We start from the raw sequence: 57,671 nt of genomic DNA on the forward strand, positions 1-57,671 counted from the left end.
ATTCCTGAGCCTGCCTTTACTAATAGATGATCACTGTGCCCATGATAGTTTCCATCAAATTTCACAATGATGTCTTTGCCTGTAAAGCCTCTAGCTAGTCTAATGGCGCTCATTGTCGCTTCTGTACCCGAATTAACCATTCGAATCTTCTCTATGGAAGGTATGCGAGTACATACTAATGTTGCTAGCTTATTTTCTTGTAAAGTTGGCAATCCAAAACTTGTCCCTTTATTGATGGCTTCAAGAAGTGCTTCTGAAACCTCCTTATCTGCATGTCCATGAATTAATGGCCCCCAAGATAGAACATAATCTATATAGTGATTGCCATCAATATCATATACCTTTGAGCCTGTCCCGTGACTCATAAAAATTGGCTCCATCCCAACTGATTGAAATGCTCTCACTGGGCTATTTACCCCACCAGGCATAAGCTTTTTTGCTATTTCGAAAGCTTCTATTGATTTCGTCGTATCGATGTTAAAAACCACCTTTCGTAGTGATATTATCTTTTCTAATTTGTTGTCCCTCATTTATGCTATGCTGTTTTCTGAGCAATGGAACATTCATTAATAAATGTGCGCCCAAACCAGCTACAAGTCCCCAAAATGCACCGCCAACTCCAAGTAAAGTAACATTTGCGGCTGTTGCCAAAAAAGTAATGAGTGCTGTTTCGCGTCCAACAGGATTTGTTAAAGCATTGGCAAGGCTACTACCAATTGTGCCTAGCAACGCTAATCCCGCTAATGTTGCAATGAACGTAGCTGGGAGAATTAAAAACAATGCAGCCAATGTTACCCCAAAAATTCCGACAATTATATAAAAAATGCCACAGACAATACCTGCAATATAACGTTTTCTTGAATCCTCATGAGCGTCCTTCCCCGTACAGATGGCTGCTGTAATGGCTGCTATGTTAAAAGCATGTGATCCAAAGGGTGCTGTCAGGAGTGATCCCAATCCTGTTACAACCAAAATCGGATTGGCACTCGTTTTAAATCCATCATTTCGCAACACTAACATGCCTGGCATGTACTGTCCTGTTAAGGTAATAATAAAAAGCGGCAAAGCAACACCCAATAATGCATGTAGAGAAAATGTTGGCGTAACAAATACAGGAGACGCGAAGGCTAACTCGATATGGCTGAAATCTACCTGCCCCATACTTATTAAATAAATCAAGCCAATGACTAGAATACCGACAATTGCATAGCGAGATGTAAACCTTCTTAATACGATATACGTAGTAAACAGGACGATGACAAGTAAAGGTTCCACTTTCGCACCACCAAAGGCTGAAATACCAAATTGTAATAAAATACCTGCCAGTAGACCTGAAGCAATACCTGGAGGAATAAGTTGGACAAAACGTTCGAACATACCTGATAAACCTAACAAAACAAATGCTATTGCAGAAATAATATAAGCTCCAATGGCTTCAGCATATGGGGTAACAGCTAAAGCCGAAACAAGAAACGCCACGCCTGGTGTTGACCAAGCTGTAATAATGGGTTCACGATACCGGTAACTTAGCCAGATGCCCGTTACCCCCACACCAATGGAAATCGACCATATCCATGATGCAGTCATTTCTGGACTTAGACCGGCAACCTTGGCAGCCTGAAACACTAAGATAAAAGTGCCCCCATAGTTAACTAAGACAGATATAAAAGCAGCAATGGTGGGCGACAGGAAATCACGTACATTCAGTGAAACGGATGTTGAGTTCATACACTTCCCTACCTTTCTACAAATTATTTTAATCTCTTCTTCATACTAGAAATTCATCACGTATTCTCGTCCTTTAAGGACTGTTCCCTTGTGGAATGTCGTTTTCCTATTGTCATTAGCCCTCTTTATGTAACATGTCATTCCATAAAATTTCAATTTGCTTGATTCCAAGTAACGCCTTACTTGCCGCTATTTGATAAAATATCAATCTACCTGAACTAAACAGTAGCACTTCCCCTCCTTGCTAATAAATGAACGGTCTTAGCATAACGTAATACGGATTGATAAAAAACATCCAAAATTGCGAATTTTAGCAGTCCATAAAATTAGGTACAATAAAAAAACACTATCCTTATATTGTAGTTTTAAAAAAGAATTGAACGTTTAAAACAAAGATTGATCATTCATTTTAAAGTTTGATTAAAAATCCTGTGTTGCTATGTAGGATTTTTTTGTTCAACAAACGGGCCACTTAATTGAATAACGCCTTTGATAAGATTAATGAATTTATGTTAAAATTTAGGTTAAATTGTAAACTGATATACATAAACTAATGACACAATTTAGTGGAGGAGGGGTTATATGTATGAGTGAAATATCTTTTAATGAGTTAGAGAAGAAAGTTAAGAAGATTAAAATTGAAGGTTTTGTCATTTATAAAGGAAATACACGGATCTTTGAATATTTAAAGAATAAAAAAGTCGTAGAAAATCAGACAAAGGTTTATTCGATTACAAAGAGTATTATTTCTATATTAATTGGAATTATGGTTGATAAAGGGCTAATAAAAAATATTCATGAACCTCTTCATCGCTACTTTCCAGAAATATTAGAGCTCAATGACCCAATGAAGGAGGAAATTACACTATTTCATTTGCTAACGATGACTTCGGGGTTACAGGTAGGTAGATACCAAAGTTCAAAAAACTGGGTTAAATTCATACTAGAACAACCAGTTATACATAAACCAGGTTCAACCTTAGAATATAATAGCGGAAACTCTCATTTACTAAGCGCGATTATTCAAAAAATTTCTGGACGTTCTACCGCCTCATTTGCAGAAGAATTTTTATTCCATCCATTAGGGATAAAAAAATACATCTGGGTAAAGGACCCTCAAGGTGTTTACGAGGGTGGCTTTAGTCTTTCATTAAATTTAGAGGACATGGTGAAGTTTGGGTTTTTATTATTAAACGAAGGGCAATTTAAATCAAAACAAGTCGTTTCATCTAACTGGATCCACGAGGCAAGAAAACCATATAAACAATTTGAACCAGAAGAGGACAGAACATTTGGTTATGGTTATCAGCTATGGACTTGTGAAATTGCTAATAGTAACAACAAAATTGAATATTACTATGCAAATGGCTTATACGGGCAATATATATTTATTGTTCCGAAGCTAAATATTATGGCTGTGACAAAAAGCTATCTACAAAATGACCAGCAATCTGCACCGAGACTCTTTTTCGAAAAACTTTTACGTAGTTGGATGGATGAATGAGACATTTAAACAAATGAAAAGGGGTTTTTCTCCTCTTCCGAGAACATAAAAGTATCTTGTAAAATGGAGAAATCACTATCTTGATATTCAACAATCGGGCGCAATTTTGGAACAACATAGCTAAAAAATGTTCAAACTTTTTTATAAAAATCTCATACTTATCTATAGAGAGTAACTCCATTTTGAGCAATCTTTTTTCAAAATGGAGTTTTTGATGTTGCTATTAGATAAGGATTAAGGGATGGGATATTTTTTAATCCATCTTTATTCTAGTTTACAGTGATTTGATTTACCAATTTCTAAAACCAATACTATGTATGTGGGATTTTCTCAATATTGAACATCTCCCCTAAGGCAATTGGATTTTCTTTCGCGGTAATATGTTGAGGATCAACACGGTAAACCTGAACAGGCCCTCCGAAAACGGCTGATCGATATTTGTCCACGTGTTGCTGGGATAAGGGGCGATTATAGTAACCAGGTACATATTTATTTATCATTTCTTGCAACATGTGTGTCGCTTCATTTAAATCGGAAATAGGCTGAGCCTTGCCAAAAACCATGACACTCATATAAGCTGTGTCTGTCTTTGCAGGTACGGGATTGGTAATGGTTCCATATTCATCACAAACCGTAAAGCAAATCTGTGGATTCTCTTCCATCACTTGATTTCGTCTCCCACCAGTGGCTCCATGGAAATAGAGCACTCCATTTATCCACACAAAATTAAGGGGGACAACATACGGCAAATGACCATCAACCATACCCAAATGCCCAATGCGAGCTTGCTGCAAAAATGCCTCAATTTTGTTTTTGTCCAACACTTCTCTTACTTTATAACGTACCTTATCCATTGTTATCACTCCTACTTGTAGTATGATGTGATTTTATCAACCTTTGGATTGAATAAAAACGTCCATAACTATAGCAATTAAGCACTCCATTTCCCAGCTTGAACCAAAGACAAAACCATCGTTTGAACAAATAATGCTCAAACGATGGTTCTATTGTTTAGGAGGTAGGTAATTATAAGCTTATTGACTGACTAACTTTGCTATATTTACCTTCAAAGAACGCAAGTGTTGAGCCATCGCTCATCTCAATATTGGACTACAGCTATCCTATAAAAGGAGAAGCCTCTTATTATATTTTGAGGTTTGCTGTTATTACGTACTTTTCTTGTTAAAATACAACATACAGGCTATTTAATTTTTACGATAATCTTTCCCTTTGCTCTACCTGACTCCGCATATTCCATCGCCTTTTGAGCATCTTCAAATAAAAAAGTTCTATCAATGACTGGTTTAATTTTACCAGATTCAATTAAATCGGCGATTATGCGTAATTGATCGCCACTTGGTTTCATAAATAAGAAGGAATATTGAGCATGATATTTCTTTTCAAGTGAGGTCAGTTTATGACTTGCTGCTGAAAATAATAATGTTTTGAAAAATCCTGAACCATATTCTTTGGCGAAACGAGCATTCGGCGTGCCTGATACGGAGACAATTTTTCCACCATCCTTGATAATCTCAAAAGATTTTTCTAAGGTCTTTCCTCCAAGCGTATCAAAGACTGCATCATAATTTTTCAGTATAGCTTCAAAGTTTTCTTTCTTATAATTAATCACTTTATCTGCACCCATAGATGTAACTAAGTTTACACCAGCTTCGCTAGCCGTTGTTGCCACTGAGGCGCCCATTACTTTTGCTAGTTGTATAGCAAAGGTACCTACCCCACCAGAGCCAGCATGAATTAAAATCTTTTGTCCTTTTTGTAATTGCATGATATCATGTAAAGCTTGGTATGACGTTAAGGCAACCAGTGGGATTGATGCAGCTTCCTCAAAGCTCAAATTTTTAGGTTTTAGGGCTATGTCATCTTCATGAATCGAGATATATTCCGCAAAAGTACCAATTTTACTCTTCCTTGGACGTGCATAAATTGCATCTCCTACTTTAAAACGCGTCACTTTTTTGCCAACTATTACGACGACCCCTGAAAAATCATTTCCAAGGATCAGTGGCATTTTATAGTGGATTAACAGCTTCACTTTCCCGTCACGGATTTTAAAATCAATCGGATTAATACTTGCTGCATGGATTTCAGCAAGTACCTCATATTCATTTATTTCAGGTGTAGGCACTTCTGCCAAGCGCATTGGGGCTTTGCCATATTGATCTATCACCATTGCTTTCATCGTTCATTCCTCCAGATAACCTATTATATTGTCAATAAAATTCCGTTAACAACGTTTCAATATCCAAAACAAGATTTTTTAACGAACCTAGTTTTGTCCGTAGATCTATATAGTAGAAGTTTTTTGTACCTTCTTTGCGCATTAAAATAACACCCGCATCTCGCAAAATCTTAAGATGATGAGACACAGCTGGTCGAGAAAGATGTGTTTGTTCTGTGATTTCACCTACACGCAATCCCGTTTGACAATCTGTGCTCATTAATACCATTAAAATAGCTTGTCTGGTTTCATCACCAATTGCTAATAGTACCTTTTGAGAATTTATAAAGTCGTCCTTAATCAAGTTAAGCTGGTCCTGTTTATTCATTAAAATCCCTCCTCTTACTAATCAGTTGAATAGTTTAAGTTAATGAACCATTGCTGCATATAACGATATAATATTGCCGTATTCGCTGCAATATTGGGAAAGTAAATCGAGACGAATGATTTCTAAAGGCGTACATCTTACTTTCCCCTCCTTCCATAAAAAAACACAGAAGTCACATGGACTTCTGTGTTATTTGCTCTCCTTAATAAGAGCCTTCATATCTCCAACGATTGTTTCAACTGGTACGTTTGTCGCGCCATCATAGTCTTTTACAACAGTGCCGTCTGCGTTTACTAAATAATAGCTCGACATATGTATGACTTGGTCTGAGTTAGGATCGTTTTTAACTAATGAATTAAATGATTTACGTGCAAATTGTTCAATGAATTTTTGTTGATAGCCAGTTAGTAGCTGCCATTTGCTTTCATCTACAACATTATACGTATTTAAGTAATTTGTTAAAACATCAGGCTTATCCACTTCTGGATCCACGCTAAATGCCACAATTTGATAATCTTCAAGGCCTTCATCCTGTAGTGCTTGTTGAACTTCTGTCATATTAAATGTCATGGGTGGACAGATTGTCGTACAGTTTGTAAAAATAAACATGGCTAGCCAAGGCTTACCTTTAAGATCATCTAGGGTCACTTGTTCATTTTTTTGATTCGTTACTGTGAAATCTTGAACCTCGAGATTTAATGTTGGTTCAAACTTGTAACTACCGCAAGCAGCTAGAATGCTACTAAATGCTAGAACTAAAACTAGCAATATACTTTTCTTTGTCATTAGTGGTGCCCACTTCCCTTCATTTCATCACCTTATTTTATTCATTATAGAAGCTAAACACAAGATAATGGACTTACACCCAGATGGCTATTTGTATAACATGTGAACATTAACTGATTCTGGAATTCCACCTCACTAATTCTTCCAAATGACACATCCTTTTTAAAAATTTTTTCATAGCTTTTTTTTATCATTTTCGTTATTTCCCAAAATCTCAGATAATTGTTATATAACAAATTATTTCTACTAAACCAGCTCCCCTGGAATTTAATAGCAGAATAATAAAATACAGAAAATTCTCTTTTATGTTTGTATTTTCTCCTACATTCATTTTTATCAACAACAAACTATTTTAACAATATTATTTCATCAGAAAACCGCATGCTCTTTTAAACGTAATTTTTCTAATAAATCCTTATTATTTCTATGTTATTTCCTCAAAACAAAAGTAACTAAAAATTATAAAAACTCAAAATTTAGTATTGCATTATAGGATTCTCCCCCATAAAATAAGTGAATATAACGACGAACGAAAAAGAAATATGTCGTTTAAAACAGAAATATATAACTTTAGGGGGAATAATAATGGCGAATGTTTCAAGCAAAAAACAGGCCCAATCAATTGATTATCATGCAATTGAAGCAATGGAATCATTTAATAGCTTTGTAAAAAAGAAAAATACCTTTCTTTTCTCGATTACAGCAGTGTTTTTAATTCTTTATATCCTGCTTCCGATTCTTGCTTTCCAGCCTGTACTACAACAAAAATTCTTCGGAAATATTACGGGTGTATGGGTTTATTCTGCAGGATTATTTATCATGACCATTGTGCTTTGTACAGTATATGTAAAAAAAGCTGCTTCATTCGATAAAGCTGCAGCTGCTGTTCTTGCAGAGTACCAGGCGAAAGGTGGAAAATAAATGAATATCGTATCTATAGGTTTCTTTTTAGCTATTGTTGGCTTAACACTTGTTGTTACCTATATTGCAGCAAAGCGTACATCTTCTGCGGCTGATTTTTACACTGCTGGTGGTGGTTTAAAGGGGTGGCAAAACGGCTTTGCGATTGCTGGTGACTATTTATCTGCGGCAGCCTTTCTTGGGGTGTCTGGTGCAATTGCCTTAACTGGCTTTGATGGTTTCTTCTTCTCTGTAGGCTATGTAGTAGCGAATTTAGTGCTGCTTTATGTTATTGCTGAGCCAATGCGAAACTTAGGCCGCTACACGTTAGCAGATATGTTAACGGCTCGTTTTAATGAAAAGCGAATTCGTGGTGTGGCAGCGTCAGGGACCATTATTATCGTAATTCTTTATATGATTGCACAGCTAGTTGGTGCTGGTGCATTGATTAAGCTATTATTCGGTATTGAGTATTGGATTGCCGTTTTAATTGTCGGTGTTATGATGACAACTTATGTATTGTTTGGTGGTATGACAGCGACTTCTTGGGTGCAAATCATTAAAGCAAGTCTTTTATTATTCGGAACAGGTTTATTAGCGGTCTTAGTGTTAATGAAATTTGACTTCTCTCTTATGAAGATGTTCGACACAATTGCAGTAGATCATGGCGAAAAGTTCCTTGTACCTGGAATTAAGTATACAAGCACAATCGACTCCGTTTCGATGATGATGGCTTTAGTTTTAGGAACATCTGGTTTACCACATATTTTAATGCGTTTCTTTACAGTAAAGGATGCAAAGACAGCACGTGCCTCTATTTCTTGGACAACTTGGATTACAGCTATTTTCTTTTCATTAACAATTTTCTTAGGGTTCGGTGCATTAAACTTTGTAGGTTTAGATCAAATTCTTGCTGAAAGTAAGGCTGGTAATACAGCTGCTCCACTTCTTGCGCATTACTTAGGTGGAGATGTATTGATGGCATTTATCGGCGCAGTGGCATTTGCGACTATTTTAGCCGTTGTTTCTGGTTTAGTACTAACAGGGGCTTCAGCCATTTCTCATGATATTTATGGAGAAATCATTAAGGGCGGTAAATTAACAGAGAAGCAACAGGTAGTCGCAGCGCGTACAGGCTCTATCTCGATTGCGATCGTGTCTATTATTCTTGCTCTGTTTGCACAAAACTTAAACGTTTCATTCCTAGTGTCATTCGCCTTTTGTATCGGCGCATCAGCAAACCTACCTGTAATCCTTTATACAATCTATTGGAAGAAATTTAATTCTACAGGTGCTGTAACTGCAATGGTAACGGGGTTAGTATCATGTTTAATTTTAGGAGCAATGGGACCCAATGTGTGGAGCCCAGTTGAAGGTGCGGCTATCTTTGTTGGACAACCACTTGTGCCACTTGCTGTTCCAGCGATTATTACGATTCCATTAGGCTTTATTGCTGGGTACTTAGGTACTGTCCTTTCATCTAACAAAGTGCCACAGGAAGAAGCAGAACGTATTTATAAAGAAATTCGTGTGAAAGCAAATACAGGCGTGTCTGTCTCTGATATTTCACATTAATATTTATACACCTCCTGCATAATGAACCTCAATTCAAAAAATGCAAAAAAATAGGCAAAAAATTCGATTTTTGGTCGAGTTTTTCGCCTTTTTTGTTATTCAATATCTACCAATTTATTTATCGAACAATATTATTTTACTTCCAAAAAACAGAAAAAATCCAATTTTCACTAGGTAAATAGTGTTTAATTTTAATTGAAAAAACAAGATTTTTTTGTAAATTTACCCTTCGTTTTTTGTCAAGAATCTAGATTTCTCTTCACTTCATTTATTTATCTGAATTTTCTAAAACCCTTTATATTCTTGGCTTTGCGCCATTTTTTCTCTCTTAGGAGTATTTTCTAAAAAATTTTTTTTACATAATTTTTCTGAAATGTATTGCAATTTTGTGAACTGTTTCATAAAATGAAAATGTGAATTCACTAAACTAGCAAAATCAAGTCTTGAGGTAGAAAAAATATACACAAAATGGGGAATGTTAATGGCGAACAATCAAGCAAAAAAAGGTATCGTGATTGACTATGATTCAATTGCAAATCAAGAATCATTTAAGTCACTTGTACGAAGAAAGAACTCTTTTCTTTGGTCTATGACTGCCATATTTTTATCGGCATACATGTTGTTACCAATTCTGACATCGTACACGACAATTCTACACCAAAAGGCATTTGGGGAAATTACTTGGGTGTGGATCTATGCAGCAGGACTTTTCATCATGACATGGGGGTTATGTCATTTATATGTAGCAAAGGCAAATAGCTTCGATAGAGAAGCAAAAGCCATAATCGCTGAATACGAGAACGGAGGTGGCCGCCGATGAGTAACGGAATGAGTTTTACAGCCATATTCTTCTTCGTAGCCATTGTTGGTTTAACATTAGTTATTACATGGTGGGCATCAAAACGTACATCTTCAGCAAGTGATTTCTACACTGCTGGTGGTGGCTTAACAGGCTGGCAAAATGGACTAGCTATCGCTGGTGACTATTTATCAGCAGCATCCTTCTTGGGTATCGCTGGTGCTGTAGCATTATTTGGATTCGATGGATTCTTCTTCTCTATTGGTTATTTAGTAGCTTACTTAGTGGTATTATATATCGTTGCTGAGCCATTACGTAACCTTGGGAAATTTACATTAGCTGACATGATTACAGCGCGTTTTGATAACGCCAAAGTTCGTGGAACAGCTGCTTTAAGCACTATTACAATTGTTTTATTCTACATGATTGCACAACTAGTTGGTGCAGGAGCACTTATTCAATTACTTTTAGGAATCGACTATTGGATCGCCGTATTAATCGTAGGATTCATGATGACAACTTACGTACTATTCGGTGGTATGACAGCAACATCTTGGGTACAAATTATTAAAGCTTGTCTTTTAATGTTGGGTACAGTTATTATTTCGTTCTTAGTATTAAAAGAGTTCGGCTTCAGTATCTCTACAATGTTTAAAGAAATGACAACGGTTACTGACAGTGGAGCTGCTTATTTAAACCCAGGTCTTAAATATACAAATGGACTTGATACAATCTCTATGTTAATTGCGTTAGTATTAGGTACTGCGGGTCTTCCACATATCTTAATGCGTTTCTTCACAGTAAAAGACGCAAAAACAGCTCGTTCATCTGTTATTTGGGCTACTTGGATCGTAGGTATCTTCTACGTTCTAACAATTTTCTTAGGCTTCGGTGCAGCAGCATTCGTTGGGAAAGAAGATATTATCGCAGCAAACGCTGCTGGTAACATGGCTGCCCCACTTCTTGCAGAAGCACTTGGTGGCGACATTCTATTCTCATTCGTTTGTGCAGTAGCATTCGCAACAATTTTAGCGGTAGTAGCAGGTCTTGTACTTTCTGGTGCATCTGCCCTATCTCATGATATTTATGGACAAATTATCAAAAAGGGTAAAATTACAGAAAAAGAGCAAGTTCTTGCAGCTCGTATCGGTTCGATTACAATCGCTGTTATTTCTATCCTATTAGCACTTGGTGCACAAACACTAAACGTTGCATTTTTAGTATCTTTAGCATTCTGTATCGCAGGATCTGCTAACCTTCCAGTTATCATCTACACAATTTATTGGAAACGCTTTAATACAGCGGGTGCTGTTACTGCGATGTTAACAGGTTTAATCTCTGCGTTAGTATTAGTTGCTATGTCTCCAAACGTTTGGAATCCAGTTGAAGGTAAGGCAATTTTCGTTGGTGATCCTTTAATTATGTTAACGAACCCAGCCTTAATCTCTGTACCACTTGGTTTCCTTGGTGGTTTCATCGGCACATTACTTTCTAAAGAAACAGATGATGCGAAGTATCGTGAAGTTGACGTTAAAGCAAACACAGGTATTTCTGTACAGGACGTATCTCACTAATACACTCGACAGCCTCGTAAGTATCTTGCTTACGAGGTTTTACTTTTTCTTCCCTATTCGCTACTATAGAATTAAAAATGAATTGGAGGCGATGCTCATGTCACAATCTAAAGCTAAAAAGAAGCGGATGCACATTAAACGCACAGTTGGTAAAGATGTTGAAAAAAATCGACAATCTATCTCTTTTAGTACACATGAACGTCTAACGAAAACAAAAAACGAAAAATTAGAGCATGATTATACGAAATATAAAAAGCAGTATAAGGACGAATAACTCGTACCCTATACTGCTTTTTCTTATTAAAGCCGATAAAATGTTTTCGTGTTTTGCGTAATAATTTTGGCCACTTCCTGTGTTGATAGCCCTTTGATGGAGGCAATCACCTCAATCGTTGAGTGCATCATCCAGGGAGATGTACGCTTCTTCGTAAACGGTCCCTCAAACGGCCAAGGACCATCCGTTTCTACCATCATCAAATCAATCGGATAATCATAAATTAGCTGTTGAATTTCCTCTTCGTACAAGCAATCTGGCGTAATGGAAATAAAATAACCACACTCTATCATGCGCTTCACAATAGCTTCATCCCCTTTAAACCAATGAAAATGGACTTCGTGAAGCTGATGCTTTTCCAGCAAATCACACACAATATGGGCGTCCTCATATACTGCGTGTAACACAATTGGCTTGTCCAGCTCCTTCGCCAATACAACAAAACGCTCTAATAGCGCCACATAGGGACGTTCATCAATCGCTTGCTCTTGTCTTAAATAATAAGGTAGACCCACCTCACCAATAGCAACCATGTCATCCTGATGCGAACGAATCCAATCGAATAAAACCGCCTCATCATTTGGACTTAGTAAAGGCTGTTCAGGATGAAAGCCAAAAGCAGCCTTTACTTGCTGATAGCTATTCGATAAACGCAACGTTCTTTCACAAGAGGCAAGTTGCATACTAACCGCGATTACAGCTTTCACTTCTTCTAATAAGGAAGGAATTTCCTCATCGGTGTACTGATCCAAATGAATATGCGCATCAATCAACATACATATCACCCTTTTCCTCCTGTAAATACATAAACAATTGTTGCTTTAACGCTGTGAATGCTGCAGAATGTCGAATTTCCTCTTTCCGAGGTCTTTCAAACGGCACGATGATTTCCTTTTTAACGGTAGCAGGACGTTTGGTTAAAACAAGTATGCGATCTGCTAAAAAGAGAGCTTCCTCAATACTATGTGTAACAAATAGAATGGATTTGCGGTACTCCTCCCAGATAGATAAAAGCCATGCTTGCATTTCCAGTCGAGTAAATTCATCCAACGCAGAAAATGGTTCGTCTAAGCATAAAATCGGCTTATCACTGACCATTGCTCGAATAAAGGACACACGCTGCTGCATGCCTCCAGACAGTTCGTTCGGGTAGGCATGGATAAAAGAGGCAAGACCAACCTTTTCTAACCATTCCTTGGCACGTTCAACATTTGATTTATGTTGTAATTCCTCTACAAGCGTGACATTTTCTACTATTGTACGCCAGGGTAATAGACATGGCTGCTGTGGCATATAGCCAATCGTTCCTTTTTTTTGTTGGATATCCTCTCCATTCAATAAAATGGCTCCTTGATCAATTGGCGAAACACCACCAATTAATTGAAAAAGTGTACTTTTACCACTGCCTGAAGGACCCACGATGGCCACAAACTCTCCATCCTTGACGTCAAAAGAAAGTTGATCAAGGACTTTGAGCGCATCGAAGGATTTAGCGATGTTTTGAATGCTGAGCATGATAGCCTCTTCCCTTCACCATGAATTTTTCAAGTAAACGAATACCACTAAACAATAGTAAGCTCAAGAGAACAATCGCAAAAATTGCCACAAATACACGATCCGTACGGAAGGAGGACTGGGCTAGGGTCATGTAAACACCAATACCCTTTTTTGCACCAAGCCACTCCGCAATCACAGCCCCCATCACACTATATGTAGCCGCAATTTTAATGCCTGAAAAAATAGCAGGATAGGCATAAGGCCATTCCAGCTTCCAAAAGGTTTGTGCCCTTGTAGCACCAACCATGGCAAAATAATGCTTTAATTCTGGAGCTGTTTGTCTAAATCCATCCATCGCTGCAATGACAATCGGGAAAAAGCACACAAGACAGATAATGATAAGCTTCGGTAATAGGCCAAAGCCAAACCAAATAATAAGGAGCGGTGCCAAGACTAGAATAGGAACATTCTGCGACATAATAAGAATTGGATAAAACAGTTCTCGAATAAATGTAAATCGATGCAACACTATTGCCACCGTTAGCCCACAAGCGATGCCAATGGCTAATCCTAGTAGAGCTAATTGTACTGTAGCGAATGCATGTGGTAGAAAGGTTTGATACGACTGGATGGCTTCTGACAAAATACTACTTGGTGTGGGTACTAACCAATGAGGAACTTCAGCAAACCGCACGATTAGTTCCCATATGAATAAGAGGAAGGCGATAAAAATTATCGTCCTTCCCTTCTGTAATGCACGTTTCATTACTGATATTTCTCCGTTAATGTCTCCATCGTAATACCCGTTGGCTGATATAAAATTTTCACTTGTGTAATGACATTAATGGCACCAAGCTCGATCATCTTCTCATTCATTTTTTCAATGATTTGGAGCAATGTTGAAAGCTCACCCTCCATCGTTGTTTCCAATGGATGTACCTCATATTTCACTCCAGAAGCATCGATTACCGCAATTGCTGCATCGACATATGGTATAACATCTTCATATTTCTCTGTCTTCGGAATGATTTGTACACTGATTAATGAATTTGCCATCTTATTTGGCCTCCTTTTTAGGTAAGAAATCATTAGTAAAGGCTTTTTTCGCATCAAATTCGCCCTCTAGTACTTGATTGCTTGACATCCATTTCGCATAATTTTCCCACACAGAAAGCTTTTGCTCTCCCCATTGCTTGGCATCATCCTGGTATTTATCAGCCAGCCATTCCTGACTTTTATGCACTAACGTTTTATCTAAATCAGGGGCCGCTTCGATTAAAATATCAGCCGCTTCACTTGGGTTTTTAATTGCGTATTCATAGCCCTTCGATGCGGCTGCCACAAAGGCTTTGACTACATCGGGGTTGTCCTGTATCATTTTTTCATTTGTAGCTAAAACCGGCGTATAATAATCCAATTGATCACTATAGTCTGTAAGATATAGCATATTAATCTTTTCCCCACGCAGCTCAGCCTCAATACCAGTCCATGCATAATAAATCCAAGCAAAATCTATATCTTTTTCCATCATTGTGAAGAAATCTAAATCCCCTGCATTGACGATATCTAGCTTATTAATATCTGCCTTTTCTTTTTGCATGAGTGATTGTAAAACGGCTTGCTCTAATGGCGCGCCCCAACCACCATAGGTTTTACCTTCAAAATCCTTTGGCGATGTAATGCCCTTCGAAGCAATAGAAGCAAAGCCAGATGTATTATGCTGTATAATTGCTGCGATGGAGACCAGCGGCACACCCTGTACTCGTGCCTGTGTTATGCCTTCCTGATAGCTCACGCCAAAATCCGCCTTTCCAGAAGCAACAAGCTGATCTGCGCCCGCCTCGCCAGGCATAATAATATCAACATCTAAGCCCTGTTCCTCAAAATAACCGAGTTTTTTTGCAGCATATAGTCCTGTATGATTTGTATTCGGCGTCCAATCCAGTACCACAGACACCTTTTTCAGCTTGTCAGCAGCCTGCTTGTCATCCTTGTCACTACAGCCTACTAATGTCAATAGTGCTGCCAATAAAATAAAAAACCATTTTTTCATGCGAAAGCCTCCCAGTTTGTAATATGAAAGTGTTCATGCATGAATGTTGTCACCAGAAGAAAGCGTATACAATGTTGGCAAGCTGTTGCTTGAAAACATAAAAAACGCCTAGGATTCCTCCCAGACGTATTGCAATCAATCTTCAAAACTTTGCTTTTTGATTAGATGTTCCCTACGCTGGTACGAGCCAAATCAGGTTCAAAGGGTCAGCGTCTACCGGACACAATCTCAGCTAGCAATTACTAGCCCCCCTACATTCTTTCGCTATGAACTTTTCGATGATTATTATACCCATAGTTTCACTTAAATGACAAGGTGCTATTTTTGAATAGAGCTTAAAGCCCAGCGCTCCTAAGAGGCTGGGCATGCTTTTAGCTTGGTTTCTGTTCTTTTTTGGCTGTTACAACATGAGAAATTGCTCCATCTGTTGCAATATCCACTTTAAATGAACCATTGGAATGTCGATCCGCACGAGACAATGCTTGTACGTCAATCATCTCTTGAACACCTTTTTCAGTTTCAATCACAACCTGCTCCTCGTCTGTTGCTTGAACAACTGCCACAATTCGGTGAGGGTTTGCTTTTAACTCTGTTAATACTTTTAGTCCACGTTTTGCACGACTTGCTACTTCAACTTCAGCAACATTCATTTTCTTCACGGCCCCACGCTGTGTCACAATCACTACATAGTTGGTAACATCAGGCTGTAACACATTGACTCCAACTAAGGCTTCTCCATCTTTTAGTGTGATCCCTTTCACACCGCCTGTTTTCACACCTGTAACTGGTAACTCCTCCATAGGGAAACGAATCGCATAGGCTGTATCCGTTGTGAGCATCAGCTCCACGTCATCTGTTACAAATGATGCATAGATCATCGCATCACCAGCCTTGACGTTCATCGTTTTAATTGGCTTTGAATAACGTGTTACCGCATAGTCTGCGAGTGGTGAGCGCTTAATTTGGCCATCTTTTGTGGCTGTGAAGACATACGTATTTGGCTGGTCAAAGGTTTCGAAGCCATAAACCGCAATAATGGATTCATCTTCCCCTGTTGGCACAATACTTGAAATATGCTGGCCGAGATCCTTCCAGCGTATATCAGGCAGCTCATGAACAGGCTGATAAATATAATTGCCTCGATTTGTGAACAGCAATAGATGGTGCTGTGTATTTAAGTTTGCTTCATACAATAAATAATCTGAATCCTTCATGGCAAAATCTTGCCCGTTTGAAGCGGCATGGGAACGTGTGGATGTACGTTTAATATAACCATCCTTCGTTACTGTTACGACAACCTCTTCACTTGGCACAAGGACATCCAATGTAATTTTAATTTCTTCAATTTCTTGCTCAATCTTCGAGCGACGAGGCTCTGTAAAGCGCTTCTTAATATCTAGTAACTCTTGTTTAATAACACGCACTAGCTTTGCTTCACTTTGTAGAATCCCCTCTAGCTTCGCAATTAGCTTATTTAACTCGTCCTGTTCATGACGAAGCTCTGTAATATCCGTATTCGTTAAACGATATAATTGCAGGCTTACAATGGCCTCTGCCTGTACCTCTGTAAAATCAAACTTTGCTTGTAAATTAAGCTTCGCATCCTTCTTATCATTTGAAGAACGAATCGTCGCAATGACTTCATCTAAAATGGAAAGGGCTTTAATTAATCCATCTACAATATGAGAACGATCCTTTGCCTTTTGCAAATCATAAATGGAACGGTTTGTTACCACTTCTTTTTGGTGGGCAATATAGGCATCTAGCAATAAAGGCAATGTCATCATCGTTGGACGACGATTATGAATGGCAATCATATTAAAATTATAAGCTACCTGTAAATCCGTTGTTTTAAACAAGTACTGTAAAATTCCTTGTCCTGGTACATCCTTTTTCAGCTCAATTACGACACGTAACCCTGTACGGTCTGATTCATCACGAATTTCCGCAATGCCTTCTAGTCGTTTATCTACCCGTTGCTCATCAATTTTTTTCACAAGATTCGCTTTATTTACATCATATGGTAACTCAGTGATAACAATTTGCTCTTTACCACCCTTGATTGGTTCAACAACTGCTTGTGCACGGACGATGATTTTACCCCGACCTGTTTCATACGCCTTTTTAATGCCATCAACACCTTGAATGATTCCACCCGTTGGGAAATCAGGTCCTTTAATCACCGTCATCAATTCATCTACAGTAACATTAGGCTTGTCTAAGCGCATCAACACAGCATCCAGTACTTCATCTAAGGCATGTGGCGGAATATCTGTCGCATACCCAGCAGAAATTCCTGTAGAGCCATTGACTAAAAGGTTAGGAAAACGTGCTGGTAATACAGTTGGCTCCATATCCTGATCATCAAAGTTTGGCACAAATTCGACCGTTTTCTTGCCAATATCTCGTAGCATTTCAGCGGCAATAGCTGATAGTCTCGCCTCTGTATACCGCATTGCAGCTGGTGGATCGCCATCTACCGAGCCATTGTTCCCGTGCATCTCAATGAGCATATGACGTGCCTTCCAGTCCTGACTCATCCGTACCATCGCTTCATACACAGAGCTATCGCCGTGCGGATGATAGTTACCAATTACATTACCCACTGTTTTTGCGGATTTACGGAACGGCTTATCATGTGTGTTGCCTTCCGTAAACATCGCATATAAAATACGGCGCTGTACTGGTTTAAGACCGTCACGTGCATCAGGCAACGCGCGGTCTTGAATAATATATTTACTATAGCGACCAAAACGGTCACCCATTACTTCTTCTAACGGTAAATCTTGAAACTTTTCTGTACTACTCATGCTTGGTCCTCCTCTTGTTGGATGAATTCATTCTCTAAAATGTTAGAATCATCCTCCATACCGAAGTCTACATTGGCTTCGATCCATTTACGACGTGGTTCCACCTTATCACCCATTAACGTCGTGACACGTCTCTCCGCTCGTGCACCATCCTCGATTGTGACACGAATTAATGTCCGTGTTTCAGGGTTCATTGTTGTGTCCCATAGTTGGTCTGCATTCATCTCACCAAGACCTTTATAGCGCTGTAATATGTAACCCTTTCCAACCTTCTTGATGGCCTTTTGTAAGTCACTTTCTGTCCAAGCATATTCAATGACTTCTTTTTTTCCTGTACCTCTTGAGACTTTATAAAGCGGCGGTAGTGCGATATAGACCTTTCCAGACTCAATGAGCGGACGCATATAACGATAGAAGAATGTTAATAGCAAGACTTGAATATGTGCCCCATCCGTATCCGCATCGGTCATGATGACTACTTTATTGTAGGCAGAATCCTCCACCGCAAAATCCGTGCCAACACCTGCCCCAATCGCATGGATAATCGTTGAAATTTCTTCGTTTTTCATAATATCCTGTAGCTTGGCTTTTTCTGTGTTGATGACCTTCCCGCGCAATGGCAGAATCGCTTGGAATGTACGGTCACGTCCTTGTTTAGCAGAGCCACCCGCAGAATCCCCCTCGACTAAATACAGCTCATTTTTTGCTGCATTACGTGACTGAGCTGGCGTTAATTTTCCAGATAAAATCGTACTACCCTTTTTATTTTTCTTGCCATTTCGTGCATCCTCACGCGCTTTACGAGCTGCTTCACGCACTTGCTGCGCTCGAATCGCTTTACGAACAAGAGAAGCTGATAACTCTGCATTTTCCTCTAGCACATACAAAATTTGCTCAGACACTACACTATCTACTGCAGAACGAGCCTCACTTGTCCCAAGCTTGCCCTTTGTTTGTCCTTCAAATTGCAGTAAATGCTCTGGGATACGAACAGACACGATCGCTGCTAAGCCCTCACGAATATCTGTCCCCTCAAGGTTTTTATCCTTGTCCTTTAACAGGCCAATTTTTCTTGCATATTCATTAAAGACACGCGTCAACGCTGCCTTTGCACCCGTTTCATGTGTACCACCATCACGTGTACGGACATTATTAACAAATGATAAAATCGTTTCTGAATAACCATCGTTATACTGGAAAGCGAACTCTACTTCGATTTCATCCTGTACGCCTTCTACATATTTTACTGGATGAAGAACATCTTTTTCCTCATTCAAATACGCAACGAAAGCCTCGATGCCATTCTCATAAAAGAACACATCGCTCTTGCCTTCCTCGCGCTCATCAATTAATTCAATTTTTAAGCCCTTTAATAAAAAGGCTGATTCACGTAATCGTTCTGCTAACGTATCATAATTGAATTTTGTGACAGAGAAGATCGTTTCATCTGGTAAGAAATGAACAAGCGTTCCTGTCTGCTTGGTCTGCCCAATGTTTTCAAGTGTTGTGACAGGCTGTCCACCATGCTCAAAGCGTTGACGATACTTTTTACCATCGCGATGGATTGTCACCTCTAAAAATGTTGAGAGCGCATTCACAACGGAAGAACCAACACCATGTAAACCTCCACTTGTTTTATAGCCACCTTGACCAAATTTACCACCAGCGTGTAGCACAGTAAAAATAATTTCTGGTGTCGGTTTGCCCATTTTATGCATACCGGTTGGCATTCCACGTCCAAAGTCGCGCACACTCATACTTTGATCTTTATGAATTGTGACAATAATATGAGATCCAAAGCCAGCCAGTGCTTCATCCACCGCATTATCTACGATTTCATACACAAGGTGATGAAGTCCACGGCCATCCGTCGAACCGATATACATGCCAGGTCGTTTGCGTACCGCTTCTAATCCTTCTAATACTTGTATAGCGTCATCATTATAGACGCTAGGTGACTGTTTATTCGTCAAAAAAATTCCCCTCCAAAAAACAAACGCATGTTCTATTTATGTTCTCATCCTAATAATAATAGCATTTCCTGTCAATAGCTAGCGACAGGTCCAATAAAATTTTAAAATTTGCTCACAGTTTTGATCTTTTTTATTAATAGTAAACATCTTCAACAGTTGCTTAAAATTGGTATTTGAGCAAGACAGACTGCTTCTAGCTTCCATCATCATTTGACGCATTGAAGCCTACTTAGTTGCAAAATAAAGTGGTGATGCTTGCACACTACCTCGTGCCTTGCGCTGAAACAGGATAAAGTTAGACTTCTATTCTACCAAAGGAATGAGCGATTGACAAAATTGCCATTTTGCCTATATTTTTATAAAGGTTTTAGTGCTTCCTACAAATTTACGTCTAAAAGCCTAGTCCTCGCTAATAGATTCTCTTTTGTATTGATTCAAGACTTCGGATGAAATCTCCTTCATAACATTGTAGATTAGCAAGAAAAAGTGTAAAATACTTGTTACAAACTATTAGTACCAAGTGATGGACTATGAATGAAAGGAGTCCAACTATGATCAATGGACTTATTATTTTATGTGCTTATCTAATCGGCTCTATACCTTCTGGATTATGGATAGGCAAAATTTTTTATAATACCGATATTCGTGAACACGGGAGCGGTAATCTTGGTGCGACCAATACTTTTAGAACATTAGGGAAAAAGGCTGGTATTATTGTTACAGTGATGGATGTCTTAAAAGGGACTGCCGCTGTCTTACTCGTGACACTTCCTGTTTTCTCTGATACTACACTCCATTCTTTATTACTGGGCCTTGTCGCAGTAATCGGTCATATGTTCCCGATCTTTGCCAACTTCCGTGGTGGGAAAGCTGTGGCAACGTCAGCGGGTGTATTATTAGGCTATTCTTGGCCACTCTTTGTCCTACTATTTATTACCTTTATTGTGACTTTAAAAATCACAAAAATCGTCAGCTTAACATCAATGATAGCCGCTTTAGTAGCGCTTATCTATGCAATCGTTTATTATTTTATTACAGGTGACTTTGCATTAGGCATCTTGGTAGCCTTTTTATTTACCTTTATTATTTATCGTCACCGTGCCAATATTGCCCGTATTAAAAACGGCACCGAACCAAAGGTAAAATGGCTGTAGGAAGAGAGGAGCATTTGAAATGAATATTGCATTGACAGATGAGGCCCTACAATGGTTCAAACATGAAATGGAAGTTGAACCTGGTGATACAATTCGTTTTTATGCACGCTATGGTGGCTCAAGTCCGTTTCATGAAGGCTTTTCGCTAGGCATGACACGTGAGGAACCTATTGCCATAGGTGTACAGACAGAAATTGATGGTGTTATCTATTACATTGATGAGAAAGATCTTTGGTTCTTTAACGATCACAATTTACATGTAGATGTTGATACAAGTAAAGATGAATTACAATACGACTATCGTACATAAAACAGTCTGTCCTTTCCATACATGAAAGGACAGACTGTTTTTTTATTTATTACAAACAAGGACACACGAAAGTTGCAAGTGATGTAATATTGCTACAAATAGCTAGATTTTTCATATCTCTTTCGTTTATCTCTCAAAAAAATTGTCCATTCTAAAGGTAATGAACGACCTTTTGAGGAGGAAAACACATGTCCATGTCTAGCAATAACGAGACCTCCCCATCCCATACAACGAACGATTTATTGTATACTTCCCTATCTAAAAATATAAAAATCATTCAACAGTCACTAGGGCATAGTAATGATATTATCATACGTGAAATTGCGATTGGAGAAACTGATCCCCATAGCCTCGCCATTATTTCCATTGATGGCCTATCGGATAAAACGACTATTTCTGATTCTGTTATCGATAAACTGATGGCAAATATTGAAGAAGAACAAGATATTGAAATAACAACCATTAATCAATATGTTCGAAATTCCTATTTAACAGTAGGCGATGTGACGAATATTGAGCATTTCACAACACTCTACAATGCCATTCTCAATGGTGAAACGGTTATTTTATTAGATGGCTTTGCCGAAGGGATTGTGACAAGTACTAGAAGTGCCAAGGATCGAGCTGTCACGGAGCCATCGACGGAATCCGTTATTCGCGGACCGAGGGAGTCCTTTACGGAAACCTTGCGTACGAATACAGCGCTCATTCGTCGCAAAATTAAAAGTCCGAATCTCTGGATTAAGTCCCGTGTTATCGGAGATGTGACACAAACAGATGTAGCGGTGATGTATATAAATGGCATCGCCAGTGACAAAATCGTCGCAGAGGTATTGGCTCGACTAGATCGTATTAATATTGATGGCATTCTGGAAAGTGGCTATATTGAAGATTTTATTCAAGACTCAAAAAACTCGATGTTTCCAACCGTCTACAACTCCGAACGTCCTGATGTCATCGCAGGTGAATTATTAGATGGCAAAGTGGCGATTCTAGTTGATGGCACACCTTTTGTCTTAGTCGTACCAGCGCTATTTACATCCTTTTTACAATCAGCAGAAGATTATTATCAGCATTGGATGATTAGCTCACTCGTACGTATACTGCGTTTCTTTGGTATCAGTCTGGCATTAGTAGCACCATCCTTGTATGTGGCGATTACTACCTTTCACCAGGAAATGCTACCGACACCCATGTTAATTAGCATTGCTTCACAAAGGGAAGGCGTACCCTTTCCTGCAGTAGTAGAAGCGCTTATTATGGAGGTTGCCTTTGAGGTCTTAAGGGAAGCTGGACTTCGTATGCCTCGGACAATCGGTCCTGCGGTATCCATTGTAGGTACTTTAGTTATTGGACAGGCAGCAGTTGATGCAGGCGTCGTATCCGCTGTAATGGTAATTATTGTAGCCTTAACAGCGATTTGTAGCTTTCTCTTCCCTGCCTATGGCTTATCGAATACGATTCGTGTACTACGTTTCCCATTAATGATTTTAGCTGCTATGTTTGGTTTATTCGGTGTAATGTTTGGCATTATGCTAATTATTCTTCACCTATGTAGCATTCGTTCATTTGGTGTACCTTATTTAAGCCCATTCGCACCATTGGTATTACAGGATCAGAAGGATGCATTTTTGCTGTTCCCGCGTAGAAAATTACTTACACGACCTCGTTTAGTCAATCAAAAAAATATTGTTAGAGGACATAACTATATCAATCTAAAAGGCAGGAAATAACAACTGGATAAATGAGGAATGGAATATGGCAAAAATAAAATGGATTTGCTTACTATGTATCCTCACAATACTGTTAAGTGGCTGCTGGAGTAAGCGTGAATTAAATGAATTGGCCATTGTCGTAGCATTGGGCATTGACAAAATAGATGAGGAATATGAAATTACGGTTCAAATTGTTGATCCTAGTGAAATTTCAATGCGCCAAGCTTCCACTCAACGCTCTCCTGTCGTTAGCTATCATTCGAGAGGTGAGACCATCTTTGAGGCCATTCGCAAAATGACGACTATTGCAGCACGAAAACCTTATTTTGCCCACCTTCAAGTGGTTGTATTAGGGGAAGATCTCGCAAAAGAAGGCATTAGTGATGCACTTGATTTAATTGTAAGGGACCATGAATTTCGTAAGGATTTCGACGTCATTATGTCTCACGATGCAACAGCAAAGGATGTATTAAATGTACTAACACCCATTGAAAAAGTTCCTGCTAATAAAATGTTAAATTCCCTTGATGTCTCTGAGAAGGCTTGGGGCTCCACAATAGCTGTTAATATTGATGAATTAGTCAATACCTTAAGCAATAAGCATAAAGGGGCATTAATTTCTGCTATTGAAGTTATTGGGGATAAGAAATTAGGGGTAGATCAAACAAATGTGCAACGTGTTAAAACACCTGTGCTATTACGTTATACAGGTTTAGCAGTCTTTAAAGGCGATAAATATATAGGGCTACTGACTGAGAGCGAAAGCAAAAGTATTAGTTTTCTTAATGACAAAATTCAAAGTACGATAGAAATCATCGCCTGTCCTAATAAAGGGACCTTGTCTACTGAAATCACCCAATCCACTACAAAGGTGAAAGGGTCATTTAAAAACGGGAAACCGAAAATCGATGTCCATATTAATATAGAGCAGAATGTTGGAGAGGTCGAATGTGTTATCGATCTTACCAAAAATAAATCGATTGATTACGTTAATAAAAAAACAGCCCAGGGGATTGATGAACGCATTGAAAAAACTGTAGAGAAAATTCAACAGCAATATGAAGTCGATGTTTTTGGATTTGGGGATGCCCTACATCGGGCAGATCCAAAGCAGTGGAAAAAAATCAAGGATGACTGGACTTCCATTTTTCCAGATTTAGCAGTGGCTGTTCATGTAAAGGTAACAACCCAAGGTTCAGGTACGATGCAAAATTCATTATTAAACAAGCCAAAGGAGGAGTAATGAGATGGTACTAGCCGTAGCTATCTTGATCATCGCGATAATTATTGCGCTTATTTTTATTCCAAAGCTAAAAAAGCAACAGGATAGAAAAGCCATTATTGTATTCTCCTTTTTGCTACTTATTGGAACGGCTTTAAATATGGGGATTGCCCTTAAAATCCATATTCCTAGCCCATTAGATTTGATTACCTTTATCTTCACACCAATTAGGGATTACATTGTGTCATTCACAAAATAGAAAGATGGACTGAGAAACGGAGGGTAGCTTGATGGAAAAAGAGATAATTAGTTCAAGACAGTTTACAATCGTTACCTTTCTCTATTCTATCGGTACAGCGATTTTAATTATCCCTTCGAGTATTACTGGTGCCGCTAAGCAAGATGCTTGGATAGCGGCAAGCATTGGTGTTCTGCTTAGTTTACTGGTACTAAAATTATTTTTAACACTGGCCAATCAAACACCGTCCCTAAACTTTATCGAGGCCAATGAAAAAATACTTGGGCGTTTTTTTGGGAAAATCACAGCAATTTGTTTCCTAATTATGACCTTTCTTTCGGCTGGAGAATTACTCTATTTTATCGGTATTTTCATGAAAACGGAAGTAATGCCAGAGACACCGACATTAGCATTTGCCCTACTGTTCAGCATCCTTATTATGTATGCCGCTTATTTAGGGATTGAGACCTTTGCCCGTTCGGCAGAAATCCTCTTCCCATTGTTTACCTTTATTTTTATTTTTTTCGTCCTTAGTATTACCCCTCAAATTACATTTGAGAATATTCAGCCTCTACTAGAAGCGACCAAAGCATCTATGTTTTATAGTATTGCACGCTTTATGAGTATCTTTTCCTTTCCATTAATTGTATTATTGATGCTCTATCCTACTGGCGTCAATGTACAGCCGTCTGCACAGAAAGGGCTATATATTGGGGCAATTTTTGGCGGAATCGTCTTAGTTACGTTGATTGTCCTATCGATTCTTGTATTAGGTCCTGAAAACACTGCATCAAGGACATTTCCTAGCTATGCCTTAGCACAAAGAATATCTATAGGGAATTTTTTGCAGCGCATAGAAATCATTATGGCATTTATGTGGATTTCGTCTATATATATTCGTACATTTATGTATTTCTATACGACCGTTGTTGGACTTGCACAAATATTGAAGATCAAGGATCATCGTCCACTCATTATACCGATGGGTATAATTGTTATTGGACTTTCTCAAATTGTTCATCCAGATATTGTGCATTCTACTAATTATAATAATGAAATTTGGCCAATCTTTTCCTTTATTTTCACCATTTTATTACCTATACTATTGCTGATTGTGGTAGTTATTCGCAATCGCAAATCCAAGGCTCAAAATAACGAAACACCTCAGCAGGAAACAGAAAATGACAATCAAAAAGTCTAATTTCTTCTAAGCTAGAAAAGAAATTAGACTTTTTATTAATTAAATATGATATTCGATTTCATCTACAAAATCCCATTCATATGGTGTTTCTTGGTAAACATAGTAGTTCAACCAGTTAGAGAATAATAGATGCGTATGGGCACGCCATGTATTCATTGGCACTTGTGTAGGATCGTCATTCGGGAAGTAGTTCACAGGAACGGCGATATCTATGCCCTTCGCCACATCGCGACTGTACTCATCGGCTAGCGTTGTCGCATCATACTCTAGATGGCCCGTAATCATAATATTTTTATTATCTTTTGATTGTACAATAAATACCCCAGCATCCTCTGAATAGGATAATAATCGTAGATCTGGATGATTGCGAACCTCGTCAATCGAAACAGATGTATAGCGTGAATGGGGCGCAGTAAATAAATCACTAAAGCCACGTACCAAATCTACAGTTAAATCTGTAATCACATGGGAATAGACGCCTGAGCATTTAGTAGAAAGCTCAACCTTCCCAATGCCATAATGATGATACAATGCAGCCTGTGCCCCCCAACATATATGTAGCACGGATGTCACATTCTTTTTAGACCAATCCATAATTTCTGAAATTTCCTGCCAATAGTTGACCTCTTCAAAAGCCATTTTTTCTACTGGTGCACCAGTTATAATCATACCATCGTAGCGTCGGTGTCGAATCTGATTGAACGTTGTGTAGAAAAGCTGCAAATGGGATTTACTCACATTTTTAGACTCGTGAGTGGCTGTATTCAAAAAGGTAATATTCACCTGTAATGGTGTATTCCCCAATAAACGTAATAATTGGAGCTCAGTTTTTTCTTTTTCTGGCATTAGATTTAATATTAATATATTTAATGGACGGATTTGCTGTGTTTTCGCACGATCTTCTTCCATGACGAAGATTTTTTCCTCACGTAAATGTTCTCCAGCTGGTAAATTTTTCGGAATATTAATTGGCATCTTGCTTTCCCCTCTCTATAATCACTCTCTTTTAGCAAACCTAACTTGCGTACATTGCAACGAAATTAAAAAATCCTCCTCATTCCATACGAGATAGAATGAGAAGGATTTTTTTCACGTCCACTCTTATCTCTCAAAGGAAAAAATCCTTTGCTGGAATTAGCACCTTTCTAACAATTGTTAGAGGTTGCTGAAGCGTCATCGGGCCAAATCCCTCAGCTTCTCTTGATAAGATTATTTAATTATCTTGAATTGTAACACGAACTAGTTAGAATATCAATAATTCATCGAATATTTTGTGATTCATGTGCATGTTCCTTGCTCATTTGATGTACACTAAGCTTGCTATCTGTGGTGTTTCTACATTTAAAATTTATGGTAAACATGCCGTAATTATGTTACCATATACTTTTAGTAAGAGAGAGGAACGTGAATAGTTTGATTAAAATTGAATTTCCAAAACCAGATCTAGTAATCCGTCAACGTGAACAAGATTTAAAACCAGGTGATGTGCCAATCACACCTTACTTCGGTTTTATTGACTTCCATAAAATCACACGTGATAAAGGTGGCATTTTCTTATTCTATAATGACAAGAATGAGCTATTGTTTGTTGGGAAAGCACGTAAAATTCGTCAACGTATTAAAAAACATTTCGAGGATAATGTATCTCCGATGAAAAACCATCGTGATGAAGTGTTCAAAATTGAAGTCTATGAAGTAGAAGATCCAATGGAACGTGAAATTTACGAAACATATGCGATTAATACTTTCCGCTCTAAATATAACGTAGACAAAGTCTTTTATTAGATATCACGTAAAGAAACCGAAATCTCATCTAAAGGGATTTCGTTTTCTTTTATCACATAATGGTCATACGATCAATGGGCGTACTCTGACCGTTTATTCGCAACTCAATGGTATCCAGCTCAGGATTCTTGACGGTGACTTTAAAAACATAGGGTTGAGCCTCTTTCCTTTGCTCGCTGCCTTCCTCTAACTGGATAATAAGCCTATTTCCCTCAGCTGTAATACTTGCCAATACATTCCCTTTTGAATAATAAACAAGGTAATATGGAGCATCCTTTTCATGCAATAGTTGTATTCTGTCATTAGAAACGATATTTTTTTGGACATTATCTGGGACAACCGTTAGCTCATTAATCGTTGGTGGATCGGTAGGTGGTGTAGCATTACAGGCTCCTAGCATTAGTAGGCTTATTAAACCTAGCAACACGAATTTTTTCAAGTAACTCCCCTTCCTTATACGACTATTCTAAGAAAAAAGCTTTACGCTCCTTAGCAATCCAATCTTCTAACTCCTGATCATCACGTTTTACTAACCGATTGATGAGCACATCATGCCATATATAATCCTCTAACAAATAAATATGAACCGGATCATTGGTGATAAAGGCCGTCTCTTGGGTAGATGGAGAATGACCATAAATCATTTCCTGACCATCTATCGATAAGATAAACCAATGCGGTGTAGACGCTTTTTTTGTATAATGTGTGGCTCTATGCTGGTCAATTGAGGCGAGATGCTCTCCTACATACAACGTAATGCCATGAACAGGAACATGCAGCGCCACCTCTTGCAAATCTTCACGTAAGGCATCATACATATCTTCCCACATCGACAGCATCACTTTTTTCTTCGCCTTCTTTAGAAGTGACTGACAATAGTTGATAATGGATTCCTTGCCCTTCAGCATGACCACTTTAGGCTCTGCTTCCTGTACTTTTTCCTCTAATTTCTCTAATTTCCCGCTTATAGACGTAAAATTCGACTCCCAGCGCTGTTGCATTTGCTGTAAGAACACAGACACAGGCATTGCCGAATAGGTCGTTTGTTCTGCGGTCTCTTCTTTTAACACGATGCCCTTTTCTACAAGGATATTTAAAATATCATACACTCTTGCACGTGGTATGCCAGAATTTTTACTTACCTGATAGGCACTGACATGACTTTGCTGAACAAGTGCCGTATAGGCCTTTGCTTCATATTCTGTAAAACCCATTTCTTTCAGCTGGGTGATTAATTCCTCCATGTAATCCCTCCATTATCTTTATTATAGGCTACCAATGTGAAGATTTGCCAATGGAAAAATGGGTTTACAGCGCAAATAAATTTAGTTACTATTTCAGTAGTAACTAATTATAAAGAGGTGTCATATGTTGTTTGAAATCGATGTACATATTCTCATACTATTAATTTCTTTTGGATTTCTGGCGGCTTTTGTTGACTCAGTAGTGGGAGGGGGCGGTTTAATTTCACTACCAGCCTTACTATTTGTTGGGCTCAATCCAGCTGCTGCGGTTGCCACGAACAAACTAGCAGGAGCTATGGGCTCGCTCACTTCCTCTATTTCTTTCTATCGTTCTGGCCAGCTGGACATTCGCTCTGTCCTCAAATATTTTCCACTAGCATTTATCGGATCATTATGTGGTGCTTGGACTGTGCATCTGATTAATCCAGCATTACTAAAGCCATTAATGCTTGTTATGCTGGCGGCTGTTGGGGTATATACGATCTTTAAAAAGGATTGGGGTGCCGTCTCTACCGTAAAAAATCTATCTAAAAAACATTTGTTTTTATTTATGCTGCTATTATTTGCTATTGGTTTTTATGATGGATTTCTTGGTCCTGGGACAGGGTCGTTTTTAATCTTTAGCTTCTTACTGGTAGGCTTTGATTTTTTAAAGGCGGCTGGTAATGCGAAGTTTTTAAATTTGGCAAGTAATGTGGCTGGTGTTTGTATGTTTGCCTACTTAGGTCAAATTCATTATGTTTATGGTCTAGTCATGGGCATTGCGCAAATTGGTGGGGCTATGCTTGGCTCACGGATGGCAATCAAGAAAGGAAGTGGCTTTGTCCGCACGCTATTTATTGTCGTTACAATGACATTACTTGCGAAAAATGCCTATGATTTTATGATGCATTAAAATAAACGCCACAGAGTTTGAAATCTGTGGCGTTTTGGCGTTAAATCATAAGCTTTTCGTTTTTAAATTTATGACTAGTGGACAAACTGACAATCACAAAAATAAAGAAGGATGCGACAATTGGTATCGTGACTGTATGCATACCAAAGACGGAAGGATAAAACCGATCAATCATAATATACAACAACATGCCTGAAATCATTGACGCAATCGCTCCGTATTTATTCGCTTTTTTCCAATACAATCCTAAAACGACTGTCCAAATAAAGACAGCCTCTAGTCCACCGAAGGCAAATAAGTTCAACCACACTAATAAATCAGGTGGATTGAGTGCAAAGATGACAACGGCTAGGCCAATGACTGTTGTTACAATAAAGCTTGCACGCTTTATCTCTGCATCACTAGCTTTCGGCTTCATATAATTTAAATAGATGTCTTTGACAACTGTAGAGCTGACAAGCATTAGTAAAGCATTAACCGTAGACATTGTCGCAGCCATTGGTGCAGCTAAAACGATTCCTGCTAAAAATGGCGGTAATACCTTCAATGTCAGGAGCGGCATGACTTTATCACCAATCTCAATGCCCGGTAAGACAGGTCGGGCTAACACCCCAATTAAATGCATGCCAAACATGATTGTCCCTATGGCAATCGTGCCAATAAGAATCGCTTGATGCATACTTTTGGAATCCTTATAGCTCATCGCACGAACCGCAATTTGCGGAAGTCCTACAACCCCTACACCAATGAGAATCCAAAATGTTGAGACATACAGAGGCGTTAAATCTCCTTGTGCGCCAAATGGTGACACAAAGTCAGGATTTTCTGCAACCAGTGAGGCCATTATATTGTCGATGCCTCCACCTGCCACAATGGTGCCGATTAATAAAATAACTGTACCAATCACCATAATTGAACCTTGGACCGTATCTGTAAGTGCAACCGCACGGAAGCCTCCAATAATCACATATACTAACACGGAAATCGCAAAAATAAACAGTGCTGCTGTGTAGCTTAAGCCAGTTAATGACTCAATTAAGCGTGCACCCCCAACCCATTGAGCCATCATAGCCGAAAATAAGAAAACAATGATGCTAATGGCTGATAAAATAACAATGACATGGCTTTTGTAGCGCTCACGTAAAAAGTCGATTAACGTAATGGCCTGGTAACGACGAGCAATAATGGCGAATTTTTTCCCTAAAATCATGAGTACAAAATAACCTGCTGGTAGCTGAGCCATTGCCAGTAATACCCACCCAAGTCCTTTTGTATAGGCTACACCCGGTCCTCCGATAAAACTACTCGCACTGCCATATGTAGCAATCATCGTCATCGCAAGGATAAAACCGCCCATTTCACGACCACCAAGGAAATACTCCTGCAGGAATGAATTAGAGGAGCGGACATGCTTATTGGCCCAAATACCGATTCCAAAAATAATAATTAAAAATAATAGCAATGGAAATACAACTTGCCAATGCATTAGCGATCCACCTCCTCATCATCGAATGGTACCTCTTTGAAAAAGAGTTTCATCACAATCCAGATAAGAAGGATCATAAAGCCTGTCCCAGCGATACAGCTATAGAAAAACCAGGCAGGAAAACCGAATACATACGTATAATTTCTTGGATCTCCTGAACCTAATCCATAGGCAAAGCCAAACCAAATCGCAAAGTTGACAAGGACGAGTCCAATTCCGATAAGCGCCTCTCGATGCGCTATTTTAAAGCGTTGATCTTTCACATGTAATCCCCCTAACCTACTCTATTTTACTGATATGTCGGTCTGATGGGAAGAGATGTGAGTAAATAAGGATAAGTTATATGGAAATGATTTTGTTATACTAAGTAAAAGGTAAGGAGAAGAAAGTTGCTTGATCCTGACGTTTTTCACACAAACCTAACTATCCCTCACAATTATGTAGACATCTACAACAAACTGATAATGGAGATAAGTAAAAACCTTCGTCCATCTAGTTAGACGAAGGTTAGTTAGTTTATAATGGTCGCTTTTCCCAAGGTTGTAGCGTCCCGACAATATGGATAGGTTGATCCTGTTGAATAGCAGCAACAACACCTTGCGATATTTCCTCATGCGTAAGCCATCTCGCATGACCTTCTTCCATCATAAAACCTAGCTGGATTTGCCTGTATTGCGAACGAACAGGGAGCTTCAATTTCTCTTGGACTTCACTTAAATTCGCCTTACTCCCCAACACATGAAACAGTTTCCATTCCCCGTCATTCTCTCTTGAAATTACATTGGAGATGTTCTCTAATGTAGTATCCGCATAGGAATGAATCCAAGCAACGACCAATTCAATGGGCCCATTATGCGCGAGCGTTTCTGCTAGCTTCTCTTTTAATAAGGCTATATTACAATAATCAACTAAAATCGACGTTAGAAGGGCGGGTTTGGTTGTTCTATTTCGCAAATCTTCCATTCGATGGGCACTACGTCCAATTACTGAGACATAGTAGCCATCATTCACTAACCAAAGGGATGTGTCAGCCAACATCCCAATTCCACCAATAACTAATGCGTGGGCCATTTATGTGTCCCTCTCTTATTTCGGATTTAGAAAGACGAGCGTTTCTTCCTTCTCATCATACTTAACAGATAGATGAGTCGACAAGCCTATACAATGCCTTTTTATCGATTTTACCAACGCTTGTTTTCGGTAGTTCGTCTAAGAAAATCATTTGTTTTGGAATCTTATAACGTCCTAATTGGTGATGACATAGCTCATTAAGATCATCTAATAGAGAGGCTACTTGGTGGGGACAAACAATAAAAGCTGTCACGATCTCACCCCAATAATCATCACCTACACCAATCACGGCCACCTCTCGCACATCTGGATGCCGTAGTAGACATTGTTCTACTTCCTGAGGATAGATATTTTCACCACCTGAAATTATCATTTCTTTTCTACGCCCAACAATATAAAAATCACCTTCCGCATCCATCATCGCTAAATCCCCTGTTTTCAACCAGCCATCTTGCAGGATATTGGCAGTTTCTTGCTTGTTATTCCAGTAAAAGCGAAACATATGCTTCCCTCTTACCAATAGCTCTCCTACTTCTCCAGGTGCACAACTTTTTCCTGTATGATTGATGATTTTAGCTTCATTGAATTGCATGCTTTTCCCGACAGCCCCCTTTTTTGCATAGGCACGCTCTCGGTCAATATAAAAATTATTGGGTCCTGCTTCTGTTAAACCATATCCCTCTTTAAAAAATAATCCCTTATTATAAAAAGCATCGTAAATAGGATGAGGGCACGGGGCACCGCCAGATAAAAATACCTTCATGGAAGGAAATTGATTTTCCAGAAAATACTTCGTAGCAATCATTGCTTGATACATAGTTGGCACAAAAAGAGAAATTGTCGTTTGATATTGGTTCGTTGCTTGTAGTGCCTCTTCTGCATCAAATTTATCGCCAATAATGACCGTTCCTCCCGCCATCAGTAAGGGAATGCATAAAGCATTTAAGCCACCAGTATGAAACATCGGCATATAATTTAATGTCCGATCTTGAGCATGTAAACCCCAGCTAATAATAGTATTCATGGCATTCCAATTGACCGACTGAAAGGATAGCACTACCCCCTTTGGCTGACCCGTCGTGCCTCCTGTATAAATCATTAACCATGGATCATCCACATCCACGTCTTGCCTACTTGGTTGTATCTCCTTCTCATGCTGGCTAACATGAAGTGAAAACATTTTTTCTAAAACTAAGGGACAATGACTATCCTCTTCGTATAATAGGATAGCAGGAGTCGCATCCTCCAAAATTTGTGTTAGCTCCTCCTTGCTTAAGCGCCAATTTAACGGTACATAAATGAGCCCACGTAGCCCACAGGCAAATAAAACAGCAAACAATTGGATATGATTTTTCGCAAAAACAGCGACTCTACTTCCTTTTTGTAGCTGCTGCCGTTCGAAAAATTGACTCCATTTGCCGATTTCCTCAGATAATTGCTGGTAGGTCCATTGTTCCTTTGAAGTTAAATTAATCAAGGCGATGTGGTGAGGTGTTAAAGCTGCACGTTTTAAAATCCATTCTTGCTCAACAAACATCTTGACTACCCCCTATCACATCATAATTGCGCCATCCACATGCAGAGTATGCCCATGAACATAGGAGGCCTCTTCAGATGCTAAAAATAAATAGGCATTGGCAATATCACGTGGTGTCCCTAGGCGTTGTAGGGGGACGATTGATCGCATTTGAGCCAAAATATTTTCAGGCATTTTTTTGACCATATCTGTTTCTGTAAAGCCAGGTGCCACTGCATTAACATTAATCCCCTTACGCCCTAATTCCTTCGCCCATGTTTTTGTCATACCTACAATCGCTGCTTTTGTCGCTGCATAATTGGTTTGACCAACATTGCCATATACTCCACTAACTGAGGATGTATTTATAATTTTGCCTCCACCTGCTGCCACCATATAGGGAATGACCTCCTGTGTACAATGGAAGACACCTGTCAAATTGACATCTAGCACCTGCTGAAATTGTTCCTCCGTCATTTTTGTCAGCATGGCGTCTTGTGTAATCCCCGCATTATTCACTAAAATATCAATCCGTCCTGCCTGTTCGATTACTGCCGTCACCAGCTGATTAACGCTCTCTCTACTTGCAACATCTACTTGTATAAATACAGCATTTTCGCCTAGTTGTTGTGCTGCTAGAATGCCTGCTTTATCGTCATAATCGGCGATAAATACCCATGCCCCCTCCTCGATAAAACGCTCAGCAGCCGCATAGCCAATACCATTTGCAGCGCCTGTAATGATAGCTACTTTATTGTTCAAACGCATACTGTCTTCCTCCAATTTCTAAAAAGGCTTCAATTTCAGCTGTCAATTGTGCTAAATCATCGATCAAAGGCGAATGCCCACAATCTTTTAGGCTTACAAACTGTGCTGTTTTGCCTAAATCATGTAATAACTCTGCATTCATTTCCTCTGTAATCACCAAATCACGATCCCCTCGTAGCACTAGAATTGGGATATGAAGCAACATGGCCTCCCGAGAGCCTTTTGCCACCTCATTGTCAACAGCGCTTATATTAAATGTATTGAGTGCATGATATACTTCTGCTAAATTGCGCTGTGTAAGCATATCCTCTACATATTCTTGATATTTTCCCTCGTTTGGTCGATGATGCGTATAAATTAATGCATTCCATATAGACTGTAAGCCTTCCGCATTTTTTTCATCGTAGAAGCCTTGAATAAGCTTTGTTTTGGATGTATCCACCAATACCTCCTCATAATGATAGGCTCGTTTAAAGGAGGCTGGATTACCTGTTCCTAAATCCGTGTAAAATGGATAGCCACGTGTAGAAGCAGACGCAAGTAAAATTAGCCGTTGACAGTGTCCAGGATAATTTGTTGCAAACTGCATACAGACAGCTCCACCTGTTGACCAGCCAATCATATCAAAGCTTTGCAGTTGCAGTGCATCCACAAATAGCTTGAGATCATCACTAAAATCTTTAATAGCAGTGATTGGCTTAAGATAGGATGATTCACCAAAACCACGTAAATCTATCGCGTAAATGGTGTATTTCTCGTCTAATGCATCCATCAGAATATCCCAATGCTTAGAAGATGTCATATTGCCATGTACCAACACTAAAGGATGATCTCCACCTGATCGCTTACGATAGGCCATTGTTTCTCCATTTGCTAGTTGAATCGTTTTTACCATGCCATTTCCCCCTTATCCCCAACGTATTGTGATAGCTCCCCATACATAGCCAATGCCAGCACTAACAAGGGTCACAATATCGCCTGCTTGAATTTGCTTTTGCTCCTGCGCTAGCTGTAGAGACAAAATTTGATCAATCTGGCCAATATGTCCATAGTCTTGCAAATAAATAGACTGCTCCTGCTGTAAGCCAAGCTCCGTTAAAATATAATCATGTGCAGATCTTTTCATATGCAACATCGCTAAATAGTTTAGCTGATCGTCACTGTATCCACTTTTCGCTAAAGAACTGCGAATGACCTTCAAAAAATTGCTTAAAGATTTTTGTTCTAGCCGCTCCTTCATCCCAATGGGGTCCAAAACGTCAAGCTTATATAAATTTTCGGTTAAATGGGTTGGGGTTAATGGATTTTTCGTTCCCCCAACTGGCACAACTACATCCTCTGAGAAAGAACCATCCGTTATAATATCTGCCTCTAGTAGCAAATTTTTTTCATAGTTTTTTTGTAATAACATGGCCCCTCCACCAGCCGCTAAATTGTACATAAAGCGCGTTCGTGGATTGCTGTAATCGATAAAATCAACATTGCGATAACCACCTGCTAACAGAATGGTTCGTATCGTGTCATCTGAGGCCATTAGGCTTTTCGCCACTTTCAGCGCCATGATTGTAGTGCCGCAGCGTAATTGCACATCAAATGCCCATGCATTAACTGCACCAAGCTCCTCCTGCATTTTAATGGAGGCTGTCCAGAGTGGATATTCCTTATGTTCCTCCCCCATATAGATGACTACATCAATATCCTTAGGGTCTATATTCGCTTTTTGAATCGCCTCCTGTGCTGCCCATATACCCATTTGCACGGTATGATCAGACTTATCAGGGATTGGCTTTTCATGAATGCCCATTTTTTGACGGATAATGGCCTCAGGAATATTGGAAAGAGCCGCAATTTCCTGCGACGCCATCTTCTGTTGAGGTAGATAAATACCTGTACTAACAATACCAACTGTCATTCAAATCGCTCCTTTTCATGAGGCAAGGGACCTGTCGTTTTTCGTTGCTTTAGCCTTCCTCGCCACTTCCAATAGAGCAATCTTAATGAGCCAATAATACCTTTTGGGAAGAAGATAACGGCTAAAATATAGAGAATCCCGAAGAAGATAATCCAACGTTCGAAAATAGGATAATCTCGTGCAAGCCCCGACAGTGCATGTTGCGCATATTCAATGACCGCCGAGCCTAATAACGGCCCCACTAAAGTACCCACTCCACCGATAATCGTCATTAACAACGCATCCAGCGTAATATCCATGGCCATCACACTCGTGTTAACGAAGCGCAATGACACTGCATATAAGGAGCCAGCAAAACTTGCTACAATGCCTGCCACAACTGAGGCAATGACTTTATAGTGCAACGTATTAAAGCCTAATGATTTCGTCCGCTGTTCATTTTCACGAACGGCAATTAAAATACGGCCTGTTGGTGAATTAACAAAGCGGTAGAGCGCCAAAAAGATGACCACCAAGCTTGCTAGCACAAAGAAATAGAAGGTCATTCGATCTCTAAATAGATCAGGTGCTCTGAATGTAAAGCCATCATTGCCATACGTAACAGAGCGCCACTTTTCAGCTAAGACTAAAAATAACCCCGAAAAGGCTAGTGTCAGCATCGCAAAAAAATGACTTTTTAAGCGTAAGGTTAATAAACCTACTAAAAAGCTAATGAAGCCTGCTAGTACCATACCAATCACGATGGACAGTACAAAGATCAAGAGTGTGTGATCCATCTGCTTAAGCATGACTGCTGTTGTGTAGGCACCAATGCCGAAGAACATGGCGTGCCCAAAGGAGACGATGCCTGTATAGCCTAGTAAAATATCATAGCTCATTGCCAATATCCCAAAAATAAAGATTTGTGTGAGTAAAATAAGTAGTGTCCTTGAATCATTGACAAAAGGAAGGATAATAAAAATGACAAGTAACAGGATAAAAGCGAAAGCGCGTAAAGATATTTTGTTGTTCATGATGTCCGCTCCTTTCGCATCGCAAACAGCCCCTGAGGACGGAAAATTAAAACGATGGCCATTAAAATCATATTGACCGCCAGTGACAGCACAGGGACATAATAAGCCATAAAGCTACCTGCTAGCCCTACTAAAATCGCTGCAAGCAAGGAGCCGGAAAAACTACCCATACCGCCAATTACCACAACAATAAAGCCTAATATGGCATACTCCATGCCCATTTCCGCATAAATCACACCTGAATAGGGAGCCATCAACATGCCACTAAGTGCCGCCAGAGCAGCGCCCACCATAAAGACGTATAAAAATACACGCTTAATATGAATACCGAGAGCCTGCGCCATTTCCTTATCCTGCACCCCAGCCCGAACGATCAAGCCAATCTTCGTGCGCTTCAGCATGTATTGGAAAATACCAAAAATCACAAACCCTATGACAATAATAAATAAACGATATTTAATGATGATCACATCACCAATTTCCCAGCTACCTGCTAAATAACTTGGTGTTTTTACTGCCACCCCATTTGGTCCAAAGACCACCTTAATAAGCTCCTGCAACACGAGCATCAGCCCTAAGGTAATTAAAATTTGCTGAATATGATTGCCGTAAACAGGCGTAATAATGAATTTCTCTGTCAGCAGTCCAAGCAACGCTCCGGTCACAATCGCGCCTATAATCCCAACGATAAAACTTTCTGTCAACATATAGGTAAAGATGCCCGCATAGGCCCCCCAAACAAATAGCCCACCATGCGCAAAATTCAATACATCCATTAAACCGAAAATTAATGTCAAACCAGCTGCTAGCAGAAAAATTAACATCCCAGTGGCCAAGCCATTAATGATTAAATTGACCAATAGCTCCAATGATAGTCACCCCCCTCTATCCAATGCCAAGATACTTGCGTTTTAGCTCTTCATCATCAATCAAATCCTGCATATTGCCCGAATTTACTGTTCTACCATCATCGATTAATGTATAGGTATCACCAATTCGACTAGCCATTATAAAGTTTTGCTCCACTAGCACAATGGACGTTTTCTTTTTCATTTCCACAATTGCTTCCATCACTTTTTCCACAACTATCGGAGCAAGTCCCTTGGAAGGCTCATCTATCAATATTAATTGGCTATCATGGATAAAGGCTCTAGCCATGGACAGCATTTGCTTTTGACCACCGGATAAATGCCCACCAGCCTTTTTCCAAAACTTCTTTAAGTCAGGAAACAGCTCTAGCACATATTGCTGTCGCTCTAATGTGGCTGTATCCTCCTTGCGCATCGCTACCTTCATGTTTTCCTCTACCGTTAAATCTGCAAAAATCCCTTGATTTTCAGGTACATAGCCGATTCCTAATTTCGCCACCTTATAGGTAGGACTTTTTTTAATCGATTGGGAGCGAAAGGCAATGTCACCCTTTGTTGCAGGCGTTAAACCCATTATTGTTTTCAGGGTGGTCGTTTTCCCTGCGCCATTGCGTCCGAGCAGTACAGTAACCTGCCCCTCCTTCGCTTCAAAATTAACGCCCTGCAAAATATGATATTGACCAATGTGCGTGTGAACCTCATTTAATGTCAGTAAGGTGGTCATCATACAGCCCTCCTAAATATGCATGTTGCACAGTATCATTATTCATAATTTCTTCTGGTGAGCCATCTGCCAATAGCTGACCATTGAACAACACCATAATAGAATCCGATAAATCCAAAATCATATCCATTTTGTGTTCAATGAGCAAAATGGTTTTATCCCCCTGCTGTTTTATGCTTCGAATAATTTCTAAAATCGTAGGTACTTCCTCTAATGACATCCCTGCAGTTGGTTCATCGAGCAGTAGAATTTCTGTATCTAACGCGAGTAGCATGGCAATCTCAAGCTTTCTTTTCTCTCCATGGGATAGCATTGTTGTCAGGGCATCTCGTTTATTGTCGAGTAACACAAGTGCCAATAACTCCTCCGCTTTGTCCGTCATCGCCTGATAGCTTTTGTAATGGCGGAATAGCTGATAACGAATTCTCTCCTTGGATTGAACGGCTAAACGAACATTTTCGAGAACCGTTAAGTTTGGAAAAACATTGGTAATCTGAAAAGATCGTCCCAATCCCATTCGAGTTCTTTCAATGGCCGACTTTTGTGCAAGTGATTGCCCTTTAAAATAAACATCACCCGCAGTTGGCTTTAGCTCACCACTAATCAAATTAAAGAAGGTTGTTTTCCCAGCACCATTCGGCCCAATAATGGACTTTAAATGCTTCTCAGGCATTTGAAAATTAACGCCATCTACAGCCGTATGTCCCCCAAAACGAATTGTTAAATTATCTGTATATAATATAGGCTCCATTCTCTACTCCCTTCCTTCTCACATTTATGTAGAGAGACAGCTATGCTGCCTCTCAATTCTTTAATTCATAACGGGAGGTGCTGTCTCTTCAGGACTAAGCTCCCGAATAAGTACTGGTACTGGATAATCCACACCATCTTGTTGCTCTAAGCGAATCGAATACATCGATTGGAGAGCCTGGTGATCCTCTTCACGGAATGTCATCGTCCCTTTTGGTGTTTCAAAGGACATACCTTCCATAACGTCAATTAACTTGTTGGCGTCTGCATCCCCATCCGATTGTTTCAATGCCTCCACAATAGCAATCGCCGCAGACATGCCGCCAGGCGTAAATAAGTCGGGCACTTCATTGAAACGTTTTTGATGTTCATCTACTAGCCATTTATTGACATCATTTTGAGGAAGTGTATGATAATACACCGAGAAGCCTTCCATCCCAACCAATGGGTTCATAAATTGAAGCGCAATAATATCCGGCGCACCCGTCGAAATTTTAATGCCCTTTTCTTGAATTTTAAGATCTGCAATTTGATTCCATGGTGAATTTGCCCCCGCCCAAACTACAAACAAATAGTCTGGCTTCGTATCAATCACTTTTTGCAAATTGGACGTAAAATCTGTTGCAGCAGGATCTGCATATTCCTCTAGTACAATTTCAGCCCCTAATTTCTCCGCTGCTGTTTTAAAGGCATTCACACCATCCCAGCCAAACGAATAATCTGGCGCAAATGTAGCAATCTTCACACCTTTGCCTGCAATAGCCGCTGCCGCTGCATAGGCATCCTGTGATGAATTACGACCTGTTCGGAAAATATACTCATTGAACTCTGAACCTGTAATACTGTCAGCCACTGCAGGCTCTACCACCATAATTTTTTCATACTCCTCGGCAAGCGGTAGAACAGCGAGCGTATCACCCGAGCTTGAAGAGCCGACTAAAAAATCAACCTGATCATCTTCTAAAAGCTTTGTCGCTTTTTGTACAGCCACCTCGGGCTTTGTTTCGGTATCCTCATATACAATTTCTATTTTCTTACCATTGACCTCCATCGTGCCGCCTGTTGCATACTCAATTCCTAAATCAAATCCTCGCTGCGTCTGCTTCCCATATGACTCAAGCGCCCCAGTTAACGATGCAAGCACACCAATCTTAATTGTGCCGCCTTCCGCAGTAACCGCCTTCGTCTCCCCATCAGAAGAATCCGCTTCCGTTGCGCCGTCTTCCGTATCCCCATTACAAGCCACCAACACCACAGCCAACATCACTAAAAGAAACCAATACCACTGCTTCCTCATCCCATATCCCCCTTCAAAATAAGCTCCCTAGAAAGCGCTTTCTTGCTATGCCAACACTATATAAAAATTCAGTTACAAATTAGTTACAAGCTAGATGGCTCAAATATGAGCCACCTAGCTCTGTCCCGAAAATGTAGCGAAGCGTAACGACAGGAACAAAAGATTTTAAGATTAGGCCATTTCGTGCAGAGCATTTTTCTGTCCCGAAAATGAAACGAAGCAGAATAGCAACTAAAACAACATTTCTTAAAACAAAAAGCAAGAATGTTTAGAAATCAACATTCTTGCTTTTTAGAGTCCACATCTATTTTTTCTTATAATTCATTTCTCATTCCCTACTGCATTTGATTGCATTGATACATCGGATTCTTATTGCTCTTTTCCTTCTGCATAGCTTTATACCCCTAAATAAAGATGACTTTTAATCGTACCCTTCATGATGACCATTCCTGTTTCAACATACTATACAATAATGAATCTCGCCAAACGCCATCTTGCATTAACATGTTTTCACGTAATATTCCTTCCTTTGACATTCCTATTTTCTCTAATACTTTGGATGATCCAATATTTCGAGGGTCGCAGGTTGCATAAATACGATGGAGCTTTAATGTTTCAAAGCCGAAAGTGATCAATAATTTAGCACTCAGCGTCGCTACTCCCTTACCCCAATAATCAGGGTTTACAATATAGCCAATTTCCCCGACTTCATTTGTAAAATCCTTAATCATTATTTCTACCGCACCTATTAATGTTTCTTGATGAATAATAGCAAAAACATATCGTTCTCTTGGTGTTTGTGTCGCTTCAGCGAGGGCATCCTGAATGAATTCTTTTGTATCCTCTTCTGAATTCGGACCCCATGTTTGATACCTACAAACAATCTCTTGGGAGGCATATTTATGCACATCAACCCAGTCTTGCTGCCTGAATTCTCTTAAAAATAATTTATCATTTGCAAGTATCACTTTAATCCATCGCTCCCTCTACACGATTCAACCATTCATTCATCAGCTCGGTAAACAATTCAGGTTGCTCGATCTGCAAATTGTGACCTGCTCTATCTAAAATGGCAAAGCTTGCTCTGGGAAACTTCCCTAGAAGTGAAAACGCGTCCTTGTAGCCAACCACAGAATCTTGTTTACCAAGCAAAAAGAGACTTGGCTTATCAAAGGACTTTTCGTCAACGGCAAAGGAAAATCCGTAGCTTTGTTGAATTTTTTCTAAAAATGCCTGATCCGCTAGATTACACCCTGCCAACACCTCTGTTGAATAACGCTCCCAATTATAGGCATCTAAGACAACTTGATTAGCCATAAAATCATCTTGCTCCTGCTGACTTAATGTTGATAAAAAAGCCGTATCTGCTTGTACAATACAATGCGGTGGTACTGTACGTTGTTCTTTTTCAGGAATGATGAGAGGACAAATAAAGGCAGTACCTAAAAGTTGATCCACTGATTTCCTCATAATACCGCGCGCTAAATAGCCGCCATAAGATTCACCAACTAACAAGTATGACTCTTGCGGAATAATTGTGTGTATCAATTCGATAGTCGCTTCTAGCATTTCATCCGAGTTCTGAATCGATGAATAGTCTGTTGTCTTCCCCATTCCGGGAAGATCCACATAAATACGTTTCCATCCTTCACGTTCTTTAAATACAGGCTCCATACAGCCCTTCATCAAACGATGATCAGGAGAAAAACCATGAAGCATGATGATAGGTACCCCTGTTCCAATCATTTCATAGTAAATATTCGCTTTATTTGTCTGACAAAATGGCATTGTTGTTCCTCCAAATAGGTTACATTTTTTTATCGTTTATATATGTGGGAGCTGGTTAACACGGTTTATGAGCATGTCTACCCTCACTTAGCGCGCTTTGACTACTCTTAGGAGTGCCTCTCCCCTCAATTAGGAGCACTTTCATATTACTTAGGAGCAGTTCGAATCACTTCGCTTAGCCTAAACAACACTGGCTAACCCATTATTAAGTCATAGACTGACATGGTGGATTCCATCGGGGTTGTGTTAAGCTCTTGTTGTAATTGCTGGACACATTTTTCATACCATTTTAAGGCCAGGGAGCGGTTTTGGAGTTGATAGTGGCTGTACATGAGCAGGCGATACGCTTCCTCCCAGAGTGCATCCTCGCGTAGCATCTTCTCTGCGAAAAAAATGGCTTTTTTATATTGCTGTTGCCTTGTTGCATTTTGTGCCAATCGTTCCAAAACTTCTATATATAAAAATTGTAGCTTTTCACGGTCCTGTGTAAGCCAGTCGATTTGCTTTTTTTCTGCATAGAGCACGTCCGTATAGCTCGCTTCTGCTAATAAGAGCCACTCATTGGACAGCTGTGGATCAAATTCGTCCATTCCTAAGCTGTAATAATAGTGAAAGCGTTCGATATCCATTTGGAGAAAAGCAATATTTTGTAACTGATACATATTATTTTTCCGTTGAATGAAAAAGCTCTCTTGTCTCGCATGTCGTTGTGGCTCCAACACTTTGAGCAACGTATTTAACACCACCTTAAAATCACGATCCAAGGACTCGACACTACGATCGGGCCATAATGCCTGTGCTATTTCTTCCTTTGGTGTAAAGCGATGGCGATGGCAGTAAAGATACACGAATAATTCCTTGGATTTATCACGTTGCCATTCTTTGTCTTCCAGCTTTCGTTGTGTACGAATTAAATTTAAACTTCCAAAAAGATTCATTTGTATTTCATCATGCGGATAACTAATGCTATCCTCGACCTGAAAATGATTTTGCAATGCTAATATAGCTGGATGCACCATCTGGCATTTTTGACTAAATTGCAATAGCTCGTAAAAAACCATTCGATTGCTCGGACCAAGTATCGTTGGCCTCTGTAAGAAGTATTCATAGCCATTTGAGACACATAGTTGTGCAAACTGTTGAAAATACTGTTGAAACGGCTTCTTCTTACACTCTTTCAGGGCAATCATTGATTGATAAAATAAGACATGCATCAAGCCATTGCGATCACCGCACTCCTGAAATAGTTGCTGTGTCTTCTTTAATAATTGCTTCGCTCGCCCTATTTCTTGCTCAGAAAGTATTATTTTTACTTCTGCTAAAAGAATAAGCGCTGTCATCCAAGCATCTTGAACTTGCTCAGTTTCCTGTAAGCCCAGTGCTAAGTATTTCTTAGCCGCTACCATATCTCCTAACGAATGTTTGACAATGGCTAACCCCATATATGGCTCCGCCTTCACACGAGAAATATTAATAGCATTCATGAGGGTCAATGCTTTTTCATAGGCTTGACATGCCCCCTGATGATCTGGGAAATCCACTAACAGCAGGGCATGAGCCTTTCTGATATAGCCAACCGCCTCTATGAAAATAGACTTCTCTTTTATTCCTCTTCGAATGCCATGTTGGGCAGCATACCAGGCTTCTTTGCCCTGACCTAACAATGCATAAACGAAAGCTGCCAGCAATTCACTTTCTCGATGAGTTGCAACAAGCTGAGGCGGTAATTCAAGTCGCTGCGCTAATAACTCTTGGGCTTCCTGTAGTTGTCCTGTTCGAAGTAAAACACGCACATCGACATTCGCTCGTTGTATGACATTCTCTGGCAATGCAACGTCCTCCATAAAGAGCTGTGCACCCTTGGCCTTCCCTAGATTCACTAAATTTTCAGCATATTGCCGTTGTAGTTCTAGTAATTCCTCTTTGTGCAATGGTGTATGTTTCGCTAGCTCTAATGCTCTCTCAAGATATGGCTCCGCTAAAGCAGGTTGAATGGTGTCTAAGTAAATATGGGCTATCCCAGCTTGAGACTTTGTCATAAATAGGTGATCACGCTGCTGCCGAGCGATGATTGCACATTTTTCATAGGATTGTTTTGCTTTCTCATAATAAGCTCGGTAGCGATGACATTCGCCCTCAAAATAGTATAATTTATAAAATTTATCTTTTTCCTGTGCACTAAACCGATTGATTTTTTCGAGCAACCATTCAAATTGACCAGCATGTACGATTGATGCTGCATGAAGCTGTAGTAGCTCTCCACAAAAGTGATGATCATTTGTTTTAAAGGCATGATACAGGACAGCTTGAATATTTTGAAGTTCTCCATAATACAATGCTGCTTGTTTATGAAGATCCGCATGTAGACTTGGAAACTGTCGCCATTTCATTCCTAAAAATCGGCTAAACAAAGCATGAAAACGATAGTAGCCATCTGTTGTCACAGGTTGAATAAATAAATGACGCTGAGTTAATGCATTCAGCATTTGCGCGATCTCAGCGCCATAAAACGCTTCCAATAGCTCCACAGAAAAGGTAGGAAAAATCGCTAATTTTAAGATAGTCTCTTGCTCAGTAGCAGTCATCCTACTATAAACTTCCTCTGATAAATATGTGAATAGCTCATTTGTGGGAATCCTCAGCCAATGATCTAACGAAGCATGATGCCATTGCTCTGCCAATAAAGAGACACTAATGGCCCAGCCTTCAGTGATCTCTAATACCTTTTTAATTTCAGCCTCGGATAAATGTACATCTACGTATTCTTCAAAAAACACCGCAATTTCCTCAGCCGAAAATGCTAGTTCGTCCTCTTTCATAACCAGCCATCTTTTTTGCAGCCTTAGTTTCCTCATAATATCCCAATTGGGTAGTGTTCTTGAAGCAATAATAAAATGAATGCTAGGTGGAGCAAATTCAATAATTTTTTCCATGAAATAATTAATAGGAAAAACATGGTCTACTAGGTGAAAGTCATCTATCACGATAAGAAGAGACTCGTCTATATCACAGAGGCAATTGATAAATAGCTTATACCAACGATTGAGCTCATCCATTTTAGGAAAGCGTGATAATTGATCCCACCCATCAAATGTATGACCAAATTTCGGTATGACACGCTGTATACTGAAAATGAGATGTCTCAAAAAGGGTAATAAATTATCATCTTCATCAGAAATACCATACCAAGAAAATGTACTTGATTCGGTTGCAAGAAATTGAGTTAGAATGGTTGTTTTACCATACCCAGCACCGCTATGCAAAAAAGTACAAGTATGGTGACGACTTTTCTTTAGCGTTCGCATTAGTGTTGCTCTATTAATACAATGCGTGGATGGATTGGGCGCCATACATTTTGATTGAATAATAATATCTGCTGTCATCTAAACATAACCTCCATATTTTGTAAGGTTACAAAAATTTCTACAAAAATTCAGATTATTAAATTATTGACAGTTTACCATATTTTTTATGTATTTTTATAGATTTTATCCCCATTTTTTGTTTGAGGGATGGAAGTAGAATTTAGTTGGTATTTTCTCCCTAATTTTAGTATCCTGTTATATTACTAAAATTTAGAAGGAAAGTGGCTAAATGAACCGCCTTTAAATATAGAGATTATACGAGTTCCGATTATAATAGACATTAAATTAAACTGCTTTACCGAGCGAATGAATTTGAGTGAAGTATGGATATGTGGTTATTGCAATTCCAAAAGACTTAGTACCATTTATGAAAGAAAATTTAACAGTGGCAACTAGAAAGGCTATTCTTGCTATAAAGGAAGCATTATTTTTAGCAAAAAGTTAGACTCAAAAAAATTCCCGATTATCAACTCAATGATAATCGGGACCATTAGCTACAATTATAGTAATTCTTTACGTAATTCAGCAGCTGATTTTGGCGAAAGCAGGCTGTATGGGATATCAAATACTGTTTTCGCCCCTTTATCACCCGCTTGACTTAAACGGTGTGCTGCACGTGCATAAGCCACTAATACGCTAGATGTAAAGTTTGGATTACTGTCCAGTTTTAATGAGAATTCGAGAATTTGTTTATCGTTTGCACCACTGTCACCACTGCGAATGACAAAACCACCATGTGGCATACCAGTATGATTTGCTTTAAATTCATCTTCAGAAATGAAGTTCACTGTTGTGTCATATTCATCGAAATAGTTAGGCATTGTGACAATTTCTTGTTCAACCTTTGTTGCATCTGCACCTTCTTCTAATACAACCCAACATTCACGTGCATGTTTTTCACGTGTTGTTAGTTCAGGGTTTTCACCGTTACGAACTCGTTCTACCGCTTCTTTAATCGGTAATGTGTATTGAACAGCATTTTTTACGCCTTCAATACGACGAACAGCATCTGAATGTCCCTGACTTAGGCCATCGCCCCAGAATGTATATGTTGTACCAACTGGTAATACCGATTCTCCAAGTAGACGATTTAAAGAGAATAGACCTGGATCCCAACCAACTGAGATAACAGATACTTTACCAGATTTTTGTGCCGCTGCATCTACAGCATCGAAAAATTCAGGAATTTTCGCATGTGTATCGAAGCTATCAATTGTATTAAACCATTGTGCAAAATGTGGACCTTGCTCTGGTAAATCTGTTGCAGAACCACCACATAAAATCATAACATCAATGTCGTTTTGGAATTTTTTAGCGTCATCTACTAAATATACGCTTGCATTGCTTGCTACGTTTACTGTTGAAGGATCACGTCGTGTGAACACTGCTACTAATTCCATATCTGGATTTTGTGAAATGGCATACTCCACACCACGTCCTAAATTTCCATATCCTACAATACCTACTCGAATTGCACTCATTAAAAATTCCTCCTAACGATTTCGCGACTTTGTGAAAACTTTCACGTTAAATCTAATTACAATAATACTTCGTGTTAGAAAAATTCACAATAGTTTGAGTATGAGTTTTTTAAAAAGAATTTATATCAGTTTTCTATGGTTTTTATCCCATAATGGTATGAATACGGTTACAAATCACTAAATTTTCCATGAACCTTAAAGTTATTGTAAAAGGCTTGTAAATAACGGCTATTTTCCCACTTAGTCTTGTACAATAACTGTAACGACAAAAGGGGGCATGTTGAATGAAAAGTACTGGTTACTCATCAAGCACAGCATTGGCACAAGGAGAACTACTTGCATTCCATATGACACAAAACTCAATGAACAAGCATAGTGAATCGATACAAAGTGGCAGTAAGCAACAAGGAGATTTTCCAACAAATAATCATTTATGTATCGGTGTTTTACCTTTTGACGTTTTAGAAAACATCCCTGACCTCTCCATCCAAAAAAACAAGGTAAATGAAGTGGACTTTTACCATAGTGGTAAGGATATCGCTCGCTGGTTAATTAAAAAAAGTGAATACAACAAAAATGGATTTGACTTCATTTAAAGAAGTCAAATCCTTTTTAATTTATAACTTATAAAATTGAATTAATTCCCTCAGCTGATCTGCACTAATAGACAACCTTTATGGAATGGTTGTTTTCATAGTACTTCCTGTGCCAGTTGTGCGAGACGATTTTTATCAATAATTTGGTAGCCTGTCTTACGCTTTTCCAATATCCTTTCATCACAAAACTGTGCCAAGACATATAGTAAATGGCGATAAGAGACCCCTAAATATTCGCAGATTTCCGTATGTTTTTCCTTGTAGACACCTTGGTCGGCTGATAATTGGATAAAGGCTGCTAAGCGATTTTCCAGCGGATAGGCCTGATTTTGTGTATATTTAGATGTCATTTTTGTCGCTTTTTCCCCTAAAAATACACAAAGTCTACGTAAAAACAAAGCATCCGCAAGTAACTTCTCCTTACATGACTGTGTAATCGAATAGCAAATTGTTTTGGTGACGGTTTGTATCCCCTTTGTATACCTAGCCTCATTTAACAATTCAATTTCCCCCATAAAAAGAGGAGCCTCTAGGTATTCAATAAGTGAAACCTTCCCATTTTTATGTGTCATATAGAGCTTCGCCTTTCCTTCTATCATGTAATACACGGTGTCTGGAAAGGAGCCTTCCTGGAAGATCCACTCCCCCTTGTCAAACTGGCGGACTTCTAAATAGGGATTGATATCAAATGAGAAAAAATCATCGATCGGATATTTTTCAAGATAATGGGTACGGGCTTCAGCTGTTAAAATATGCATTTTTTACTCTCTCCTATAAAAAATATGAGATATCTCACATTATTGTAGCGATGAACATGCTATTATTCAACATAGTTAATGGAGGTACGGAAATTATATGAACAATCAACGATGGCTTTCTCAGAATTTCTTTACATTTTTTATCACTTGGGGCATTTTCTTACCCTACTGGACAGGTTGGCTGGTGGATGCGAAACATCTAACCGTCTCGCAGGCAAGTGTAGTGATGGGCTGTGGGCTCCTAGCTCGTGCCACATCCAATCTCTTCTTCTTCCCAACACTTGCAAAATACGTACACAATAAACGACTCATTACAATTTTAGCAATAGGCTCGTTGCTAACTGCCTTGCTCTATATTCCAAGCACAGGCTTTACAGCATTATTAATCGTGACCATTTTATTTAGTGTTTTTTACCCAGCGCTATTACCTGCTGTGGAAAGCAGTGCCGCTACGCTTGTGCAGTATGGCAATATTCATTATGGTAAAAGCCGTTCCTATGGTTCATTTGGCTTTGTCATCGCTGTTTTAATTATTAGTATGCTGACAGGCATTTTTGGAAAGAACATCATCTTCTGGAGCATGATTATAGGGTTGGTGGGCATGTTACTTATGCAACAATTAGCAACACCAAAGGAATTACTCGTAGTACCAACAAAAGAACAGCGTGCAAAATCATTGTCGATGAAAACACTATGGACTATCAAAGGCTTCCCGATTGTTTTATTCATCGTGATCTTGCTACAGGGTGCACATGCCTCCTATTATAGCTACGGTTATATTTATTTAGAAGATTTACAGGTTGATCCATTCTATATGGGTATGATTATTAATATCGCTGTTATTTGCGAAATTCTTTACTTTATGAAGGCTGATACGTTATTGACGAAATGGCGCTCATCATCCTTATTACTCTTAGCAGCGAGCGGCTCTTCCCTACGTTGGTTACTTATCTTTTTGTTCCCAAATGTCTGGGTATTTATCGCTTCGCAAACCTTGCACGCATTATCCTTTGCATTAGCACATTTTGCCTTTATTCGCTACTTAACAAAAGCGCTACCAAAGGAACAAATCCCCAATGCACAAGGTTTATACTCTGCATTAGCTATGGGCTTAAGTACCGCCATCCTTACATTTTTAGGTGGCTATTTATACGAAATATCACCAGGTCTGTCCTTCGCAGCCATGCTCATTTGTACAATACCAGCCATCGCTATTTTGCTAATGACACGCAAAAAATATCAATATTAAACAAAAAGCAGGTGGAGAACTTCTCACCTGCTTTCTTTATTTCGGATAATAGGAAAAACCAGGATATTTTACAACTGGCCATTTTTCTTTTCTGAGCGCCTCAAGCAGCTCAGGACCGACCTGTAAATTACTTTGCACCAATTCTGTCGGCGTTAACGCCATCCATTGATTTAAGGATACATCCTGGAATCGATCACTTTTAAACATTTCTAAAAACCATAATGGCTCTGTTCCGGTGTTTTCAATATAATGCCCCGTCGCAAATGGGACATAGCCAACATCTCCCGCCCGATAATCAAATGTTCGAGCCGTTCCATTTCCTGTGAAAACTGTCATACGTCCTTTTCCTTGCAGATAATATTGCCATTCATCGTTGTTAGGATGCCAATGCAACTCCCGCATCGCCCCTGGCTCAATTTCCACCAGTGCAGCCGCGATATTTTTAGAGATTGGGAAATTAGTCGAATCGACAATGCGCACACTGCCTCCAGGTGTTTTTAATGGTGGCTGTGCCAACAGACGATGTTTAAAGGTTTGTGGAACCTCCCCATAAGGAGATTGCACTTTTTGAGAATCAATTGGCCCCGGAACCTGATCCTGATAAATATATACTTGTTCATTCGGGATGTGATCGAAAGCATTGATAGGAACCCCAAAATTCGCTGATAACACTTCTTTTGGCGTATGAGCAAACCAATCCGAAATTGACAGTGTATTCAGATCAGAGAAATGCCCATCATCAAATACTAATAAAAATTCACAGCCGTCCTCAAGTCCTTGAATGGAATGAGGAATGCCAGGTGGAAAATACCATAAATCACCAGGTCCCACATCCGCTATAAAGTTACAACCATTCTGATCAACAGCCGTAATGCGAGCATGACCAAGCAGCATATAAGACCACTCTGCCTGTTGATGCCAGTGCAGCTCACGTACGCCCCCTGGTGTCAAACTCATATTCACACCCGCCAAAGTCGTAGCAATCGGTAATTCACGAACCGTAATTTCCCGTGACCACCCACCTTGATTTAAGGTCATATGCGTGTCTGAAAACGAGAATCGTAAATTTGGAATCAAGCCCGCATCAGTCGTTGGTGGCACTAGCATATCAGGATTTTCGAGATCCCTCATAATATCCCGTGGCCCCTTATCCACCCCTCCAGCCCCATCACCTCGAATAGGCTGAGGCACCTGAAAATAACCCGGTGGCAAATTTTCCAATCATTCACCTCTTTATGTTTGTAATCAAAATAAAATACTTCTATTCTTCTAAAATGTATGGATAGACGGCTTGGATTATTCACTTTCTTTTCTGTCAGTGGGTTGGCTGACTAAGCATAGATACTTTATTGAGAGAGGAGCTTGCTACATTGATCACTTTTCGCTAATTTTGGAGCGGGTTCTTCAGTTGTTTGATCACTTCTCAACCTATTTAGAGCAACCTCCTACCGTTTCCCTAACTTCAGGGCAAGTCCTTACTTACTCTTTCGTCCAATAGCCTCCACCGCACATTCATGTAGGATTTGTAAGCCTTCCTGTAATTCTTCATAGGTTGCATAGGCGTAGGATAGACGAATATGATGAAGATCTTGTGGATCGTAGATATAGCCGGGATTGATTAATACTTGCTGCTGCAACAGCTTCATAAAGAAGTCTTTATCTACAAGCGGCTCATGAAACTTGAGCCAAATATAAAAGCCTCCTCTTGGTTTGCTCCAATTCGCCACATCTGTAAACTTCTCCTTTAAAAGCTGTTCTGTAAAATCGGCTCGCTCCTGTAATTGTTGACGTAATCCTGCGAGATGCTTTTCATATTTTCCTGATTGCAGCCAATGTAGGACAATTTCTTGAGAAATGGCACTTGAGCCATAGTCTGTTTGCATTTTTATATCGGCTAACCGCTCAATGACAGTGGTTGGACCAATGAGCCAGCCAATGCGTAGCCCAGGGCTTAAGGTTTTAGAGACGCTACCAATATAAAGAACTTGTCCGCTATTGTCCATGGCCTTTAGCGGTGGTGATGCCTCTTCAAAAAGCAATTCATGATAAACATCATCTTCTACAATCGGAATGCGTGATGCCTGACAGGCTTCATATAGCTGCTCTTTTTCTCGTGTTGTCCACACATGACCTGTTGGATTATGTAAAGTAGGTATGGCATAAAACACGGCTTGTTTCTTTCGTTTCCTTTGCGCCAATGTTTGAGCAAGCTGTTCATCACGATCAATGCTAATCATTTGCATGCCAACCGACTGAAAAGGGTGAACAGAATTTAAATAGGAGGTGGGCTCCTGAAACACAATAGACCCTTGCTCTAATAAGCCAACAGCAATCAATTGAAGTGCCTGAAGAGCACCTGAAACAATACAGACGTTTTGAGGCTCAGCGGGAATGCCTCTTTTTTGAACATATTTACAAATAGCTTTACGAAGCTGCTCATTGCCTTGTGGCGAAGAGTAGCCTAATGCTTTGGGTTGAAAGGATAGCTCTCGCAGTGAAGCTTCTATTTCCTCGGTAGGCAACAAGCTGGGTGCTAGCTCTCCTGTTCCTAAACGAATTACATCCTCACGCTGTTCGTATTCATTAATTAATTGGATGGTGTGGTAGTTTGGCTTGTGGATGCTTGTTTCGATATAAGTTTGCCAGTTCGGCTGTGTTTGTTGGATTAGTGCATGCCAGGAATTGTGCGTAACATAAACACCAGAGCCTACCTTTGCTTCAAGAATGCCCATTGCTTTTAATTCCTCCAAAGCCTGCTGAACTGTGCTACGATTCACATCGAACTGCATGGCCAGCTGTCTTTGGGTAGGTAGTTTTGTCCCTGCTGCCCAGTCTCCTCGCTCCACATTGGCTGTTATCCACTGTACAATCTGCTGCTGTAATGTATTATCACTTCTTCTATTCGGCTGCCAGCTCATGTTCCTTCTCCTTCCATGCAATAAAATTGGGTGGATAAAAAACCATCCAATTGGTCGTTTTCTTTTAGTTATACCATATCTAAAATAAGTAAAGAAAGGAGGAATGGTCATTGGAAGCTTTTCTTCATGGGATCATTTTAGCATTTGGACTCATTTTGCCATTAGGCGTACAAAATGTTTTTGTTTTTTCACAAGGTGCTACACAACCAAGTTTATTACGTGCTTTGCCAGCAGGTGTGACAGCTGCGATCTGTGATACACTGCTTATTCTACTTGCGGTATTCGGTCTGTCATTAATAGTTCTACAGTTTGAGTGGTTGCGTATCACTTTAATGACTATTGGTATCATTTTTTTACTTTACATGGGCTATAGCATTTGGCGTTCAAATCCAGCAAACACTGAAAATAGCGAAGCATTGCCTATAAAAAAACAAATTCTCTTCGCACTCTCTGTATCACTTCTAAATCCACATGCTATTTTAGATACAATCGGTGTTATTGGTACAAGCGCATTAAAATATAGTGGAACCGAGCAAATAATGTTCACTGTTGCTTGTGTGTTCATTTCCTGGCTATGGTTTTTCGGTCTCACATTGACTGGCGCCTCGTTCAAAAAACTAGACGGCTCTGGAAAATTGATGCGACTATTTAATAAATGCTCCGCCGTCTTTATTTGGGCAACAGCATGTTATCTCGCAAGTGGCTTATTTTAACGTACATAGAAAAAGCTCAGGAGGTAACCCTGAGCTTTTCTTTTATAGAGTAACAAATAAAGTGAGCTTTTCATTAAACAATGACGTCTCAATGGATTTTGCATGAGGCCATTGCTCACCATAATGAATAGCTTTAACTAATACATTTTCTTGTAATAAAGCTTCGTGCTGCTGAATCATGAAAAGTACCCCTGCACTACCATTAAAGGCAATCGATACATATTGCGCCACTGGTAGCTGCCATTTTTTTCGTGCATCTTGTATAGTACGAATCAATTCTCGTATTTGCCCTTCTTGTAGTAAGCTCTCTGTAAGTTGAACATTCATCAAGACACGGCAAGTGCCATCCTCCGCTAAAATATAATGGTCCTTGACGATTGATTCAGCTATTACATGTTCTCTTAATAATGTTAGCTGTTGACCGTCCATCATGAGATCCATAGTTTCATGATGTTGTAGCCTTTGTTTCTCTTCCTCTGTTAATGCCAACACATACTCTTTTACTTGATGAACCTTTGGACCAAATGCCGCTCCCGCTGTTTTAAAATTCAATTTATAATGCACGCTTTCATAGGCTGAAAAATCATGTGTCCATCTACAAGCTTTGATGTTTAACTCATCCTGAATGAGTTCGCTATAGGCTTGGTAATCCGACAGTTCACCTTTTAGGGCAACAATGAGTTCACTTAAAGGCTGCTTGACCTTTATTCCCTGACTATTGCGAATGCTACGTCCAAGTTCCACAACTGTTAAGACCGTTGCCATTTCTTGTTCAAGCTTCACATCCACTAGCTGATCGTCGAATATTGGATATTCCTCAAGATGAACACTTTTTCCACATAGTTGACGGTAGATATCCTCTGCTATAAATGGTGTAAACGGTGCTATTAATTGACAAATGGATGTCAGTGCCTCGTAAAGTGTGCTAAATGCACCTCGTTTATCTGCTGTCATTCCATTTGCCCAAAATCTAGCACGTGAACGACGTATATACCAATTGCTTAATTCCTCCACCAATTGACCAATTTCTCTTGTAGCCTGTGTAAATTGATAATCATCCATAGAGGTTATGACAAGCTGGATAGTGTGATGTAAGCGGGACAATATCCAATGATCTAGCTGTGAACGTGTACCTGTATTTGTAGCATCATACGTAAAGTTATCGATCTGGGCATACATGTCATAAAATTTAAACGTATTGTCGAGTGTATCCACCAGCTTAGATTTCGCATCTAAGACAATTTTCTTCGAAAAACGCTTTGGATTCCATGGTGAGCTATCAACTAAAAATGCCCAACGTAGAGCATCTGCTCCATACTCCTGGATTAACTCAACAGGCTCTAATGCATTGCCTTTACTTTTGGACATCTTCTGTCCATGCTCATCGAGTACATGCCCTAACGATAGCACATTTTTATAAGGTGGTTTTCCTGTAAACAAGGTCGATACTGCTAATAAGCTATAGAAAAATCCTCGCGTTTGGTCGATGCCCTCAATGATCACATCTGCTGGAAACTGATGATGAAAGTTCGCTACGTCTTCAAAAGGATAATGCTGTTGGGCAAATGGCATCGAGCCACTGTCAAACCAAACATCGATAACTTCAGGTGTACGTTTCATGTCGCCCTGGCAGACAGGACAGGTACAGACAATGGCATCTATAAATGGCTTATGGAGCTCTAATTGTTCTTTGACAGCTCCTTTGGCTAATTGTTGTAGCGCTGCAACACTGTTAGGTGCCTCCTCATGATTGCAATCCTGACAAATCCACACATTGAGTGGTGTTCCCCAATAACGATTACGACTAATATTCCAATCCACTAAGTTTTCTAGGAAGTTGCCAAATCGTCCATCCTTAATATGGCTAGGGTACCATGTCACCTGCTGATTATTTTGTAAAAGCTGCTCTTTTAATGCCGACATTTTGATAAACCAGCTATCTGTTGCATAGTACAATAATGGTGAGTCACAGCGCCAGCAATGCGGATAGCTATGCTCATATTTTTCTTTAGCAAATAAAAGCTCTTTTGCTGCAAGCATTTTAATGATATCGACATCACAATCTTTCACAAATCGTCCAACAAGCTCAGGTACCGCTTCTGTATAACAGCCTTTAAGATCAACTACATTGACAAAGGACAAGCCATGTTGCTGCACCGTTTTATAATCGTCCTCTCCATAAGCAGGTGCTATGTGTACAATTCCTGTTCCACTATGCTCTGTCACATAATCTGCCATGACAACTGCATGCCCTTTATCTACCTTTACATAAGAAAATGGTGGTTGATAGGAAACACCCGCAAACTCATGCCCATCATGCTCACTTACTATTTCTACAGGCTCTGTAAAAACCTTTGATAACAACGATTTGGCTAGTATATAGATGTTGTTTGCATGCCTTACACGGACATATCGAAGAGCAGGATTCATAGCCAAGGCTACATTGGCTGGTAATGTCCAAGGCGTCGTTGTCCAGCCTAAGATATATTCGTCTCGATCCTCTAGCTTAAACATTGCAGTAACGGATAAATCCTTAACATCCTTATAGCCCTGTGCCACTTCATGAGAGCTTAAGGAAGTTTGACAGCTAGGGCAATAAGGTGAAACGCGATGTCCTTTGTATAACAGTTTTTCCTTGTGAACATGGCTTAAAATATGCCACACAGATTCAATATAGTCATTACTTAATGTTAAGTAAGGATCATCCATGTCAAGCCAGTAGCCAAGCTGCTCTGTAAAAGTACGCCATTTTTGCTCATAGGTAAAAACGCTCTTCTTACATGCTTGAATAAATTGCTCCACCCCATAGTTCTCAATCTCCTGCTTTCCTGAGATTCCTAATGCCTTTTCTACCCCTAATTCCACAGGCAACCCATGTGTATCCCAACCTGCTTTGCGTTCAACTAAATAGCCTTGCATTGTTTTATAACGTGCCACCACATCTTTTATGGTTCTACCAAATGCATGGCCGACATGTGGTAAACCATTCGCTGTTGGGGGTCCCTCATAAAATACAAAGGGCTGCTGTTCAGCACGATTAATTACGGATTTTGCAAAGGTCCCTTCTTGCGCCCATAATGTACGAATCCTTATTTCTCGTTCAACCGTTGTTTCTTTCTTTTGTTCTTTCTGCATATTAGTTCCTCCTATACAAGTAAATTTGTATAAAAGGCATACAAAAAACCCCGTCCCAAGGAAAAGGGACGGGGTTAACCGCGAATACCACCCTAATTCTATTGACACGATGGCCAATAGCACTCAGCAACGTACAATCATACGTGTTCTTTTTAACGGTAGACACCCGGATTAGCTTACTCCATTCAGCTAATCTTCTCAGAGAGGATTTTCATATAACACCTGCACACCGACTTCCACCAAATGTCGGCTCTCTGTAGAACAAAGTGAAACACTACTCTTTCTCATCAACGAATTTGTATGCTTTTATTGTCCTTCATCTTAGCAAATTACCAATTGTCTGTCAACGGTGGACAATCTTAAAGAATTTCGTTGAGACAAGTGGCAATACTTTGATGGAGATCAGCATATTGTGGCTGCTGAATGATTTGAATCAAAAATGTTTTACTATTGAATAG

At 39.5% G+C, this 57,671-nt stretch carries 53 protein-coding genes, 2 riboswitches and 1 other annotated feature (1 of these 56 running past the window's edge); of the genes, 17 read left to right on the top strand and 36 right to left on the bottom strand.

Features of this window, described 5'->3' with window-relative positions; translation table 11 throughout:
- Together hemL and L6W14_RS11385 are read right to left on the bottom strand one after the other, a co-directional pair.
- Positions 1-476, bottom strand: partial view of a glutamate-1-semialdehyde 2,1-aminomutase gene (hemL, locus tag L6W14_RS11380; protein WP_237900973.1) — the 5' portion only. Its footprint begins 817 nt before the window's first position; 476 of the gene's 1,293 nt are visible here — the first part of the coding sequence; its start codon is at positions 474-476; its stop codon lies off the left edge, out of view.
- 1 nt (position 477) lies between these two features.
- Positions 478-1,728: a benzoate/H(+) symporter BenE family transporter gene (locus tag L6W14_RS11385; protein WP_237898002.1), complete on the bottom strand. Its 1,251-nt coding sequence runs from the start codon at positions 1,726-1,728 to the stop codon at positions 478-480.
- Positions 1,729-2,314: 586 nt separating this feature from the next.
- Here L6W14_RS11385 and L6W14_RS11390 point away from each other — a divergent pair.
- Positions 2,315-3,232, top strand: a complete 918-nt coding sequence (locus L6W14_RS11390) for a serine hydrolase domain-containing protein (RefSeq protein WP_193767324.1) — start codon at positions 2,315-2,317, stop codon at positions 3,230-3,232.
- A 311-nt stretch (positions 3,233-3,543) separates the two neighbouring features.
- On the opposite strand, the gene L6W14_RS11395 is transcribed toward L6W14_RS11390, so the two are convergent.
- The 4 genes from L6W14_RS11395 to L6W14_RS11410 all read right to left on the bottom strand — a co-directional run bounded on the left by L6W14_RS11395 (position 3,544) and on the right by L6W14_RS11410 (position 6,585).
- Positions 3,544-4,086, bottom strand: coding sequence for a pyridoxamine 5'-phosphate oxidase family protein (locus L6W14_RS11395; RefSeq protein ID WP_237898003.1), 543 nt, complete (start codon positions 4,084-4,086; stop codon positions 3,544-3,546).
- 347 nt (positions 4,087-4,433) lie between these two features.
- On the bottom strand, positions 4,434-5,432 hold the full coding sequence (locus tag L6W14_RS11400; protein WP_237898004.1) for an NADP-dependent oxidoreductase: 999 nt from the start codon (positions 5,430-5,432) through the stop codon (positions 4,434-4,436).
- A gap of 31 nt (positions 5,433-5,463) precedes the next feature.
- The gene (locus L6W14_RS11405) at positions 5,464-5,799 is read right to left on the bottom strand and encodes an ArsR/SmtB family transcription factor (RefSeq protein WP_237898005.1); all 336 of its coding nucleotides are present in this window, start codon (positions 5,797-5,799) and stop codon (positions 5,464-5,466) included.
- A 189-nt stretch (positions 5,800-5,988) separates the two neighbouring features.
- Positions 5,989-6,585, bottom strand: a complete 597-nt coding sequence (locus L6W14_RS11410) for an SCO family protein (RefSeq protein ID WP_004227948.1) — start codon at positions 6,583-6,585, stop codon at positions 5,989-5,991.
- A 585-nt stretch (positions 6,586-7,170) separates the two neighbouring features.
- Here L6W14_RS11410 and L6W14_RS11415 point away from each other — a divergent pair.
- The 5 genes from L6W14_RS11415 to L6W14_RS11435 all read left to right on the top strand — a co-directional run bounded on the left by L6W14_RS11415 (position 7,171) and on the right by L6W14_RS11435 (position 11,707).
- Positions 7,171-7,506, top strand: coding sequence for a DUF485 domain-containing protein (locus L6W14_RS11415; protein ID WP_004227946.1), 336 nt, complete (start codon positions 7,171-7,173; stop codon positions 7,504-7,506).
- On the top strand, positions 7,507-9,060 hold the full coding sequence (locus L6W14_RS11420; RefSeq protein ID WP_004227944.1) for a solute symporter family protein: 1,554 nt from the start codon (positions 7,507-7,509) through the stop codon (positions 9,058-9,060). It abuts the gene before it with no gap.
- 481 nt (positions 9,061-9,541) lie between these two features.
- Positions 9,542-9,880, top strand: a complete 339-nt coding sequence (locus L6W14_RS11425; protein WP_048393058.1) for a DUF485 domain-containing protein — start codon at positions 9,542-9,544, stop codon at positions 9,878-9,880.
- Between the two features lie 8 nt (positions 9,881-9,888).
- Entirely contained in the window at positions 9,889-11,433 is a 1,545-nt protein-coding gene (locus L6W14_RS11430) for a solute symporter family protein (RefSeq protein ID WP_036079363.1), read from the top strand.
- Between the two features lie 97 nt (positions 11,434-11,530).
- Positions 11,531-11,707, top strand: a complete 177-nt coding sequence (locus L6W14_RS11435) for a hypothetical protein (protein ID WP_004227938.1) — start codon at positions 11,531-11,533, stop codon at positions 11,705-11,707.
- Positions 11,708-11,733: 26 nt separating this feature from the next.
- Here the strand turns inward: L6W14_RS11435 and L6W14_RS11440 are convergent, their stop codons facing one another.
- The 7 genes from L6W14_RS11440 to parE form a co-directional block, all read right to left on the bottom strand.
- Positions 11,734-12,483 carry a TatD family hydrolase gene (locus L6W14_RS11440; protein WP_237900975.1) on the bottom strand — a complete coding sequence of 250 codons (750 nt, stop codon included), beginning with the start codon at positions 12,481-12,483 and terminating at the stop codon, positions 11,734-11,736.
- Positions 12,473-13,222, bottom strand: coding sequence for an ABC transporter ATP-binding protein (locus L6W14_RS11445; protein WP_054550230.1), 750 nt, complete (start codon positions 13,220-13,222; stop codon positions 12,473-12,475). The genes L6W14_RS11440 and L6W14_RS11445 overlap by 11 nt, the downstream gene beginning before the upstream one ends.
- A complete protein-coding gene (locus tag L6W14_RS11450) occupies positions 13,197-13,970 on the bottom strand; it encodes an ABC transporter permease (RefSeq protein ID WP_131520155.1) in 774 nt (257 codons plus the stop codon). The genes L6W14_RS11445 and L6W14_RS11450 overlap by 26 nt, the downstream gene beginning before the upstream one ends.
- Positions 13,970-14,260: a thiamine-binding protein gene (locus L6W14_RS11455; RefSeq protein ID WP_237898006.1), complete on the bottom strand. Its 291-nt coding sequence runs from the start codon at positions 14,258-14,260 to the stop codon at positions 13,970-13,972. Before L6W14_RS11455 ends, L6W14_RS11450 begins: the two co-directional genes overlap by 1 nt.
- A gap of 1 nt (position 14,261) precedes the next feature.
- On the bottom strand, positions 14,262-15,257 hold the full coding sequence (locus L6W14_RS11460) for an ABC transporter substrate-binding protein (RefSeq protein ID WP_237898007.1): 996 nt from the start codon (positions 15,255-15,257) through the stop codon (positions 14,262-14,264).
- A gap of 152 nt (positions 15,258-15,409) precedes the next feature.
- A riboswitch (TPP riboswitch) is annotated at positions 15,410-15,520 on the bottom strand.
- A gap of 108 nt (positions 15,521-15,628) precedes the next feature.
- Positions 15,629-18,067 carry a DNA topoisomerase IV subunit A gene (gene parC / locus L6W14_RS11465; RefSeq protein WP_131520152.1) on the bottom strand — a complete coding sequence of 813 codons (2,439 nt, stop codon included), beginning with the start codon at positions 18,065-18,067 and terminating at the stop codon, positions 15,629-15,631.
- A complete protein-coding gene (parE, locus tag L6W14_RS11470; RefSeq protein ID WP_048393067.1) occupies positions 18,064-20,040 on the bottom strand; it encodes a DNA topoisomerase IV subunit B in 1,977 nt (658 codons plus the stop codon). Before parE ends, parC begins: the two co-directional genes overlap by 4 nt.
- A 551-nt stretch (positions 20,041-20,591) precedes the next feature.
- On the opposite strand from parE, the gene plsY reads away from it, so the two are divergent.
- The 6 genes from plsY to L6W14_RS11500 all read left to right on the top strand — a co-directional run bounded on the left by plsY (position 20,592) and on the right by L6W14_RS11500 (position 25,880).
- The gene (plsY, locus tag L6W14_RS11475; protein ID WP_048393068.1) at positions 20,592-21,194 is read left to right on the top strand and encodes a glycerol-3-phosphate 1-O-acyltransferase PlsY; all 603 of its coding nucleotides are present in this window, start codon (positions 20,592-20,594) and stop codon (positions 21,192-21,194) included.
- A 19-nt stretch (positions 21,195-21,213) separates the two neighbouring features.
- Complete coding sequence (locus L6W14_RS11480) at positions 21,214-21,504, top strand: HesB/YadR/YfhF family protein (protein ID WP_004227919.1); 291 nt, start codon at positions 21,214-21,216, stop codon at positions 21,502-21,504.
- 188 nt (positions 21,505-21,692) lie between these two features.
- Positions 21,693-23,237: a spore germination protein gene (locus L6W14_RS11485; protein WP_131520149.1), complete on the top strand. Its 1,545-nt coding sequence runs from the start codon at positions 21,693-21,695 to the stop codon at positions 23,235-23,237.
- 25 nt (positions 23,238-23,262) lie between these two features.
- Positions 23,263-24,462, top strand: a complete 1,200-nt coding sequence (locus L6W14_RS11490) for a Ger(x)C family spore germination protein (protein ID WP_237898008.1) — start codon at positions 23,263-23,265, stop codon at positions 24,460-24,462.
- Between the two features lie 4 nt (positions 24,463-24,466).
- Complete coding sequence (locus L6W14_RS11495; RefSeq protein ID WP_131520147.1) at positions 24,467-24,700, top strand: hypothetical protein; 234 nt, start codon at positions 24,467-24,469, stop codon at positions 24,698-24,700.
- Between the two features lie 31 nt (positions 24,701-24,731).
- Positions 24,732-25,880, top strand: coding sequence for a GerAB/ArcD/ProY family transporter (locus L6W14_RS11500; protein WP_237898009.1), 1,149 nt, complete (start codon positions 24,732-24,734; stop codon positions 25,878-25,880).
- A gap of 39 nt (positions 25,881-25,919) precedes the next feature.
- On the opposite strand, the gene metA is transcribed toward L6W14_RS11500, so the two are convergent.
- Entirely contained in the window at positions 25,920-26,855 is a 936-nt protein-coding gene (gene metA / locus L6W14_RS11505) for a homoserine O-acetyltransferase MetA (RefSeq protein WP_237898010.1), read from the bottom strand.
- A gap of 123 nt (positions 26,856-26,978) precedes the next feature.
- Positions 26,979-27,090: riboswitch (SAM riboswitch) on the bottom strand.
- Between the two features lie 203 nt (positions 27,091-27,293).
- Here metA and L6W14_RS11510 point away from each other — a divergent pair.
- A complete protein-coding gene (locus L6W14_RS11510; protein ID WP_004227912.1) occupies positions 27,294-27,665 on the top strand; it encodes a nucleotide excision repair endonuclease in 372 nt (123 codons plus the stop codon).
- A 52-nt stretch (positions 27,666-27,717) separates the two neighbouring features.
- On the opposite strand, the gene L6W14_RS11515 is transcribed toward L6W14_RS11510, so the two are convergent.
- Together L6W14_RS11515 and L6W14_RS11520 are read right to left on the bottom strand one after the other, a co-directional pair.
- Complete coding sequence (locus tag L6W14_RS11515; RefSeq protein ID WP_237898011.1) at positions 27,718-28,104, bottom strand: hypothetical protein; 387 nt, start codon at positions 28,102-28,104, stop codon at positions 27,718-27,720.
- Between the two features lie 22 nt (positions 28,105-28,126).
- Positions 28,127-28,909: a TrmB family transcriptional regulator gene (locus L6W14_RS11520; RefSeq protein ID WP_054550238.1), complete on the bottom strand. Its 783-nt coding sequence runs from the start codon at positions 28,907-28,909 to the stop codon at positions 28,127-28,129.
- Positions 28,910-29,033: 124 nt separating this feature from the next.
- On the opposite strand from L6W14_RS11520, the gene L6W14_RS11525 reads away from it, so the two are divergent.
- The gene (locus L6W14_RS11525; RefSeq protein ID WP_048393079.1) at positions 29,034-29,804 is read left to right on the top strand and encodes a TSUP family transporter; all 771 of its coding nucleotides are present in this window, start codon (positions 29,034-29,036) and stop codon (positions 29,802-29,804) included.
- Between the two features lie 40 nt (positions 29,805-29,844).
- Here the strand turns inward: L6W14_RS11525 and panF are convergent, their stop codons facing one another.
- The 16 genes from panF to L6W14_RS11605 form a co-directional block, all read right to left on the bottom strand.
- A complete protein-coding gene (gene panF, locus L6W14_RS11530) occupies positions 29,845-31,290 on the bottom strand; it encodes a sodium/pantothenate symporter (protein WP_131520145.1) in 1,446 nt (481 codons plus the stop codon).
- The gene (locus L6W14_RS11535) at positions 31,290-31,553 is read right to left on the bottom strand and encodes a YhdT family protein (protein ID WP_004227902.1); all 264 of its coding nucleotides are present in this window, start codon (positions 31,551-31,553) and stop codon (positions 31,290-31,292) included. The genes panF and L6W14_RS11535 overlap by 1 nt, the downstream gene beginning before the upstream one ends.
- Positions 31,554-31,806: 253 nt before the next feature.
- Positions 31,807-32,361 (bottom strand): short-chain dehydrogenase, encoded by a 555-nt coding sequence (locus tag L6W14_RS11540; protein WP_237898012.1) that lies wholly within the window; start codon positions 32,359-32,361, stop codon positions 31,807-31,809.
- 61 nt (positions 32,362-32,422) lie between these two features.
- On the bottom strand, positions 32,423-33,898 hold the full coding sequence (locus L6W14_RS11545; protein WP_237898013.1) for a class I adenylate-forming enzyme family protein: 1,476 nt from the start codon (positions 33,896-33,898) through the stop codon (positions 32,423-32,425).
- Between the two features lie 15 nt (positions 33,899-33,913).
- Positions 33,914-34,645 (bottom strand): 3-oxoacyl-ACP reductase FabG, encoded by a 732-nt coding sequence (fabG, locus tag L6W14_RS11550; RefSeq protein WP_237898014.1) that lies wholly within the window; start codon positions 34,643-34,645, stop codon positions 33,914-33,916.
- The gene (locus tag L6W14_RS11555) at positions 34,629-35,540 is read right to left on the bottom strand and encodes an intracellular short-chain-length polyhydroxyalkanoate depolymerase (protein ID WP_237898015.1); all 912 of its coding nucleotides are present in this window, start codon (positions 35,538-35,540) and stop codon (positions 34,629-34,631) included. Before L6W14_RS11555 ends, fabG begins: the two co-directional genes overlap by 17 nt.
- Positions 35,541-35,552: 12 nt before the next feature.
- On the bottom strand, positions 35,553-36,557 hold the full coding sequence (locus tag L6W14_RS11560; protein ID WP_054550242.1) for a 3-oxoacyl-ACP synthase: 1,005 nt from the start codon (positions 36,555-36,557) through the stop codon (positions 35,553-35,555).
- Complete coding sequence (locus tag L6W14_RS11565) at positions 36,554-37,570, bottom strand: branched-chain amino acid ABC transporter permease (protein WP_237898016.1); 1,017 nt, start codon at positions 37,568-37,570, stop codon at positions 36,554-36,556. Before L6W14_RS11565 ends, L6W14_RS11560 begins: the two co-directional genes overlap by 4 nt.
- Entirely contained in the window at positions 37,567-38,439 is an 873-nt protein-coding gene (locus L6W14_RS11570) for a branched-chain amino acid ABC transporter permease (protein ID WP_004227888.1), read from the bottom strand. Before L6W14_RS11570 ends, L6W14_RS11565 begins: the two co-directional genes overlap by 4 nt.
- Positions 38,440-38,455: 16 nt before the next feature.
- Positions 38,456-39,163: an ABC transporter ATP-binding protein gene (locus tag L6W14_RS11575; RefSeq protein ID WP_237900977.1), complete on the bottom strand. Its 708-nt coding sequence runs from the start codon at positions 39,161-39,163 to the stop codon at positions 38,456-38,458.
- A complete protein-coding gene (locus L6W14_RS11580) occupies positions 39,138-39,914 on the bottom strand; it encodes an ABC transporter ATP-binding protein (protein ID WP_131520136.1) in 777 nt (258 codons plus the stop codon). Before L6W14_RS11580 ends, L6W14_RS11575 begins: the two co-directional genes overlap by 26 nt.
- 60 nt (positions 39,915-39,974) lie before the next feature.
- Positions 39,975-41,210 carry a substrate-binding domain-containing protein gene (locus L6W14_RS11585; protein ID WP_237898017.1) on the bottom strand — a complete coding sequence of 412 codons (1,236 nt, stop codon included), beginning with the start codon at positions 41,208-41,210 and terminating at the stop codon, positions 39,975-39,977.
- Positions 41,211-41,644: 434 nt separating this feature from the next.
- Positions 41,645-42,178 carry a GNAT family N-acetyltransferase gene (locus L6W14_RS11590; RefSeq protein WP_237898018.1) on the bottom strand — a complete coding sequence of 178 codons (534 nt, stop codon included), beginning with the start codon at positions 42,176-42,178 and terminating at the stop codon, positions 41,645-41,647.
- Position 42,179: 1 nt separating this feature from the next.
- Positions 42,180-42,998 (bottom strand): alpha/beta fold hydrolase, encoded by an 819-nt coding sequence (locus L6W14_RS11595; RefSeq protein ID WP_237898019.1) that lies wholly within the window; start codon positions 42,996-42,998, stop codon positions 42,180-42,182.
- A gap of 194 nt (positions 42,999-43,192) precedes the next feature.
- Complete coding sequence (locus L6W14_RS11600; RefSeq protein WP_237898020.1) at positions 43,193-46,381, bottom strand: winged helix-turn-helix domain-containing protein; 3,189 nt, start codon at positions 46,379-46,381, stop codon at positions 43,193-43,195.
- A 482-nt stretch (positions 46,382-46,863) separates the two neighbouring features.
- Positions 46,864-47,844, bottom strand: a complete 981-nt coding sequence (locus tag L6W14_RS11605; RefSeq protein ID WP_237898021.1) for a diaminopimelate dehydrogenase — start codon at positions 47,842-47,844, stop codon at positions 46,864-46,866.
- Positions 47,845-48,128: 284 nt separating this feature from the next.
- Between L6W14_RS11605 and L6W14_RS11610 the strand changes: the two genes are divergently transcribed.
- Positions 48,129-48,440, top strand: a complete 312-nt coding sequence (locus L6W14_RS11610) for a hypothetical protein (protein ID WP_048393103.1) — start codon at positions 48,129-48,131, stop codon at positions 48,438-48,440.
- A 95-nt stretch (positions 48,441-48,535) separates the two neighbouring features.
- Here L6W14_RS11610 and yeiL read toward each other — a convergent pair whose 3' ends face one another.
- Complete coding sequence (gene yeiL, locus L6W14_RS11615; protein WP_054550251.1) at positions 48,536-49,198, bottom strand: transcriptional regulator YeiL; 663 nt, start codon at positions 49,196-49,198, stop codon at positions 48,536-48,538.
- A gap of 97 nt (positions 49,199-49,295) precedes the next feature.
- On the opposite strand from yeiL, the gene L6W14_RS11620 reads away from it, so the two are divergent.
- The gene (locus L6W14_RS11620) at positions 49,296-50,447 is read left to right on the top strand and encodes an MFS transporter (RefSeq protein ID WP_103118215.1); all 1,152 of its coding nucleotides are present in this window, start codon (positions 49,296-49,298) and stop codon (positions 50,445-50,447) included.
- A gap of 36 nt (positions 50,448-50,483) precedes the next feature.
- On the opposite strand, the gene L6W14_RS11625 is transcribed toward L6W14_RS11620, so the two are convergent.
- Together L6W14_RS11625 and L6W14_RS11630 are read right to left on the bottom strand one after the other, a co-directional pair.
- Positions 50,484-51,668, bottom strand: a complete 1,185-nt coding sequence (locus L6W14_RS11625; RefSeq protein ID WP_256451363.1) for an oxalate decarboxylase family bicupin — start codon at positions 51,666-51,668, stop codon at positions 50,484-50,486.
- 254 nt (positions 51,669-51,922) lie between these two features.
- Positions 51,923-53,365 carry an aminotransferase-like domain-containing protein gene (locus tag L6W14_RS11630; RefSeq protein WP_237898022.1) on the bottom strand — a complete coding sequence of 481 codons (1,443 nt, stop codon included), beginning with the start codon at positions 53,363-53,365 and terminating at the stop codon, positions 51,923-51,925.
- A gap of 110 nt (positions 53,366-53,475) precedes the next feature.
- Between L6W14_RS11630 and L6W14_RS11635 the strand changes: the two genes are divergently transcribed.
- The gene (locus tag L6W14_RS11635; RefSeq protein ID WP_054550253.1) at positions 53,476-54,078 is read left to right on the top strand and encodes a LysE/ArgO family amino acid transporter; all 603 of its coding nucleotides are present in this window, start codon (positions 53,476-53,478) and stop codon (positions 54,076-54,078) included.
- Positions 54,079-54,120: 42 nt separating this feature from the next.
- Here L6W14_RS11635 and ileS read toward each other — a convergent pair whose 3' ends face one another.
- Positions 54,121-57,213: an isoleucine--tRNA ligase gene (ileS, locus tag L6W14_RS11640; RefSeq protein WP_237898023.1), complete on the bottom strand. Its 3,093-nt coding sequence runs from the start codon at positions 57,211-57,213 to the stop codon at positions 54,121-54,123.
- A gap of 61 nt (positions 57,214-57,274) precedes the next feature.
- Positions 57,275-57,513: a binding site (T-box leader), on the bottom strand.
- Between the last annotated feature and the right edge of the window lie 158 nt (positions 57,514-57,671).

It is taken from the genome of Lysinibacillus sp. ACHW1.5 (assembly GCF_022014815.1).
Classification (GTDB): Bacteria; Bacillota; Bacilli; order Bacillales_A; family Planococcaceae; genus Lysinibacillus; species Lysinibacillus capsici.

Coding starts and splice junctions, on each gene's coding strand:
- L6W14_RS11385 (WP_237898002.1), bottom strand. CDS start 1,728: ATGAACTCAACATCCGTTTCACTGAATGTACGTGATTTCCTGTCGCCC.
- L6W14_RS11390 (WP_193767324.1), top strand. CDS start 2,315: ATGAGTGAAATATCTTTTAATGAGTTAGAGAAGAAAGTTAAGAAGATT.
- L6W14_RS11395 (WP_237898003.1), bottom strand. CDS start 4,086: ATGGATAAGGTACGTTATAAAGTAAGAGAAGTGTTGGACAAAAACAAA.
- L6W14_RS11400 (WP_237898004.1), bottom strand. CDS start 5,432: ATGAAAGCAATGGTGATAGATCAATATGGCAAAGCCCCAATGCGCTTG.
- L6W14_RS11405 (WP_237898005.1), bottom strand. CDS start 5,799: ATGAATAAACAGGACCAGCTTAACTTGATTAAGGACGACTTTATAAAT.
- L6W14_RS11410 (WP_004227948.1), bottom strand. CDS start 6,585: ATGACAAAGAAAAGTATATTGCTAGTTTTAGTTCTAGCATTTAGTAGC.
- L6W14_RS11415 (WP_004227946.1), top strand. CDS start 7,171: ATGGCGAATGTTTCAAGCAAAAAACAGGCCCAATCAATTGATTATCAT.
- L6W14_RS11420 (WP_004227944.1), top strand. CDS start 7,507: ATGAATATCGTATCTATAGGTTTCTTTTTAGCTATTGTTGGCTTAACA.
- L6W14_RS11425 (WP_048393058.1), top strand. CDS start 9,542: ATGGCGAACAATCAAGCAAAAAAAGGTATCGTGATTGACTATGATTCA.
- L6W14_RS11430 (WP_036079363.1), top strand. CDS start 9,889: ATGAGTTTTACAGCCATATTCTTCTTCGTAGCCATTGTTGGTTTAACA.
- L6W14_RS11435 (WP_004227938.1), top strand. CDS start 11,531: ATGTCACAATCTAAAGCTAAAAAGAAGCGGATGCACATTAAACGCACA.
- L6W14_RS11440 (WP_237900975.1), bottom strand. CDS start 12,483: ATGTTGATTGATGCGCATATTCATTTGGATCAGTACACCGATGAGGAA.
- L6W14_RS11445 (WP_054550230.1), bottom strand. CDS start 13,222: ATGCTCAGCATTCAAAACATCGCTAAATCCTTCGATGCGCTCAAAGTC.
- L6W14_RS11450 (WP_131520155.1), bottom strand. CDS start 13,970: ATGAAACGTGCATTACAGAAGGGAAGGACGATAATTTTTATCGCCTTC.
- L6W14_RS11455 (WP_237898006.1), bottom strand. CDS start 14,260: ATGGCAAATTCATTAATCAGTGTACAAATCATTCCGAAGACAGAGAAA.
- L6W14_RS11460 (WP_237898007.1), bottom strand. CDS start 15,257: ATGAAAAAATGGTTTTTTATTTTATTGGCAGCACTATTGACATTAGTA.
- parC (WP_131520152.1), bottom strand. CDS start 18,067: ATGAGTAGTACAGAAAAGTTTCAAGATTTACCGTTAGAAGAAGTAATG.
- plsY (WP_048393068.1), top strand. CDS start 20,592: ATGATCAATGGACTTATTATTTTATGTGCTTATCTAATCGGCTCTATA.
- L6W14_RS11480 (WP_004227919.1), top strand. CDS start 21,214: ATGAATATTGCATTGACAGATGAGGCCCTACAATGGTTCAAACATGAA.
- L6W14_RS11485 (WP_131520149.1), top strand. CDS start 21,693: ATGTCCATGTCTAGCAATAACGAGACCTCCCCATCCCATACAACGAAC.
- L6W14_RS11490 (WP_237898008.1), top strand. CDS start 23,263: ATGGCAAAAATAAAATGGATTTGCTTACTATGTATCCTCACAATACTG.
- L6W14_RS11495 (WP_131520147.1), top strand. CDS start 24,467: ATGGTACTAGCCGTAGCTATCTTGATCATCGCGATAATTATTGCGCTT.
- L6W14_RS11500 (WP_237898009.1), top strand. CDS start 24,732: ATGGAAAAAGAGATAATTAGTTCAAGACAGTTTACAATCGTTACCTTT.
- metA (WP_237898010.1), bottom strand. CDS start 26,855: ATGCCAATTAATATTCCGAAAAATTTACCAGCTGGAGAACATTTACGT.
- L6W14_RS11520 (WP_054550238.1), bottom strand. CDS start 28,909: ATGGAGGAATTAATCACCCAGCTGAAAGAAATGGGTTTTACAGAATAT.
- L6W14_RS11525 (WP_048393079.1), top strand. CDS start 29,034: ATGTTGTTTGAAATCGATGTACATATTCTCATACTATTAATTTCTTTT.
- panF (WP_131520145.1), bottom strand. CDS start 31,290: ATGCATTGGCAAGTTGTATTTCCATTGCTATTATTTTTAATTATTATT.
- L6W14_RS11540 (WP_237898012.1), bottom strand. CDS start 32,361: ATGGCCCACGCATTAGTTATTGGTGGAATTGGGATGTTGGCTGACACA.
- L6W14_RS11545 (WP_237898013.1), bottom strand. CDS start 33,898: ATGTTTGTTGAGCAAGAATGGATTTTAAAACGTGCAGCTTTAACACCT.
- fabG (WP_237898014.1), bottom strand. CDS start 34,645: ATGCGTTTGAACAATAAAGTAGCTATCATTACAGGCGCTGCAAATGGT.
- L6W14_RS11555 (WP_237898015.1), bottom strand. CDS start 35,540: ATGGTAAAAACGATTCAACTAGCAAATGGAGAAACAATGGCCTATCGT.
- L6W14_RS11560 (WP_054550242.1), bottom strand. CDS start 36,557: ATGACAGTTGGTATTGTTAGTACAGGTATTTATCTACCTCAACAGAAG.
- L6W14_RS11565 (WP_237898016.1), bottom strand. CDS start 37,570: ATGAACAACAAAATATCTTTACGCGCTTTCGCTTTTATCCTGTTACTT.
- L6W14_RS11575 (WP_237900977.1), bottom strand. CDS start 39,163: ATGACCACCTTACTGACATTAAATGAGGTTCACACGCACATTGGTCAA.
- L6W14_RS11580 (WP_131520136.1), bottom strand. CDS start 39,914: ATGGAGCCTATATTATATACAGATAATTTAACAATTCGTTTTGGGGGA.
- L6W14_RS11585 (WP_237898017.1), bottom strand. CDS start 41,210: ATGAGGAAGCAGTGGTATTGGTTTCTTTTAGTGATGTTGGCTGTGGTG.
- L6W14_RS11595 (WP_237898019.1), bottom strand. CDS start 42,998: ATGCCATTTTGTCAGACAAATAAAGCGAATATTTACTATGAAATGATT.
- L6W14_RS11600 (WP_237898020.1), bottom strand. CDS start 46,381: ATGACAGCAGATATTATTATTCAATCAAAATGTATGGCGCCCAATCCA.
- L6W14_RS11605 (WP_237898021.1), bottom strand. CDS start 47,844: ATGAGTGCAATTCGAGTAGGTATTGTAGGATATGGAAATTTAGGACGT.
- L6W14_RS11610 (WP_048393103.1), top strand. CDS start 48,129: ATGAAAAGTACTGGTTACTCATCAAGCACAGCATTGGCACAAGGAGAA.
- yeiL (WP_054550251.1), bottom strand. CDS start 49,198: ATGCATATTTTAACAGCTGAAGCCCGTACCCATTATCTTGAAAAATAT.
- L6W14_RS11620 (WP_103118215.1), top strand. CDS start 49,296: ATGAACAATCAACGATGGCTTTCTCAGAATTTCTTTACATTTTTTATC.
- L6W14_RS11630 (WP_237898022.1), bottom strand. CDS start 53,365: ATGAGCTGGCAGCCGAATAGAAGAAGTGATAATACATTACAGCAGCAG.
- ileS (WP_237898023.1), bottom strand. CDS start 57,213: ATGCAGAAAGAACAAAAGAAAGAAACAACGGTTGAACGAGAAATAAGG.